Consider the following 57,671-nt stretch of genomic DNA (forward strand, 5'->3'; position numbering starts at 1 on the left):
TCATAAGGGATCCTAATACCAACGAACCGATGATGGTAGAAGAAACCGTAGAACTCCCATTCGAGTTCAAGGCGCACTTCTCGTTAAAACGATAATAATAACTTTAAATAAAAAAAGCAGCCCGGATTTCCGGGCTGCTTTTTTATATGTATAATCAATTATATTTTTCTGTATCCTAAGTTATAAGTATCAGGAGATGAATCAAAAGTTTTATTACTCATAAAAAATAGCTCCCAAATCAGGAGCTATTAATAATTCATAAATAAGTTTTCTTTATTACAGCTTTAATCCGACAGATAGAGAGAATACGTTATTGTACTTTTCATTTTCAAAAAGCTCGCTGTCATTTATATCTGTAAGCCCCACGCTATATCGCGCCTGTACAAACATTCCCCATTCAAAATAATACTCTACACCTGCATTAAATGATATGTCACTATCTTTATAGCTGTCCCATACATCAAACAGGCCGGTCATGTTATCATCACTTTCTACTGATAAAAGCCTGCCATATTGTGGACCTGCTTCTATATTCAACCCATCTTTAATATAATATTTAAACATAATGGGTATATTAAGATAGTTTAGGGCTATTTCGCTTCTTGTGTCTCCGTCTGCTAACTTTGCTCCTTGTGTTGAATATAAGATTTCTGTCTGGATACTGAAGGTTTCGCTAAGTACAAGTTCTCCTATAGCACCAACATTGTATCCGATAATAGCTCCGTCGGTTTTAGGTTCGCTCCTGATGTTGGCATAATTAAGGCCAAATTTTGGTCCGATTCTGAAATCCTGAGCCTGTGCCATGTTAAAGGCGAGTAGTGCTGTAACTGATAGTAATATTTTTTTCATGTATAAAATTTTATGGCGGTAAAAATACATTTTTTTAATAGGAAAAAATTTAAGGTGTTGGCTATTTTTTATTAAAATATTATGAATTACTTAACTGATGCTAATGTAACTTCGCATTGATAATGAAACTGAAAAATGCTATCGCTGAATTTAGTTCTAACCTTTGCTGTCTTGTAAATTATGCTATTTTTGTGTGCATAAAACCAAACACAAATTAGAGTATGAAAAATTTTTTACTTGCAGCAGGCATATTTATAGCGGGTATTACCACTTGCCATTCACAGGCATTTGGCGTAAAAGCGGGTATAAACTTTGCCAATTTCAGGGGAGATGATGCAGATGATTTTAACGTTCTTTCCGGTTTTCATGGCGGTATAGTTGCAGAGATGCGCCTTCTGGATGCGCTTAGCGTACAGCCTGAATTTTTGTATTCTGTTCAGGGAGCCAAAACAAAAGATGAAACCTATAAACTAAACTATGTTAACCTGCCTGTAATGCTTAAGCTGTATTTTACAGACAGCTTTAATATACATGCCGGGCCACAGATTGGCTTGCTTATAAGTGAGTCTGACAGTTTTACTCCGTTTGAAAGTAATACGTATGATTTAGGGCTTGCAGCAGGTTTAGAATTTTTCTTTGCCGATAACTTTTCTGCACAAGCACGTTATGTTGCAGGAAATACAAAAGTATCTGATAACAGGGAACTTAAAAACACTGTAGTACAGCTATCATTATGCTATATGTTTTAAAAACAGGTATAAACCAATAAACTGATATTAACATGAAGAAAATTTTATTTTTAGCAGTAGCACTTTTAGGTGCAGTAGCCACTCAGGCACAAGGTATTAATTTTGGTGTTAAAGCCGGAGCCAACTTTTCTAACTTAACCGGCGATATAGACTCTGAAGGCATTACAAATTTTCATGCCGGTGCCGTGCTTGAGCTTAATCTTGTACCTACTTTTTCTGTTCAGGCAGAAGGTTTATTCTCTTCTCAGGGAGGTAAGGCAAAGTTTGAAGAAGATGGTGTTGTAGGTGTTGCACAAGATATAAACCTTGATTACATATCGGTACCGGTAATGGCAAAATTTTATATATTGCCAAATTCACTTAGTGTTATGGCCGGCCCACAGTTTTCTTTCCTTGTAGATGAAGCAGAGGAAGCATGGGATACCAAAAGCTTTGATATGGCAGCAGCAGGAGGGGTAGAGCTTAAAATAATAGCAGGCCTTTTTGCACAGGCACGTTATACTATAGGCTTAACAGATGTTTCTGATAATATAGATGCTAAAAATGCTGTATTCCAGTTGTCTGTAGGATACTTTTTCTAAAAGCACATATAAATAAAATCTAAACCGGCTTATGCCGGTTTTTTTATGCGTTATAGTGTTAAATTTACTGTTATAGCACATACAAGTATGGCTATTGAATGATTATTTTTACAAAAAGAGAATATGCAGTTACTTATAATTAATGGCCCTAACCTTAACCTTTTAGGGAAACGGGAACCTGATATATACGGAAATGAAACTTTTGAAGAGTACCTCGAGAAACTGAGGGCTGACTTTCCTGATACGGATATAAGCTACTACCAAAGCAATATTGAAGGAGAGATTATTACCAAAATACAAGAGGCAGGTTTTGCGCTTGATGGTATTATATTAAATGCAGGTGCTTACACCCATACTTCTGTTGGTATTGCAGATGCAGTTAAAGCCATAACGGCTCCGGTAGTAGAAGTACATATATCGAATACATACTCCCGCGAAACATTTCGACACCAATCCTATCTTTCACCTGTTTGTGCGGGTGTAATAGTAGGTTTTGGCTTAAAAGGCTATAAGCTGGCCATACAATCTTTTCAATAAATCTTTATGAGAAAGTGCCTTTTACTGATATTACTGATTCTGTGCGTTTGTGTTAATGCACAGATTAAAGGCAGTGTAACCACTGCTGATGGCGGGCCTGTGGCTTTTGCCAGTATTGCCATAAAGGGTACTTATACCAGTACAGCATCTAACGAAGATGGTACCTACAGCCTTGCTGCAGAAAAACCCGGAGAATATACTTTAATGATAAGGAGCCTTGGCTATACTACAGAAATAGCTGCAATAACAGCCGACAGCCTGCCTTATACATTTAATATTGTGATGAAGCCTGCTGCTTACAGCCGTACCCAAATGGCAGTAACGGCAAATAATACAGAAAACAGTGTTATAGATAGAGCAATTGCTAACAGGGGCAGGAACGCTGCTAAAACCGCTGCTTATGAAGCAGACTTTTACTCCCGGGGTTCTTATACTATTAAAAATGTGCCACGCAAGCTGCTGGGCAAGCGCCTTAGCGACCTTCAGGGCAGGCTTGATACTACCGGTAGCGGTATTATTTATCTTTCAGAAACAGTATCAAGGATAAAATATCAAAGGCCGGACAAAATGCACGAAAGGGTACTGGCATCTAAAATAAGTGGCGATGATAATGGGTATAGCTACAACAGTGCATCGGCTGCTGAATTTGATTTTTACCAAAAGTACCTTTCATTTGATGTGAGTGCAGTATCACCTATATCTGAAGAAGCATGGGACTATTATTTGTTTGAAACCGAAAGCATTTTTTCTGATAATAACCAAAAGGTAAGTAAAATAAAGGTTATGCCGAAAGAAAGTAATACAGCAGCCTTTCATGGTTATATATACCTTTTGGAAGAAACGGGCGAATTATATGCTGTAGAGCTTGATATAGAGGGAAGCAGGATAGGGCAGCCCCTGTTGGAAAGCCTTACCATAAAGCAGCTTTACGGCTACAACAGTACTGAAGGTATCTGGACAAAAAATGTACAATCGCTAAACTTTGCATTTTCAGTGTTTGGGGTAGAGGCAGAAGGTAATTTTCTTCATGTTTACAGTAATTATAACTTAAACCCAGGGTTTACAGATAAGACATTTGGCAACGAAATTATGTTTGTTGAAAAAGATGCAAACAAAAAGCCCGGTGAATACTGGGGCAGGAAAAGGCCAATACCGCTAACAGAAGAAGAACTTGCCGATTATATAGAAAAAGATAGTATAGAGAATATTATAACATCGCCCCCTTACCTGCGCGCCAGCGACAGTATCAGGAACCGCTATAAACTATTATCGCCTGCATTAGGGCATACCTATTATAATTCTATAGACAGTTGGCAGATAAAATATTCAGGAGTGTTATTAAGCCTGGGATTTAATACGGTACAGGCATATGCATTGTCGCCATCATTCTATTATACCTTTACCAATGATGAGGATAACACGAGTACAACTGTAGGTACCGACCTTAATTACGGGTTTGCTGAAGAACGCTTCAGGGCTACCGGAACCATATCGCACAAATTCAACAATTTTAATAAACGTACATTAACGTTAAGGGGAGGAAGCAGCATTCAGCAGTTTAATCCCGAGAAGCCAATAAACAGGATTGTAAATAGTATCAGTACATTGTTCTTTAAGGATAATTACATGAAGCTGTATGACAACACCTTTGTAAATGTTTCGTATGAAGAAGAAGTTGTTAACGGCATAATGCTTTATGGCAGTATGGAATATACCCGCCGGAAACCGTTATTTAATAATACCAATTTTTCTACCCTTAAAGACCTTTATGACCCTTATACATCTAACAACCCACTACAGCCCTATGATTATGACACACCCGCATTTTTAAAGCATGATATGGTAAGGGCTTCTGTAGCGGCGCAGTTCAGCTTTGGGCAAAAATACAGGATTCGCCCTTCGGGCAAGGAAAATGTACCCAACCCTTTGTACCCTGTAGTTTATGTAAAGTTTGAGAAAGGCTTTGGCGCCAGTATATCCGATTATAACTTTAACCACCTTTCGGGCAGGATAAATTACATACTTAATATTGGGCAATATGGTGAGACAGGAACGGCTGTAAGGGCAGGCAAGTTTTTTGACAGCGACAATATAGCTTTTACCGATTACCGCCATTTTAACGGCAACCGCACCCATGTGGGCCGCTCTGAACGCTACCTTAATGTGTTTAATTTTTTACCGTACTACACACACAGCACTAATGACAGTTATATAGAAGGACATGCAGAGCATAACTTTAAAGGTTTTATAACCAATAAAATTCCGCTTATAAATAAACTGAATTACCATTTGGTAGGTGGTTACCACGTACTTTCAATACCCGGCAGGAATCCTTATATGGAATATACCGTAGGGCTTGATAACTTAGGCTGGGGCAAAGTACGTTTCTTACGTATTGATTATATAAGAGCCTATGAAAACGGTTTTATAGGCGATGGTGTTGTAATCGGCCTGTCGTTTCTTGATATACTGGAGTAGTTATGTGTTAATATCAAGGTCGCGGATGTAATCTTCATACTCATAAAAGAACATTTCGAACGCTGTCATTTTTTCGGCAAAGAAATCAAAAACAGTATTCCACGTAGCTTTGTTGTACAGGCTTATGCCTGTCAGGATAACATATATGCGGCTGATCTCTTTTCCGCTTTCAAGATAATGTTCTTTTTCAAAAACGGCATCAGGCAGGTGTTCTTCCAGTAATATGTTTTGTAAAGACTCCATTTTTTCAAAATAAATGCGGCGCTTATCATCTTCCTTAGGCTCAATATCCAGCATTACCATAGCTTTTTTGTTGTCTACATAAAATTTGAAAGACACATCTTTTATCCTGGTATCATATAAAAGCCACTTTCGCGGGTAGGTATCCGCAAATGTCGTCCAGAATTCTTTTTTTATCTGTTGTGCTTCGGCCTTGCTGAACATATAGTGTAGGTGTTGTGCGGTTTTTAATGTATATTTACGGGTAATATAATACCCCAGATGCAGTTTACTGAATTTGTAAAATACCTCCCAAAAATACAAAAAGAGCGGCTACCGGCTGTTAAAGCACATTTAAAAATGGCTCCGCTGGAGCGGGTACAGTCATTATCAGCCGATTTTTATGCCGATAAAAACCCGAGGCCTTCTGCTGTTATGATGCTTTTTTACCCTAAGGGTGATGAAGCCAGCCTTATACTGATAAAGCGCAATACCTATCCCGGAGTGCACTCGGCACAGGTATCGTTTCCCGGTGGTAAGGCAGAGCCTGAAGATGAAAACCTTGCTGCTACAGCCCTTAGGGAAACCTGTGAAGAAATAGGCGTTACGGCAAATGAAATAGATATTATAATGCCATTTACAGAGCTTTATATACCGCCGAGTAACTTTCTTGTTTACCCATTTTTAGGCGTTGCCGCTGAGACACCCATATTTAAACCTGACCCATCCGAGGTATCAGAACTGATAGAACTGCCCTTACAAACTTTTTTAGATGATTCTATTATTATAACATCACAACTGCAAACATCTTATTCAGAGCGAATTGCAGTACCGGGATTTAAAGTAGGCGAACATTTTGTCTGGGGCGCTACGGCAATGATAATGAGCGAGCTTAAAGAAACCATAAAAAGCGTGCTATAACATCAGGTTTTTGTAATTTTGCCTTTTTGATTTTACTAAAATGGGATTATTCAGGAGAAATCCTTTCGGGCATATACTTTTCCTTAAAAAGTGGCTTATACGTGTTTTTGGGATATTAACCCACAGGCGCTACCGTGGTTTTAACGAGCTTAATGTAGAGGGTTCAGAAATTATCCGCTCTTTACCTGATACTAATGTACTTTTTATATCAAACCACCAGACTTATTTTGCCGATGTTGTGGCAATGTTCCATGTGTTTAATGCCAGTTTAAAAGGGCGTGAGGACAATATTAAGAACATAGCCTATATATGGCACCCCAAACTTAATATTTATTACGTAGCCGCTAAGGAAACCATGAAGTCGGGCCTTTTGCCCCGCATCCTGGCTTATGCCGGCGCTATTACCGTAGAACGTACCTGGAGGGCAAAAGGCAAAGAAGTGCAGCGCGAGGTAAACCCCAATGATACCGAAAATATTAAAATAGCCCTTAAAGACGGGTGGGTTATAACATTCCCCCAAGGCACTACAAAGCCTTTTAAGCCTATCCGTAAAGGTACTGCACACATTATTAAGCAGCACAAGCCTATAGTTGTGCCTATCGTAATTGATGGCTTTCGCCGCTCTTTTGATAAAAAGGGCCTCCGCCTTAAAAAGAAGGGCATACTGCAATCTTTCATTGTTAAAGAACCGCTTGACATAGATTATGAAAATGAATCTATTGAGAACATCCTTGAAAAGATTGAATATGCAATAGAGCAACACCCTTCTTTCCTTAAAGTAATACCTGCCGAGGTTCTTGAAGCACAAGAGGAGCTAAACAAAAAGCGTAAATGGGATTATTAATTCCCAATTAAATCGTTGTCCTGTTGCTTTTTCTCATTTGTAAGGATATTACCTTCTTCTTTTGCAAGTTTATTTTTAGAAGGGATCTTGTAATTTAATGATATCCCAATCCTCCGGGAGTCATATTTGTTATCATACAGCAGGTTGGTATCCGTAATACCGAAGTATTGGTGGTTGGTATTAAAAATATCATTTGCATATACAGAAACGGAAAGGTTATCTGATAAAAACTTGCGCGAAAAAGTAAGGTCAACCTGCTGGTAAAGCGGTTTTCTTACATTATAATAATAGTAGTTACCACCTGTGTTTGAAGCGGTATAGTTTGCGGTAAACTTTATCTTTTTTGGCAGGACAAGCTGCGACGTCAGGTTAAAATTCCACACACTTTTAGTATCAACACTGGGTATAATGTGTTTCTGGTTACCGGCGTATATATATAAGAAGTTGATCTCATCAGGATTAAAATCCATTTTAAGGGTTTCTGCAAGCCCTTTGGTAAATAGCATATAGGGCAGGGGTATTCCGAAATTAAAATTGCGTATAGTAAGTTTATCGAGGTTTTCCGACACACTCGCAGCACCATCAGGAGTGTTTATGATACGGCTGATGATTTGGTTTTGGGCATCGGTAACCGAATAGTTTATAAAAAAGTATTCAAAGGCATTAAGCTGCACCTCAAAGTTATGGTATATGGTAGGCTGCAGGTTGGGGTTACCAAAAAAAGTAACATTTGGGTTTTGGTAACTGGTGTTGTTCGGGTTTAGTGCAGCGGTATCAGGCAGCCTGATTTTTTTGTTATAGTTGGCATTAATATTTACCTGCGGCATAAAATTATATTGTGCCGTAGCATTCGGGAAAAAACGCACCTGGCTAAAAGGCAGTAGCTCATCCGTATCAGTATTACCTTCTATGTCATACGATTCGAGTCTTCCGCCTAATATAAACTCAAACTTTTTATAGTTGGCCTGAAACTCTGTATACGCTGCAAGTGTGCTCCTGGTATAATCTAAGTTTATAACATCAAAACTTTCTGTCTCAAAATCAAGTAAGTCGGCGAGAGTACCGGCACTTATTTTTGATTTATCTAAAAAGGGTATCTCCTGAGAATAATCTGCCCTCAACTGGTAAAAATTCTGGTTGCTGTTATTGTTTAATACAGGGTTTTCGGTGAGCCTTGAATTAAGGTCGTTCCCGTTGCTGTTGTCGTTAAAATTAAATCTTATATCCAGCTTCCTGAAAGGGTCATCAAACCTTTTTTGATACGTCAGCATTAAATCGTGATACAGTGAGCCTGTCATACTTTTGTCATCAGTTGCAAAGCCTTCACCAAAAGCGGTTATATATGCGTTATTATCACTGGTTGTTATATCATAGTTAACCAGCAGGCGGTCTTTCTTAAAATCGAACTTCAGCCCTGTTTTTAGATAGTAAAAGTGGTTGTAGCGGTCAGAAAAATTATTGGACAGTACCACATCTGCATCCTGAAAATTGCTTCTGCTAAAGCTTTCACCATAGCTTTGCCCGGCTTGTACCTGCCAGCTGAATAGCTTATTTGCGGCACTAAGCGTCATGCTGTTGTTAAACCTGTGGCGGGTATCATCATAATTGGTAAAGCTATACCCCCCGGAGTAAGTTGCGCTAAGATATTTCTGGGCTTTTTTAGATGTAATTATATTTATGATGGCCCCACCTGATGTTGCCGGAAATTCTGCCCCCGGATTGGTTATAACCTCTACTTTTTCTATTGCGCTTGCCGGCATGCCTTCAAGATAGGCATTAAGCTCGTTAGAATAGATGTTTAACGGGCGTCCATCCATAAATACCTGTAGCTGTTTGCCCTGATACAGCATACCGGCTACATCTGATACTATAAGTCCGGGCAGCTTTTTAAGCCCTTCCATTAAAGAGCCGGAGTTAAGGTAAGCCTGTTCAGAGAAGTCGAATATAGTTCTGTCAGCCCTGCGTTCTACGGCTTTTTTCTTTTTTTCTACTATCACTTCCTTAAGCTGTTCTGTTTCCATTACTGCTGTAGAATCTTTTTTCACAGTTGTTTCTTCCTGGCAAAAGACATTGAGCGATAAAATAAAGGCAAGGAACGTAAAACGTATTTTCATTGGATTTGAATGTTCTGATGCTTTCGGCTACTGTTTTACAGCTTCTACCGTATAACCTTTCTGGCGCAATAGGTTTATAACACCATTTTCTCCCGGCAGGTGGGCGGCACCTACTCCAAAAAAGGTTGGCGTTACTTTAGCTGCTGCTTCAATTTTAGGTATCCATTTTTTGTTGCGTTTATCTAAAAGTTCTGCACCTTCTTCGGTAGTGTTTTCTTCTTTCACTAAATCCATAATTGCTTTAAGGTCTTCTTTTTTATATACCTCTATCATTTTATCAAACTCCCCTGCCTGGCTTTCTATACCTTCTTTTGCATGCTCAATAAGTTTATCCATTTGTTGCTGGTAAGGTATTGCATCAAAAACAGCCATTTGGTCTTCAATGGTTTCCAGGCCGTAAACTTTTTCCTGCTGCTCTTTGCAAACTTTTATAAGTTCCTGCTCTACAGACTGCATTGGGCACTTCAGCATTTTGGGCAAAACCATCATTTCTACAATAGCAGGCTTAAAGTTATCAATCATAGTAACCATTGTACCTGTATTTGTAAAGACATATTTTTTTACAGCCTCATAATCTTCCGTACTCGCCAACTGGCTCATTCTTACACCATTTTTCATGATAGAACCCTTCATCATTGTTGCCATTAAAGATGGGTCGGTCATGTCAATTTCAAGGTATAACTGCGTGGTGTTATCCATTGCTTTTTTTACCTTATTGCTTAAAGAGGCATCGCAGGTAATGTGGAATGTACCAAACAGATAAGAAGGTTCTTTAAGCCCGTTGCCGGTAATTTTCCATAAAAGCGAATTTTCGAGCTGCTGTGCCGTGCATAGAAGCGGCAATGCAGATAAAAGCAGTAAAAGAAACTTTTTCATTACAGGTCAAGTTTTTTAAGTTCTTCATAATTGCGGTGCAGGCGTTTTAGCAGCAGCCCATACAATAGTTTGTAAAACAGCCAGAATACCAATAATATAACAGCCGTTCCTACAAGTGCCAGGCTAATGTATATAGCATAAAATTTAGCAAGGTTACCATTAACTTCAGATTCATGTACCAATTTTATAAGATCTGGGTCATAGTTAAAGAACAGGATGAATATTGTTATTATAGATATTAGCATATATATAATAATAGAAAAGATATAATATGTAACAGCGCGTTTTGTATGCAAAATGTTTTGCATAAGGTTACGGACATTATCTGTTACCTTTATCTTTTTATAGTTTTTATAAAACACTCCCACAAAAAAGAGTATTATGATATAATTGATAACTTCTAACGGTATGGTTATATACTGTATGTTAAAGCTGTTAACTTTTTTAACCTGAGAGCTGTCGCGTAACAAAAATGAAAGTCCGAGCCAAAATATAAATTCCAGCACGCTTATCATTAATATCCATTTTACGATAGAAGAAGACCGTTTATGCAGCATGGCATAAATATCTTTTTCAGAGAATCTTGGATATTTACCCTCATTCTTCTTCCAGTCGCTTTTTAATTTATCTAATGCATCCATATCCAACTTACGGATTTAATATTTTTTTCAATTTTCCTTTTATCCTGTTCATTTTTACCCTTGCGTTAACTTCGCTTATACCCAGGGTATCCGAAATTTCATTATAATCTTTGTCTTCAAGATACATAAACACAAGTGCTTTTTCAATGTCGTTTAACTGCTGTACGCCCTGGTACAGTAGTTTTATATGCTCTTCTTCTTCATAATTATATTCCTCCTGGTTAATACGGTGCAGGCTGCTGTCAAATTCTACAGTGTTAACAGTCCTGCTTTTTTTACGGTAAAGTGTTATTGCTGTGTTAAGGCCCACACGGTAGGCCCATGTAGTAAATTTAGAATCGCCCCTGAATTGCGGATAGGCTTTCCAGAGCTGAATGGTAATTTCCTGGAAAAGGTCTTTGTGGGCATCTTCACTGTTAGTGTAGAGCCTGCATATTTTGTGTATCAGGTTTTGGTTTTCCTGAAGCTGTTGCACAAAAGATTGTTCTAAAGCCGAATCCATATTGCATAAGTATTATAAAGCTGTAAAATGTTACAGCATTTTATAAATCTTTATCTTTATAATAATTCACCAACAGCCCTACGAACTTGCTGTAGGTTTCAAGGCCGTCTTCCTGATGGTTTAATTTCAGGTAGTTATCATAAAAATACTTGAAAATAGTTTCTACAAAAGATTCATATTTTTCGCTGAATTGGTCGGTTTCCTTATAGTTTAATAAAATTCCTTTGTTAACCAATGGCAGCAGTGCCTCTGCCTGCGCCTCATCAATCTTCTTTATATTCCGTAGGCAATATTTAAGCGCAAACGTATATCCGGAGTATTTAAAATAAATATCATCATTGGCTATAGAAGCCATGTACCCTATAAAATTAGCTTCACTCTCAGATGCATAGCCTAATTGGTGCGACATTTCATGGCAGGCTGTTGTAGGCAGGTTATACAAGGGCAGGTGGCAGTTAACCTGGGCTTCATTAGTAAATGGGTTAAGGTAGCCGCCAAAACCCATATAAGAAAGGGGAGTACTTAATAATGACGATTTAAGGCTTTCATGCTTAAAAGTAAAATTAGGGTTAAGCAACGCTATAGCTTTATAGCCGTCAGGCGAGTGTTTATATATTTCTTCTACAGTATAAGGATTCACAACTTTTATAGTGTCATTGCCTGTAATTTGTAGGTGTACGGCATTTGCTTTTGTAATAAGCCTTTTGGTAAAACTGATAAGCTCTTCGGGAGTATATTTTTTCTCAATACCCATTTTTTCATTCAGCGGAACCCGGTGGTAATTTACCGCCCATAAAAAATAGAAAAGGAAATAAAACACCGATAAAAAGCTGCCAATAGTAATAAGGTTGGCTTTCCAGCCGCGGCGCCATGTTTTGCGCCTTACCCAAAGCCATCGTATAATCAGGATGATTACTATTGTATAGATAATATCGCCTACAGAAAACCCTGCAACGCCAAATAATATACGCGATACTTTTGCAATGTAAGGATATAGCCCTGTGCTGTAATAATCTTCTACAAATTCCGGAAAAAACGATAACAGGTTAACAATTATAATTTGCAGTGGCAGCAAAAGGCACAGTATAATCTTTTTCTTCATCAGGCAATACAATAGTTGATTGTAAATATAAGTAGTATTTTTGTAATCATTATTTATGAACTTACAAACTGAAAAACAAAAACTATAGATGAACGAAGCAATAAAAAACCTTGAGCCAAAAGCACTTTGGAATAAGTTTGCCGACCTTAATGCCGTGCCGCGCCCTTCTAAAAAAGAAGAACGTGTAATAGCTTTCATGAAAGAATTTGGCGAGAAGCTAAACCTTGAAACTGTAATTGATGAGGTGGGCAATGTTATCATTAAAAAACCTGCTACTCCGGGTATGGAAAATAGGAAAACAATAGTGATGCAAAGCCATCTTGATATGGTGCACCAAAAGAATGCCGACACACAGTTTGATTTCGACACACAGGGAATTGAGATGTATGTTGACGGCGACTGGGTACGTGCAAAAGGAACTACACTTGGCGCCGATAACGGCCTTGGTGTTGCCACAATAATGGCAGTACTTGATAGCACAGATATACCGCACCCGGCTATAGAGGCCCTTTTTACCATTGATGAAGAAACAGGCATGACAGGTGCAATGGGGCTTAAAGGTGGCCTGCTTACCGGTGAAATACTGCTGAACCTTGATACAGAGGAAGATGATGAAATTGATATTGGCTGTGCCGGTGGGGTAGATGTTACAGCAGAACGCACCTATAATGAAGAGGACACGCCGGAAAATGCTATTGGTTATAATATAACTGTTAAAGGACTTAACGGCGGCCACAGTGGTATGGATATACATAAAGGGCTGGGCAATGCCAATAAAATAATGAACCGCCTTTTGTTTGACGGGTTTGAGAACTTTGGTTTACAGATTGCCGAAATTAACGGTGGCAGCCTTCGCAATGCTATTCCGCGAGAGAGTTTTGCCAAAGTGATAATATCCGATATTTTTGATGAGGCTTTTCAGTTTGATATGAACGAACTGATACAGGAAATAAAAGCTGAATTTAAGACTACAGAACCAAGGCTTGAAGTTGTTTTGGAAAAAACCGAGGCTCCTGCCAAAGTAATGGATTTAGGAGTACAGGAAGGCTTAACCCGCGCGCTTTATGCCGCCCATAACGGCGTTTACCGCATGAGTGCCGATATGGAAGACCTTGTAGAAACTTCTAATAACATAGCAAGGGTAATTGTAAAAGATGGTAAGATACACATAGGCTGCCTTACGCGTTCGTCTGTAGAAAGCTCTAAATTCGACCTCGCCAACGCACTTAGAAGCACCTTTGAACTGATTGGCTGCGAAGTTAACTTTTCAGGTTCTTACCCCGGCTGGACACCAAACGTAAATTCGCCCATACTGGATGTACTTAAAGACATTTATGAAAAACAGAATGGCGAAAAGCCGAATGTTGTTGCCTGCCATGCCGGCCTTGAGTGCGGTATATTAGGAACCAACTACCCTGATATGGATATGATTTCTTTCGGGCCAACTATTAAAGGCGCACATAGCCCTGATGAAAGGGCAAGTATATCTTCAGCTCAAAAATACTGGAAGTTTGTCTTGGAAATACTTGAAAATATACCAAAGAAATAGTTGCTCTCCTATCTTAAATTTTAAAAAGCCCGCTTTTAATAAAGCGGGCTTTTATTAGTAAATAATTCCACTGAAACATATACTTTTACAACGATTTAGCGTTGTATAAAAAACCACCATCACTTCATGAAAAAGCTTATCCTTGCACTGTTTGCAGGCATCTTGTTATTCTCCTGCTCCCAAAAGGCGGAAAAGATAAACCGTGCCTTTTATTACTGGAAAAGCAGTAGCTGGTGTATTAATGATGGTGAGCAGAATATTATTAAAGACAACAATATAAAAAGGCTGTACATAAAATTTTTTGAGGTAGAAAAAAATGACATGATGGGAATTGTGCCCGTTGCCAAAACCTCTTTAAATATGTATAATATTGACAGTATTGACAGTATCGAAGTTGTGCCCACAGTATATATCAAAAACGAGGTATTTAAAGATATTACCCAAGGGGCACTGGATACCCTTGCCGATAATGTTAATTTTCTAATTGGTAAATACAGTAGTAACTATATGTATCGAAATAAAGTTATTTACGAGTATCAGATGGACTGCGACTGGACACCTTCCACCAAAGACAATTATTTTTATTTCCTTAAAAAGCTTAAAAGTCTATCAGGTAAAAAAATAAGCTGCACGTTACGCCTTTACCCATATAAATATCCTGATAAAATGGGTGTACCGCCTGTAGATACTGCCATGCTTATGTGTTATAACCTTATAAGTCCGCTTGAAGACCATAACCGGAATTCGATTTTTGATGAAAATGAATTTTCAGCCTACTTAAAAACAAATGAAGTTTACCCGCTGCATCTTGATATTGCACTGCCTGTGTTCTCGTGGGTGCAGGTGTATCAGAATAATCATTTTACCAAATTACTATACACCGACAATCTTGAATTTAAAAAAATCTTATCAGCGCAAAAGCCATTATGGTACAGCATAACAAAAGATACGGTTATAAACGAGTTTTACCTTCGTAAGGGAGACATGGTTAAAATTGAAGAAGTTTCTCCTGAAATGCTGAAAAACGCTATTCAGCAAATTAAAAAACACGTTATGCTTGATAGTGAAATAACAGTTAGCCTTTTTCATCTTGATAAACAACAGCTAAGCCAATACAGCCATGAAGATATTGAAAGTTTTTACAGTAATTTTACTGAGTAGCAGCATTACAGTCAGTGCCTGTGGTTACTATCCGTTTGGCGAAGATGTAAGGTATTGTTTTTTTAAACCTGAATATTTTGGTTTCACAACATATTCAGAGTTCCATTATACGGCTAATTCTTTTGAGCCGGGGCAGATATTTGATGAGCAGCACCTGCCGCCGAATGATGAAGCCTGGTTTAACTATTGCCACGGCAAGGTACCTCTTGGCAGCATTCACCAGGCAGTATATGAACTGGATAAAAACAATTTTGATGCAAATAGCCATAACCTTATGGTGCAGTACCTGTATGCAGTAAAAGATTTTGAAGCAATACAGTACCTGAGATTTGCCAAAGAGTGCGAATTGGCTAATGCTTTTATAGCCGATCCGTGGGAGCGTAATGACACCATGAATGTCCGTATACGTAGCCTGTTTATTTACAATGCTATGGAAGGCGAATGCATGGCAAAGAACCCGCTTATAAAAGAGCGTTACCTGTTCCTCGCTATCCGTCTCGCGTTTTACGACCAGGATTTTGAGCGTGTCCGCGAAATATTTGACAGTAATTTTAAAGGCTCTAAAAATAAAGGGATTATTTATTACTATAGCCTCTACTTCCGTACCCTTGCCGAAGAAGATCCTTCTTTACAGTCATTTATGGCGGCACAGGTTTTTGCAAATGCCCCCGACAAGCGTTTTGTAGTTTATGGTAGTTTTGATACAGAATTGCCTCTTGAAGAGGTTTTGCAGCATGCCCAAATAAAAGAAGAGCGGGCTAATGTGTATTTGCTTTCGGCTATACACACGCCTGACAGGGCTTTAAACCAGATTAAGGGTATGTATGCCAACAACCCGGGCAGCGAAGGGCTTGACTTCTTGCTTTTGCGGGAAATGAATAAAATTGAAGACTGGGTATATACACCCTATTACAGTATGTTTGAGCCATCTGTATATTTAGAAGGCTATGATGAAGAATATAACGGAGCGGTAACTTCAGTATTGAGCAGGGTAGCGGCAGACAGGCGTTACGCGCAGGATGTACTTGATTTTATAAATAGTTCTAACCTTTCAAAAGTATATAACCCGCAATTTTGGCTGCTTATAAAAGCACAGCTTGAATTTGTAACAAACCGCTACAGTAACTGCCTTGCAACAATTGAGGGGCTTAAAAAGCACGCTACCCTTACAATAGATGAGCAGCGCCAGATTGAAAGGACCAGGGCACTCGCTATTACGGCAGCCCAGGCGGTAGGCAGTGCGGTAATTTTAGAAGAAGTAAAGCCTGTACTGTTAAAAAATGCAGGAGATGACCGTTTTATTTTTGCGATTGGGCGGGAGCTGGAATACAAAGGTAATACTACCGATGCGGCATTGCTGTATTCGCTATTGGGGCAATCCTACACAGAATATGTGGGAGAGGGTAGTGATTCTGCTTTTTGGAAAGCAAAGAAAAACAAAGGCAGCACTTTTATGGATTATTATGGCGAGCATATGGCCTATATAGATGCAGTATATACCCCTGAACAACTTGGATTGTTGATAAAGGATGTTGAGTGCAGTAAGCAGGAAGATGAATTTTCTAAATGGAAGTACAGTATACTAAAGAATGAATTGCCCATGCTCTATGACTATTTAGGAATGAAATATATACGGCAGGATAGTCTTAAAATGGCGGCGAAAAGCTTCAGGAAAGCAGGGAATGCCTATTGGCAGGAAAATTACTCTGCATGGGAGACAGGTGATAGTTTTGGTAACCAGTTTGATGCAAACCCTTTTTTTCAGGTTAAGTATACACCCGATTTTATTCCCCTTAACGACAGGTTTACGCTGAATAAGTATACGATAACGCAAAAACTGATGACCTATCTTAGCCGTGCAAATAAATCTTCAGAGAAGAACAGGGATTATTATTATTTTCTTGTTGCAAACTGCTATTATAATATGACTTATTATGGCAATGCGTGGATGATGCGCCGCACGTATCGCAGTGGTACTCAAACTATCACTATTATAGAAGATAATGATGAGTACAATGAATGTAATCTTGCCAATCGATATTACGGCCTCGCATTTCAGCATGCCAAAACAGACAAGTTTCGTGCATTGTGCCTACGCATGCAGGCTAAGTGCGCCGAGAACAAATGGAGTAGTTCCTATAGCGAGTATTATTATGGAGAAAGACCCGAATATGATAATCCATACTATGATAAGCTTGAAAAAAATTACCCGGAATACTACAAAGAGCTTGCGGGTAACTGTACTTATTTTGAAGATTATTTTAAAGCGAGGAGGTAATTAATGTACCCGTTTCATTGGAAAATGTTCTGATTGATTTATTCCTTGTGGCATGCCTGATATTTCTGCAACAAGCGAATCTGCATTTACTTTTCGATATGCTATTTTTTGCGGATAATCGTGTTCAGGGTTTTCAAAAACAATCAGGCTGTCATTTATAGTTGTCATTTTAAACGGTACTGCTTGCCCCTCATTTTGGTCAGGAACCGTTACAATATAAAACAGTTCACCTTTCCTTTCTTCTATACGTATATGTTCAAAGAATACCGTGTCGTTCTCTTCGTTAATAACAAAAGCCTGCCCTGCAAAAACGGAGTCATTCAGCTTTTGCCAAATTTCCGTTAGTGTTTCATCTGCCGATGTATTACCCCAGGAGCCAACAAGCCAAACCGCTTTTTGGATGTTGGCGTATTTATCATCGTGTTTACACGATATAAGCAGCACAAAAGCTGAGATACAGAGCAGGCTTTTTTTCATGTATTATATTTTTTTAATCAACACTTTTTCCTGTGTAAACTGGTAGGCGGCATCAAGAAAAGCAAGCATATCTTTCCAGTTGCTGTTTGGTGTAAAGTAGTTAGCATAATACTTATATGCTTTAACCGTAAGTTTATTGCCATTTAGAGTTGCAGTACTAACAAAGCCGCCTGTACTGTTTTCAACCTTTTTGTTCAGCTTGTCTAAACCGGCTACAGTATAACCTTCTGGCACTGTAAATTCTATCGTTTCTTCAAAAGAGCGTGGATAGGGAAAGTATACATTATTTGTCCTTTTTTGCTCCTTCTCATCTATTTCAACCTGCTGCCCAATCAGCTTGCCAATTTCAAAAACATAGTTCGATCCTGCGCTTTTAAGCAGGTTATCTTTAACCGTAAAATCTTCTTTATAGCTAAAGGCAGTATTTTTACCAAAGCGGCCTGTATTTACAATTTCAAGTTTATGGTCATCTACTTCAAAACCAAGCTCGCCTTCAAGGCTTTTTTCAAATTCTTCTTTTTGCTTGTCACGCAATTTGTTCTTTAATGCGTCAAATTCGTTAGTGTACTGTTCTTTTTTCTTCTTGCTCCTAACCAGTTCTAATAGTGGGGTAGTACCATATTTTGCATAATCTTCGGCAACATAGTCGAAAAAGTACATTTTATCATCTTGGTCCTGGTCTTTGTTATGGCCATAGTGTTCTGATTCACGCTTTATGTTAAGTACAGAAAAATCAGCTCCCAAAGAGGCATAAATAGTTTCTTTGCTCATATTGTCCTTATGAGTAGAAGAGGGCAGTTGTATAGTTTTGATACCATTAACCACTTTACCTTTAGCAGCCTGAAGCGCATAAGCCTCAGCGTTTTCTATATAAGGGTTTATCTGGTCGGCATTGGTATATGGCGAGAAGAATTGCAGGTAAACAGGATTAGCTGTATTAGCTTTAATCATTATTATGGTGTTCTTCTCTATCAGCAGGTCTTTAATGCTGCCATTATAACGTGGTGTGGCAACAACAATTTCATAATTAATATCTTTCCATTTCAGGAAAGCCATAAAATGGTTTATAAACTGTATCTCGTTAGTAAAGAATACGGGCGCATAGCCATAAAGATCAAAAGGATACATAATATCGGCCTCTTTAACCACAAAAGCCTCTACATAACGTGTGTAGTACTGGTGGCGTGTGTAGTAATATACTTCGCGCACCATTTCTTCATCACTTTTAAAATTGCGGTTTTTTACGAAATTTTTAATTTCGCTTATGTCGCCCTGAGGCCAGAACCTTGCATCATAAAAATCAAGTACATCATCTGCACTTACTGTTTTTTTTATGATACTTTCCTTTTCCGGGAGGAATGCCGAAGCCCTTTCTTCAAACTTGCCTGAACGGGCAAAAAACACCTGGAATTTATAACACGGCACTTCTGCCAAAGGGAAGAACCACCTTGGGAAATCATTCTTCTCTATATCAGTAGCTACAAGCTCATAAGTACGGTTTTTACTTTTAGGGTCAGAAGTCTGCTTAAGTTCCGGTGCGCCATTATAACTGTTGAAGTTTACAAAAAAATCATTTTCAGTTTTAAATGTTATCTTCATATTCATTACCGGATATTCATCTCCTAAAGAGGTTTCCACCGGGTCAAAACCATATTCATAGATAGATTTAAACGGCTCTTCGGCATAAAAATAAAAATCGATAATATCGCCAACTTCAAGGTTCGATATGGCAATTTTTTTGCCTTCATCCATATTAACAGCTTCTGCTTTTACATCAATTTCACGCTCACTGCCATCAGGTTTGATAACTTTTATACCTATCGTGTTTTCGGCTTTCCTGAAGGTAAAACCTACACCTCTTGAAGAATAAAACCTGTCTTTGAACGAGAATTCTGAGAACTCTGTTACAGCAGCCTGATCCTGGAGTTTTACCCTCTTCCGTACGGAAGAGATATATGTAACATTTGTACCGAATTTATGGTAATCATAATTTTCATTTTTGTAAATAACCACTGCCGATTCGTTTTTCCACTTTTCGGGAATGGTAACAGCTTTTTTATATTCGTCGTTTGCACCCCAAAACATATTTTTTATTTCGGCGCTGTCCTGAGCACTTACAATACCGCAGTAAAGCGATAGCAGGATAAATAGTAACTTTTTATTCATTATAGTTTAGTTAAGGTAATTTGGTCGTTATAAAGTTTTTTAAGCTTGGTTATGGCATCATTCCAGTTGGCGAAGTCTGCTTTTTTAATGGTGCCGTTTTTAATTACAAAATGCTTTTTATAGACAATTGCATCGCCTTTTTGCTCGTAAGCTGCGGTTAAGGTATAATCGTTAGTATCTACAACAAGTGTTTCCGGAAGTCTGGAAACTGTATAACCCTGTGGTATAGCAAGTGTAATGTTAGATTCATAATCTTTTTTGTAGCTGAATTCAAAGTCGGTTTTTCGCTCTTTAAAATCAAGTCCTGCCATTTCCTCAAGATAATCAAGGTCAACATACATTTCATTATCAAAAGATGAAACCCTGTTTCTCAATACCGCATCATATTCAACTGTAAGGGTTATATCCCTGTCGGTAAGGTTAGAAGTTTTTATGTTCGATATAGAGAAGTTCTTATCGCCGCGGCTAAGGTAGTTTTGCAGCACATCTTCTTTTTTATCGTTTTTAATGTTGTTGTAGCCGTATAAAAAGTAGGCGCGGCTTTCGCCGATAAGGTTGCCCTTTACTTTCCCTTTAAGTGTTTCCCCCTCTATGCTGAAGTTGATATTATAGCTTTCTTTATTAGAGGCAGCAGGGGTTATTGGTACTTTTGCAATTATATATTTATCACCGTCTTCAATCATTACTTCCTTACCCTGAATACGCTCTGCATAATCACCAAACGAGTTATATTTCTCTGTACCATCAAGAAAATATTTTTTGCCGTCTTTAAATAAGGTGCAAATCATGTGGTTATCTACACATAACGATGGAGTAGTGTAATCATAAGCAATGTGTTTTGTACCAATCCAGGTAAGGCGGGCATCAAATCCTGCAATCTTTAGCATTTGGCGCATAAGGTTAGCCATGCCCTTGCAATCTCCGTAGCGCTTTTTATAAACGTTTTGAGATGCATCAGGGCGAAAGCCTGCAAGCCCGTCTTCAAAAGCGATATAACGGATATTATCCTGCACCCAGTAATAGAGTTTCTTTATTTTCTCTTCATCGGTTTTTGCGCCGGCAATAAGCTCATTTACTTTTGCCTTAAGTTCGTCAGGATTTTCATCTACACTATCTACCAATGATTTGTACCATTTGTATAAATCGGCAGTCGAATTAAAAAGTGTGGTCTTTTTACCTTCATTAGTATATGATTTGGCTACAACCAAAAGGTGCGGATAGATGTATGACGGGCCCGGCGCTGACTCATCTTTGTATCTTGCCGCTACATTTTCTAACGTATAGGTGTAAATGGTGCCTTTTCCTTTAGGGTCAGGCTTGCTGGTTTTTTTAACATCAAAACCTGCAAAATTCATTTCTTTAAACTCTATTTCGAGCCAGGTGGGTACAAATATCTCAATCTCTTTTTTTACAATCGGGTATTCATCATTAAAATACAGGGAAGTAAAATACTTTACATCTTTATATTTTTTGTCGAGATTGTAATTATAAGTATAGCCCTGCACCGGAAACGTAACTTCCATATACTTTACCCTGTAGTCATTGTAGAACAGGTCGTTACTGGTATAGAATTCGTCCTTTACTGTAAAATTCGCATATTTATCATTCCTGTATTTCAGGCTGAAGTCCTGAATCTCCGACTGGCTGTCATAAAATTCATATTTATGAATATCGGCACGGTGGTTAATATTCATAAGCCTTTCTTCAATGTGATGGTTAACCGCCACACCTGCATCATCTTTGTTCAGTTCAAAAGAAATATTTTCTTTGCTTGTTAAGACTGCTACATCATCTTTGCCGTGTTTTTCCCGAAGTTGTTTGGCAAGGGCAATGTCTTCTGTAGTAGGGTCAATGTTTTTCTGCGCATTTGCTGACTGAAAAGCCAAAGCCGCAAACAGCAGCGCCATAGTAATTTTCTTCATAAGCCTTTAAAAGGTCGAAAGATAGGATATTTATTGGTATTTTTTAACAATAGTTTATGTTAAAAAAGCGCGCCATGTGGCGCGCTTTCAGACATAGTTGATTTTTGTAGTTTATTTCTTTATGAATTTAGCAGAATGATATTTACCATTGCTGTCTTTTAATACAAGCAGGTAATTGCCGTTTGCAAGCTGCTGCACTTTAAGTGCATTATTTTCTACCTTATTTGTGATAATAAGCTTACCGGAAATATCATAAACGTGTGCTTCTGTAATTTGTGTAGTATCGTCCGATGTAAAATTCAGGACATCTTTAACCGGGTTAGGGTAGGTGCTGAACAGTTTAGTGGTAAATTTACCTGTACCAAGCGTAGAGCCTTCCTGCACCGTAATAGCCTGGTTAACATCAGGGTTTTCTATAACATCTATAATGCCAGAAGGCCATTTAATTATAATCTGCTCTATAGCATCTGTAGTGCCAAGCCCAAAATGTGTGTTTAACGAACTCATGTAACGGAAACCGTCTCCGCTGCGCACATCACGAATTTGTTTTTCCCATCCGTCACCTTCAGCATACACCTCTACACGGGCACCAATACCGTTACGGTTGCTTTCGGTACCTTCAAGGTGCAGTTTTATCCAGTTATTATCATTGCCGTTATTCAGTTTCATCTGGTTAAAGTTCAGGATGTCCAGGAAACCATCATTATTTAAATCGCCAATAGGCCCAACAGAGGCATTTGCCTGCGTTTTTGTAAAGGTCATGTCGCCGTTATTAAACATTATGTAGTTGCCGCCGCCCATAACATCTATCCACCCGTCATTATTAAAATCGTGTGCTATATGCTCACGGTTCAGTTCAAAAAGGTCAGCAAAGCCGGAGCCTTCAGTAACATCAGTAAAAGTACCGTCACCATTATTCCGCATTAATTTATGTGGCCCGTTTGCCGTTGAGTTTGCTCCTACAAGGGCATCCATGTCGCCATCATTATCAAAATCGCCCCAGGCTGTAGACCATGTTTGCAGCATATCGGCAAGGTTGGCTTCCTGGCTTACGTTGGTAAAAGTGCCATCGCCATTATTTCGGTGAAGTTCGTTTATCGAGGCTGGGTCTCCGCCACCACGGCATTTTGCAATAAACAGGTCGGCATCGCCATCATTATCATAATCTACCCATATCGAGCCATAGTTACCACCACTCGGGTGATCGCCAATTCCGCCCTGTACCCAGCTAAAACCGCCATTGCCGTCATTAAGAAAGTAACAGTTTGGCGCAACATCATGGCAAACAAATGCATCAAGATGCCCATCATTGTTTAAATCGACAAAGTTGGTGCGCTGCGAAAAAATAGACTGTGGCGATTGCATGGCTGTATATTGTGTGCCATCTGCATTGGCTATCATTAAGGCTGCACCGTTACCATTGCCATAAAGCAGGTCGTTAAAGCCGTTTCCGTCATAGTCTCCTGCTGCAAGGCTCCAGCCCGGCATGTAAGGAGTACTGCCCGCCACTCTTGCAGTTTCTGTAAAAGTACCGTCTGTTTGCTGATAAAACATTTTAATCTGGTTATTATCAGGGATAACTATATCATCAAAATAATCGCCATTCATATCAACAACACACATAACATAAGAGCCGGTAGCATTATACTGTACGGTTTCAAATAATGCCGGTGTAAATGCTGTTTCGAACACCTGAAAAGTAAAGTTGAAGTCATTCCAGTTATTATCAAAAGCAATATAATAGGTTTCGCCTGCCTGTGCCGTAAAACTTACTATAGAGGAATAGCTTGAGCCGCTGTCGTCATCTCCTGCAACGCAGGTAAGGTTACCACACATGCCATTATATACATGCACACGCGTGTCTTGCGGGGTAAACCCCTGCACATCTGTACTTACTGTAACGTTTACTGTAGTTGCAGATGTGTAGCTATACCATATACCTTTTGTAACATTATTATTAACACCATTAGTACAAATAGGTGCAGGTACCTGGCTGCCATCTGAATAGGTGGCATTGTATATACCTACAGTTACGGGTACTGCTGTAGCGCAATTGTTTTGGGCATGCAGCGCAAAAGCACTTATGCCGCAGGAAATAATAGTAAAAATCTTTTTCATAATGTGAGGTTGTTTATTAATAGTCAGGTTGTATATTATGGACAAGGCCCTTCTAAAGAATTAATCCAGTCTGCCATTAGCTGTATGCCTTCATCATGCTTAATAGTGCGGCCAAGCATAGGCATACGATAAGATTCATCTGTAGTGTTAAGCCTGTAATATAATGCGCTTCGCGCAGGATTGCCTTTGGCTACAATATGAGAAATAGACGGATTTATAAACTCCAGAGGTTCTATGCATACACCCAGATTTTCTGGGTTTGTAGTCTCGCTAAAAGCAAAGCGCATAGGCATATAGTCGCAATGGGCGCCTTCACTGTGGCAGTGTGCACAGTTAATATCAACATAAGAGCGTACTCTTAGCTCTAAAGGCTGGCTGGCATCCTGCCAGTTAACAGTACTGGTTATATTGCCCGGCAGGTTATCTTCAAGATAGCCTTCCTGTATCCACCTGCTTAACTGGTTCGCGTTACCATCGGCATAGGCATACATCCTGTTAAGGTTCTGGGGCTTGGTGCCTATTGGTATGGCAAGCGGGCCTGAGTTACCGTTGCTGTTGTTTATTTTGTGGCAGGTAAGGCACTCTGTTTCCGAAGGTATCCTGTAGCTGGCACTTTTAGGTGAACCGTTTTCATTCCAGCTTACATCGGTAAAGCTGCCATCAAGGTCAAGAAACGCTTCTGTCTGCTCATCATTCCATACATAATCGGCAAAAAGCCACTCGCTGCCTTTTTTAATCATCAGCCTGGTTTCTATAATACGTGTAGTATTACCCGGCTGCACATTTTCATAATAAAAGTTTTTTATTAAAGCAGTGCCCGAGGGGAAGTTAAGCAACTCACTATCTGCGGTATAAACAGCTTTACTACCTGCCGGCATCCATATAAAACGTTTTTTATGGGCATAATCAGTAAATAATGCACTGTTCAGTTCATAAGGGAGTACTTTATAAGAGGGCTGAAGGTTTTTAAGATCGCCTTCAAAAAATTTATAATCGGAAAGTTTTGCATAGGGTACTGCAGTTAAGTCCATAACCACGGGCGATACCGGATCAGGAACTTCGGTGTATTCCTCACCGTCATCTGTACCACAGGCGGTAAACAGCATTAATGTTATTAACAGAAGAGTTTTTAAATAATAGTTGTATTTCATAAAGTTATCCTACATAATTGTGTGAATGATAACAAATATAGAAATAAAAACCCTACTTCATTAAATTAAATTAAATTTTAAAAACTGTTAATCACAAGTGTTTTCAAGGCTGTTTATCCAGTCTTCAATAAGCTCCAGCCCTTCCTGGTGCACAACGGTGCGCCCAAGTGTGGGCATCATTTCCGATTGTATTGTGGTGCTCATCCTGAAATGCATTAATGACCCCTCTACATCTCCGCCCTTCACGATATACTGCTGGTTACCTGTAACAAAATCTACAGGCTCCCTGCAAACACCTAGGTTAAAAGCTGTTTCGCTTTGTGCGAAAGAAAGTTCCATAGGTGTATAGTCGCATGATGTCCCCAAGCTATGGCAGTGTGCACAATTAATGTCAAGGTAAGAGCGCACGCGCAGTTCTAAAGGCTGTGTTTCGTCCTGCCAGTTAACCGTAGCTATTATACCATTTGGCTTGGTGTCTAAATATCCTGCATCTATCCATTTTGTCAGCTGGTTTTTAGTTCCGTCGGCATAGGCATACATCTTGTTAAGGTTTTGTGGTTTTACACCAACAGGTACAGGTGTTTCGTTTAACTGGTGGCATTTAAGGCAGTCCTGTGGTGTAGGTACTTTATAATTAGTAGACATGGCTGCACCGTTTTGGTTCCAGCTTATACGCAATGCATGTCCGTCAGTATCCAAAACTGCTTCTGTTTGCTCATCATTCCATACATAAGTAGCAAATATCCAGCCGCTTGCTTTTTTTATCATCAGCCTTGTCTCAACTATATATGTAGAATTTTCAGGGCCTACTGTATCATAATAAAAGTTTTTTATGAGTACAGTACCCACAGGAAAATCGGGTATTTTACTGTCTGAAATGTAAGTTGCTTTACTGCCCGCCGGCATCCAGATAAACCTTTTTTTAAGGGCATAATCAGTAAACAGTTCGCTGTTTAGATTATAAGGTAAAACCTTATACACTGGGCTTAGGTTTTTTAAATCGCCTTCATAAAAATTATACTCTGACAGGGTAGCATAAGGCACCGCATCGAGGTTTAAAGTTACAGGTGATACGGGTTCGTTATCAGGAGGCAGTTGTTTATAATCTTCGTCGTTACCACACGAAATAAAACACAATGATGAAATAATAAAGGTAACGGCGTTAAAAAAGTAATTGTTCTTCATATTTACGGTACTGTTACCGCAAATATAAAATATTTACTGAATTAGAGCTTATAACTCAACCCTTACATTCATTTCTTTAAGCATGTTAATCGATTCTGTAGTAGTATGGTCAAAATTTTCCTGATGGTAATCGTGCTGCTTTTTAAACTCTATTCTTTTTTTAGCGTTGTAAAAGCGGCGTACTTCTTCCAGCGTTGTAAAAACAGGACGTGGCACCGAAACATTTTTGCCTTCTTTATTTTTCGCAACCATTGTAAAATAAGATGAATTGCAATGCTTTACCTTGCCCGTTTGTATATTTTCTGAGCTTACCCTTATACCTACTACCATAGAGCTGTTGCCTACATAGTTTACAGATGCTTTTAGTGTAACGAGTTCGCCAACCTCGATAGGGTTTAAAAAATCTACGGTATCTACAGAGGCTGTAACACAGTACATACCCGAAAATTTAGATGCGGCGGCAAAAGCTATCTGGTCCATCAGCATTAAAATATACCCGCCATGTATTTTACCGCTAAAGTTGGTATGGCTTGGCAGCATAAGCTCTGAGATTGTAACTCGTGATGCGCTTAATTTCCTGAAATTATCTTCCATATTATTATTTACATGTTTAGCAAGTTGTGTGCATCATCCTCAAGCGCTTCTTCTTCTTTTTGTTCAGCGCGCTGAATTATAGTTTCAGGCAGCGTTTTTTTGGCTTTGGCTCCCATTTTCTTAAGCTTTTCTATAGAGGTTACAATATTGCCGCGCCCTTCTATCAGTTTATTCATGGCACCCTGATAGGCCTTTTTACCTTCGTCCATCCGTTTGCCCACAGTAATAAGGTCGGTAACAAAACCTTCAAATTTATCATATAATGCACCTGCCTGGCGAGCTATTTCATAAGCGTTTTCCTGCTGCTTCTGGTTGGTCCACATACTGTCTATAGTACGTAGTGTTGCCAGCAGTGTGCTCGGTGTAACAATTACTATATTTTTCTCAAAGGCTTTATTATATAATGTGTTGTCTTCATTTAATGCATACGCAAAAGCAGCCTCAATGGGTATAAAAAGCAGCACAAAATCGGGGCTCTCCATACTGTAAAGGTCATGGTAATTTTTAGCACTTAGCTGCTCTACATGGCGGCGTATGCTGTTGCAGTGCTCTTTAAGGTGTGCCAGCCTTAATGGGTCGTCTTCTTCATTCACATACCGTTCATAAGCCACGAGGGAAACTTTACTGTCAACCACCATTTTCTTACCATCGGGCAGGCTTATTACCACATCAGGCATTACGCGGCTTCCTTCTTCGGTGGTATGGCTCTGCTGCACAAAATACTCACGCCCTTTTTCCAGCCCCGATTTTTCGAGCACGCGCTCCAGTATAAGCTCACCCCAGTTGCCCTGCATTTTGGTGTCGCCCTTAAGCGCTTTGGTAAGGTTAAGCGTTTCACGGCTCATTTGCTCGTTCATTTCCCGCAGCCCTACTATCTGCTGCCGCAGCGCAGCATGATAATCGATACTCTCTTTATGGGTGTCTTCCACCTTTTTCTCAAACAGGTGTATTTTTTCCTGAAGCGGGGAGAGGATGTTCCTTATATTCTCCTTGTTCTGCTCGGTAAACTTATTCGATTTCTCCTCAAGTATTTTATTGGCAAGATTTTCAAACTCTTTGGTAAATTTTTCCCTTAGGTGTTCTGTTTCCTGCCTTTGTTCCTTCATGCGTTCCAAAAGGTTGTCATAATCGGTTTCCCTTTTGGTTAGTTGTATAGCCAGTGCGTCTTTTTCAGTACGCAGCCCGTTACGCTCTTCCTGCAGTTGTACAAACTGCTTTTCGAGTAATGCTTTTTCGTTGGAGGCCTGTTGCCTTAGTTGCTCTATCTGCATAAGGAAGCCTGCATTGCGTTCTTCCAGCACTTTTTTTTCGGATTCTGATTTTGAAGAAAAGAGTAACTTTCCTATGTATATGCCAATGGCTAAGGCAATAACAAAGGCGAGTAGTAATATAATAGTATCAGGCATTTTTATTGTATTTACTGAAACGTAAAAATAAGCAAAATACCTGCATGCAGTTTAAGTTATTATGATAAGATTTCTTTTCGGACTGTAGCTGTTTTAATATCATTGCTTAGGATACAGCTATTAAAAAAATATTACTAAACAGATGCTTATAAATAATGTTCTTCTATTACCTGCCTTATTAGCGAGTTGTTGTCGTTGCTATTGAATACTTTTTTCATTTTAGTTATCCTGTTGCGGATGGCACTTGGCGATAACGGAATTATTTGTTCTATGTCTTTTAACCTATAGCCCTTTGCCAGATACATTAAAATTTGCCGGTTATAATCTTCAATCATAATGCCTTTTTTCCATATAGTGTTCAGACACTGCTTTACCAACATACTCTTATATATCTTACCCGCAATTATATCACGTATTATATCAGGAAAATTGTAGGCTGTAATGTCATTTTTAATGGCAAGGCCTTCTGGTTTAACCTTTTTTATAAGGTCATAAATTATTAATACTTCGGTATGAGAAGTGATTATGAATACTTTACAGGAAGGGAACATTTTTTTTATTAATAATGCAATATCTCCACCTGAATTTAGCTTCTTTTCAGGATAGGAGGGAATATTATGATCCAGAATTGCGAGATCATAACCTGTTCCCGATTTAGCACAAATATCAATCATACTATATGCTTCCTGGCATGTTTGTACAATCGTAATATTATTGGTAGTAGCTACAACTGATTCTTCAACTATGAGATCCTTATACATTAGGGCTGTCATCGGATGGTCTTCTACAATTAATATATTCATAAGAAAGAATTTTTAATTGGGATGGATATTCAATAAAAGCCAATTTATTAAATTTTTAAGATAAAGAGTCGGAATATTAGTTAAATCTGAAGGTGTATTTACAACACATTTACATTGAATTGTTAAAATAATATTATATATGATAATATCATAAAGTTGTTTTTAAGTTTATTTTAACATAGAGTGTTGCTTTTTAATTGTTAATGTTAAAATGTCACTTAGCTGGTAATTAAGGGCTTATTTTTTTGCTAAGTTTAAGAAAATTTTAAACTTATGTCTAATCCAACTACTAATTATTATGCAACAAAAAAACATTTTTAAACATTTAAAGAAAATGCTTTTTCTCCTTTTCTGGATGATAGTATTTACAACAATTTCGTATGCCCAAAACGGAACTTCAATTTATTGGACACAACAAGTTGGGTGTATAGAATATGATAGTGAAGGTACATCTGAAGACCCTAAACGACTTCGACTATTAGAGGACATTGAAGATGGCCCTTGTGTAAGATTCTGCGAATATACTTCTGTAACATATACCATATTTGGTGATGACATAACAGATGTTTCGTGGACGGTTACCGGAGGTACTATAACTAATACTTATGGTCCGGTAAGTGAATCTGCATCAATTGATTGGGATGCTGCAGGTAACGGATTTATAGGTATAATTATAAGTTATTCTGACGGTTCTGAACAAAATATTACTATATGCGTAGAGAAAATAGTGAGCCCGAAAGCTGAATTTGATATTTACGGTATAAACCCGGAACCTGTTTTTTGTATTGATTCTGATGTGTATTTTGACAACCTCTCTATTACTAACGGAGGTACAGATTTGTTCGCTTATTTCTGGGATTTTGGCGACGGCACTTACTCAACAGCTTATGAGCCTATACATAATTATAACCAGGCAGGTAATTATAATGTAAAGTTAGTGGTGTATAACTTATGTAACTGTTACAGTTCTTATTCTTTAGAGGTAAAGATTGAAGATAAGCCCGATGTAGAAATATATTGCCCTGCTATAGTATGCGAAGGAGATGTAGCCAATTATACCACAAGTGCAAATTGTCCCGGTAACTGGGAAGTTACCGGCGGTACGATAGTAGCAAATAATGGTATAAGCATTGATGTAAGATGGGATCAGGTAGGGCCGGACGGTTTTGGAACAGTTAATTACAGAAGTGAATGTGCATGCCCTTTCTGGACGAGTATAAGGGTGCCAGTTATATTAAGGAGAGGTCAAATTACAGGGCCTTCAGAAATTTGTGTAGGAGATCAGGGTGTGTTTAGTTTGCCTCAGTGGGCAACAACAGATTTTCTATGGAATCTTAATTCTTTAAGCAACCCCGGATCAGCCACGAGCCTTGTTTATACTTCACAAAGAAACAAAATTGTAGTAGATGCTTTAGAACCGGGAGACTATGTGTTAGAGTGTAAATACTATAACACTCTTGTAGGCTGCGAAGGCTCAGCAAGTTTTAGTTTTACGATAGGAGAAGGAACATCTGTAATTGGAGAACAGGAAGTATGCGAAAATATTGAGTATACCTATACAAATTCTGAAAATGCTGTTGTTGACTGGACATTAATCAGTAATAATACTGTGGTTGCAACATTTACCGGGGTTAGTTTTCAGCATACATTTACCGATTCAGGTTCTTACACACTCTCTGTGGTAAATGGTAATAACTCATGTGATAGCGAACCTTTTACCATAGATGTTTATGATACCCCCCAGCCACCTTCAGGAACACTTGATGGGGAAATTTATATATGCCCCGGAAATCCTTATGAATATACACTTGCCAATAATAACCCTAATGTGTTATATGAATGGAGTGTTACAAACGGAACAATATTTGGAAGCTCTACAGGTGAAACTGTAACTGTAGAATTTGGCCCTGCCGGCCCATATGCACTTAGTGTAATACAAAAGTTTGTTACAGCACCGGGTTGTGAGTCTGAAGCTACGGTATTCGATATATACCCTTTACAACCGGATGTAGTAGTAACAAACGATGAAAATAAAACTATTTTCTGCCCGAGTAGTGTAACAACATATACAGCAAGTTTTTTAAATTTTACTCCGGATTATATCGAATGGCTTGTACTTGATAACTTCGGTAACGTTATTGATGGTATAAACAGCCCTACAGTAACAGTAAGCTGGAATGAAATTTCTAATAGTAATACGGGGGTTTTAAGGCTTCGGGTAAAGGCATGCGGAGAAGATTACTATATAGATACAAATGTAGAATTGTATGAACTGCCGGAATTGGATCTTGATGTGCCCACGGCTATTTGTTTTGGTTCACAAATTAATGCTGAATTGATAATAACATCTCCACAGCCTGTAACTTCTGGATCTGTATTGTGGGATTTCGGAAATGGCAGCACGCAAACTACCCCTGTAAGTTCGTCAGGGCTTTATACACTCAATAATCCTTATACTAATACTACAGGAAGCAATATAGATTTTACGATTACTGCTACTCTTGTTAGCCCTAACGGCTGTAGTCATGAACCTTATTCAACTGATGTTATACTTGTATATCCGCAAACTACAATAAGTATAAGCCCTGGTTACGATTATGGTATTTGCCCTGATAATTATGACGGAAGTATTATTATTTCTGCAAACGCTGTTAGTGGCCTTAACCTCACGTTGACTTACCAGTGGTATAGAAATAATACACCTATACCAAATGCAAACTCCAGTACATATCAGATACCCGTTGGAAGTCCATTAGGGGTGTATTATGTACAGGTTGAAGACAGTAACGGATGTATCGTAAATTCTCAGAATATTAGTGTTAGTGATAATTGTGAGCCTGGAGATCCATGCTCTATACCTTCTGATGCAAATATAAATTTAAGCGCAGGCTGGACTTCGTGTAATACAATTTCCGCATCGTTAAGTTTTAACGGTACAGCAAGTGTTAGCTGGGTAGGAAGCCCGCTTATTAGCCTTGTATCAGGAAATACCGGAGGCGCTCAGTTCTATTCAGATGTGCCGGGCACTCATTTAATAACTGCATTTATTACTTTCCAGACACCGCAAGGGCCTTGTATGACACAACGCCAGGTAGAAGTTATTACTAATTATGATCCGGATTTTAATTATACAGTTACCTGCAACGGCGCTGGAACAGGTTATGATGTAACCTTGTTTAATAATAGTACAATATTTGATATTGGCTCCGATAATCCTGTTACCTACACCTTTAGCAGTCCTGCTATGACAACACAGACAGGAGAAGAAGTAACAGTTTCTAATTTAGCTCCCGGAAGCTATAATTTTACTCTCCAGTTAACTTCACCAGGCAGGCCGTCATGCAGTATAACCAAAACCATAGTGCTGGATCCGCTGCCTAATGCAAGTGTAGGGCCTATTGACAATGCTTATTGTGCCGAGTCGCCGATAACCTTAACTATTAACAATTACAATCCAAATAATACATACCAGTGGTTTTTTAACGGAACCAGCTATATTGCCAGCGGCCCTGTAACTGAGATACAAATTGCTAACGCTTTTACCAACTTTCAGGTAATGCTTGAGGAAAGTTCCCCACTAAGTTGTTCTTCTATAAGTTACTCAGGTTTTACAGATATAATAAAGAATGAATATCTTAACGCATTATTAACGTCAGCCAATACCCCTGCTTGCCAAGGACAAAATCCTTCTCCTACTATAACATTTAATCCTGGCTTGGGTGCTCCTATGCCCGCTTCTTTTGATTGGATGAAGGGAGACCAAGTGGTAGCTACTTCCATGAGTAACGTATTTACTCCACCTGCTACCGGAACGTATTGGGTAACGGCATATGATGCAAACGGTTGTAAGTTTGCATCTAATTCCGGAGCTTCAGTTATTATATTATCACAGCCGCAGGTTCGTGTAAGCGGGCCTACTACAGTATGTAATGAAGGAGAGGAAAGTGTACATGGTTCGGGGCCATCAAGTGGTGTTGAATACAGGTGGCTTATTAATTCAGCCCCAGCTTCGGGTGCTTACGGTACATGGAGTTCTGCTACACCATTAGATATCCCAATAGATACTGCTACTCCGGGTACTTATACTTTTACTCTCGAAGTGAGGCTTACAGGTTCATCTGCCTGTAGTAACGCTGACAATATAACCGTAACGGTTTATCCTGCAGTTGCAGAGCCGGTACTGAGTTATCAGGTTATTACCTGCGAACCATATCTTGTTGAGGTAACTGCATCCGGAGGTCAGGGAAATTATAACTGGACTAATGGTACTTCAGGTACTACAACTTATTCTTCAATTGGCGGTGCTATTGGAGTATATTATACTGATGTTAACGGTTGCCAGACAAAATCAACCTTAACCATACCACATCCACTGGAAGCATCATTATGGATGATTCCTACCGGTTGCTATAGTTTATGTCTTACAGCAGACCCGGCATGGTATGTACTTGCCCCGCTTATTACTGTGGGTCATTACGAGTGGATGGTAAATAATCAGGTTGTACTTTCAGGTAACAACAGCCCTGTATCTAACATAGAAGTTACACAGGCCGGTGACTACCAGCTAATTTTAGAGCAGGATGGATGCGTTAAAGAAAGTAATACGTTTAGTGTATCACCAAGCTTTGAAGAATGTGAATATGATGATTGTAAACTCAGGATAGTAATCAGGAATGTTATATATAATGGAGAAGGAGTTTATCTGGTAAGTGGCTATATTGTTAATGGTTCTTCTGCGCCAATGACTGTTTCTCTAAGCAGTTTTAACAGTTATGGTGTTTATATTCCATCTTCAGTTACTATTCCTGCCGGAGGTACTTATAATTTTGGGCCTTTGCAATTTATTCCTGACAGTAGTTTTAATGGCGGAACGGATATACTGATTGTACAGGGAGAAGATTGCCTTCAGGCAGCAGAAATTACTTTCCCTAAGGGTGGTTCTTCACAGGCACGCAGTGCGGCGACGGGAGACGATACTAAACTAATAATGACGCCAAATCCTGCAGAAAGTTTTACGATTGTAGAATATGATTTAGGAAATATGTATTCATCTGCAGATAAATTAATAATTTATAATCTTCTTGGTGTACCGGTAAATGAAATTAAACTTAATGCTTTATCTGGTAAAATAGAAGTGTCAACCGAAATCCTCTCTTCAGGTAGCTACATTGTGAGCATAGAGGCAGACGGCCAACGTGCCTTGCAAAGGGTACTTGTAATAAAATAAATAATAAAAAAATGCCACAGTTTTTGCTGTGGCATTTTTTTATTATTATTTAAAAATAATTCAATTAAAATTTATGAAAAAACTATTACTAAGCCTGTTCTTTATTATCACATATTCAGTTTCCGCTCAGGAATACAACTGGCAGTGGGCAAAACGTGGTGGAGGAATTGTCAGCAGTCCAAGTGAAGGAGGTACATCATTTGCATATACCAATAGCGAGCAAATAAAAGATATCGTCGTTGATCATGATAACAACTATTATTTTCTTGCTTACATAACACGGCAGCAGACAGAATATGATGGCCTTCCAATTACGGTATATAATGAATATAATGCAATAGATGTACTATTAATCTCTACAACTTGCGATGGTACGTTCAGGTGGACGCAAACCCTTGGCGGTGGTGGTAATGACCGTAGCCATAAATTAGCTTTGGACAATGAAGGCGGATTATATCTAACTGCTACTGTGCAAAACCTTACTGGTCCTGGGCAAATATATGTACCGCCACATTTTTCTCCGGAAGTTGCACTTCCTTATCTTGATGGTACAGGGCAGGTACAGGAAGGATATAAAACCGCTGCGCTTGTAAAATATAATACAGATGATGGCTCACTGGCATGGTATAAAATGCTTCAGGGTGATGTGAATTTGAATAATTTAGGCTCATTAATGGGACCTGTTATAGTAGATAATAATGGTAATGTCAGGTTGCTGGTAGGGCTTGTTTACGGTACACATTTAGAGGGGCAGGTAACTGTTCCTGAAACCTTTACTAATACTGCCAAATTCTTTATTGTAACAGTAAGCCCTGAAGGCGAATACCTCGATGTATTGGACTTACCAATGGAAGGTATTATAGAGCAGTCACAGGTTCAATTTAATTATGATGAAATTCTTAGCAGATATTATATATCAGGTCATCGTACTTATCCAGGAAACAGCACTTTAATACCGCTTTCTTATGGTGGTACAGCATTTGAAAAATGTTCATTTATTCTTGCTATTGACGAAGAAGGTAATGAAATTTGGCGTTTAGAAGAAAATATGTCGCTTAACGCTAACACCACCCGGATATTTGATTTCGTATTAGATGAAGATTCAAGTTTTTATATAAGCGGTATTTATAATAATAATGGGGGGGCTGTAACGACATTCAGCAACTACACACTTCCTCCAACTCCGGGAATGGTTGCATTTGTCCTGAAAATGTCACCTGATGGTATGGTAACCTGGGGAAGTGCACCGGATACAGAAACATCATTAAATTTCCCGTATGATATTGCAATAAATGGCGATGAAATTGCGGTAGCTACAGAGATGTTTCAGGGCACTTGGGATGAAGTTTCAATTGACCGCGGCCAAAATTATTTAAGTGACCCGGTAATATTGCGAATAAATAAAGAAACAGGAGTAGCTTTTGCGCTGCATGATGTTATGGGCAACTTTGGCAATAAAGATTCTTTTACAGCAATTGCAACTGATAATGATGGTAATTATATTGCAGGAGGATACCAAAGAAATCAACTGTTTACAGCAGAAGATGATGGTATTGAAACGCTTACAAAAGTTGGCGGTATAACAAGCTATACTGATTTTTTTATTGCCAAGCTGGCTGCTGTACCCTGCGGAACAAATGCAGGAATTGAAGACCATAGCTTTAATAATCTAAAAGTATATCCTAATCCTACAAATGGGCTTATCTATCTACAAACGGAAGAAACCGTTAGCGCGTTTGAAGTTATGAACCTGTTAGGGCAGATAGTTAAAAGTGGAGATGTAAAAAATTCTCAAAACAGTATACAATTAGAAGAACTTAAAAGTGGTACTTATTTGCTGAAACTATATACTGCTGATGGTAAAGTTGTAAGCCAAAAGATAATTAAGGAGTAAATTTTAAATCCATATATTTTTAATATTCAGTATACTATATGATATTATACTTGAAATAGCAAAGCCTTTCGATTTCTCGAAAGGCTTTTTCTTTCGGGGAGGTATGACGACTTAAAACCACCACAAACACCTTATATACTCATATTGAAAGACGCTCACCGTTTTACTCACAAGGATTTATAACGGTAATAGTAATAAGTTTAATTATTATTTATAAAAGAGATTTGAATGTGCCTTAATATGACTGAGCGGAAGGTGGTATAACATATATAGTGATCAAATTCTGCCGGGATAATTTACTGACCTACTAAGAATCCAGCGTTATGCGTGCTGTACCTACTGTAATTAAATCTGTAATAAGAAGCGCACATTCTGCTTCGCGGGTCACCTTTTGTTTCAGAAGCTGTGTTATATAAAGCGCAAAATAAGATCACAAGAGTCATAAAAATCATATGCAGGCTATACTATTTTTCTGAATGTTGATACGTATCATAATGTTTCCGGTTCCTGAGCCATTATCTTTTGTGCAACTGCCTTAAAAGGATTTTCTTTTAACGGAAATAATAATTTAGTAGAGTAGGGGTTATACCTTCACTTTTTGAAATATCAACGATAAGGGCATTTTAAAAGCCTTTAGTATTTTAGTTTAAGCATTATAAAAATTATTATTGTAGTAATGATTAACAGTTAATAATATTAATTCTTTAATTGCTTTTACGTTGCATTTTGACCAGGTATAACATAGCTTCTTCAACAACCTGACGGGGCGCTTTGGGATTAAACCCGAGTTGGTGTCTTGCCTTTGAAATATCAAAATCCTGTTTAAGCCCGGAGAACATTGCAATATCCTTAATCGTGAGTACAGGCGCTTTACCCAATATTTTACTTACAGATTCCATAAGTGCTGCCACAAAAAATAAAACAACTTTAGGAACTGAAACGGGTAGTTTTATATTGAGGTTAGGGAAAAGCTGCTTTGCAATAATAGTAGTCTCTCTCAATGATATAGATTTTTCATTGGCAAGTATATACCTTTCGCCATTTAATCCTTTTTCAGCAGCCATATAGCATCCTTCAGCTACATCTTTAACATTAATCCAGTTTATGTTGATATTTGTTTCAACAGGAACTTTTCCTTTCAGTATCAGGTCAATTATATTATATGATGTACTTAAAGGTTTAAAAGCGGTACTGCCAATCATGGCAGAGGGTAATACGGCAACAAGTTCAATATTCAGTTTTTTTGCCAGCTCAAAAGCCAGTTTTTCGCCATCGCTCTTTGAGTTGTAGTACATATCCCTGCGGTCAGGGTTATAGCCGTTATCTTCTGTTATTGGCGTTTTAGTATAATTAAGCGCAGCTATAGAGCTTATGTATACAATTTTTTGTACACAGGCTTCTGCTGCCGCTTCAATCATATATCTTGTACCCTGTACATTAACATCATAAATTTCTTCCTTCGGATTTTTAGCCCACAATTTAAACACTGCGCCAACAGCATAAAATGTATGAACATCCTGCAGCGCCCTTACCATAGATTTTTTATCGGTCATATCTGCATAAACCACTTCGCAGTCGAGCCCTTCAAAAGGAGCTTTATTGGTAATATCTCTTACAGATGCCCTTACTGGTATGCCTTTTTTTAACAGCAGCCTTACCAGGTTATTACCTAAATGTCCGTTAGCACCGGTAACAAGTGCCAGATTTTGTTTTTTCATAATTTATGTATTTAATTATGAAACAAAATTGAGCTTAATGATTGTAACTGCACTTCACAAATGTTACTTAATCAACGGCCTGTAATTTTTTTCCTGATCCTGCTCAGGCTTTTGGGGTTCATCCCTAAAAATGATGCTATATATTGCAGAGGAACGTTATGCAATACATCAGGATGGGATTTTATAAAATGGAGGTATCGGTCTTCGGCAGTTAAAGTGGCCAGTGCTTTAGCCCTGTTTTCATTGTATAAAATAGATTGCTGGAAAACCCAAATACTAAAGTCTTTAAGGGCAGGACTATTATTTATTATATAATCGAGGTCTTTTTTGCTGATACGCAGCAGGTGGCACTCACTTATGCATTCCAGGTTTTCACCGGCAGGTGTCTGATCTGAAAAATGCCTGTAGGAAGTAATGAAACCAGGAGGGCAGTTTATATGTGAGGTAACCTCATTACCGTCTTTGTTATAGCTGAATAACCTGATAAAACCTGAAACGACAAAATACAAATATTTTGGTATTTGTCCTTCTTCTTCAATAATCCTGTTTTTTGGGTATAATATGGGTTCAAAATAACCTTCGCATAGTAAGATATCCTTTTCATTAAGAACCACACTCTCCTCTATAGTATTTATAAGGCTATCTATCATTGTACTAATGTACTTAGTTTTATTGAACTTTGGTTAATAAATACAGAGGCTTTGCATAATTCTTTACCAGCTATAGTTTTGTGTCTTTTTTATGCGTAAGCACTTTAAAATTATCAGGAATAATTTAATTAAGCTTTTAGTAGAATTTATGCCATTAGTTAATGTAAACTTAAAAAAAATTATACTTGAAAAGTAACAGAGGGCTAAAGTTTAATCTTCTCAAAGAATTTGTTTTTGTATGTCCCGCTTATTGGGATTCTCTGATTGTCTATAATAATCTTATTTCTTTGTATAACTTCAACATATTTTAAGTTTACCACAAAAGAGTTATGAACCCGTATAAAAAGATTATCAGGAAGCTTTTCCATCAGGTTTTTAAAGTTGGAAAGTGTTAAGACATACCGGTTATTTGTAAGATGAATTTTAAGATAATCTTTTAATCCTTCTATATATTTAATATCCTCAATAACAATTTTTACACTTTCATAATCTGATTTAACGAAAATAAACCGGCTTGGAATTTTATAATCTATAGCTTGTTCGGATGGTAGTATTTCAGAAGTATTTTTATTCAGTTTGTTTACCGCCTTCAGAAACCGTTTATATGAAACAGGCTTTACAAGATAATCTACTGCATCAAATTCAAATGCATCAATTGCAAACTGTGGGTATGCGGTAGTAAATATTAAGCTGGGTTTTGTATTAAGTGTTTCTATAAATTCTAATCCTGTAAGTATTGGCATCTCAATATCCAAAAATAAGAGATCTACCCTGTTGCTATTGATAAACTTCATAGCTTCTATAGGATTTGTAAATGTGGCAATCAATTCTATATCATTGATAGACTCACAATATTTTTTTATAATATCTATAGCCAGTGGTTCATCATCTATTATTACAGTATTTATTTTCATTTAAGAAACAAGGTTAATTCAACTATAAATTTACCGTTTTTAAGTTTTGTATAAAATATATTTTTTTCAGGAAAGCATATATCAATACGTTCAACGGCATTTTTTATGCCCAAACCAGTATCATTAACCCTAAAATATGCATTAGTGTTAACATCATTAATTACATTAAACTTTATTGAATCATCTTGTATGGTAAATTCGATGTTAATATTACTTATTTCCCCATTCGTCATAACACCATATTTAAAAGCGTTTTCTACAAAAGAAATAAAGAGTAATGGCGGAATCATGATACCCTGCGGATTTCCCGTAACTTTAAATGTAACTTTATTGTTGCTGGTAAGTCTTAGTTTTTGCAGTTCAATATAGTTTTCTATATAAAAAATGTCCTGCTCCAGCCTAACCATCTCTTTATTTGTTTCATAAAGCATATAACGCATCAAATCGGCAAGATTTAATATTGCTTCCGGTGTTTTAGAAGATTTTTTTATTGAAAGCGAATATATGGTATTAAGAGAGTTAAAGAAGAAATGCGGATTTAGTTGTGCTTTTAGCAGATTAAGCTCTATGGTTTTCTTCTGAGCTTCTGTTTCTGCCTGTTGCTTAAGAGAGGCATTTAACCTTGAATATATCCGTAATAAGGTACTTATTGAAAGATGCAGTACAATCATAGCAGTATAAGGAAAAACCTTTACCATGAAGCTATGAGGCCGTTCTGGAGGTAGCTGAGACAATACTAAGGGAGGTATGTCTAAAGGATCTAACAACATTAAAATGTATGAAAGCGTTATAATGAGGATTATTATAGAGCCTATATACAATAGCCGTTTAGAACGTAAAAGTAAGCGTGGTACAAGATAAGAATAGTTAAAATAGAAAACAGAGACAGGCACAACTATTCGCCATACTTTAAATGTCCCTTCACCTGTTAAAGTGTTTATAACAGGAAAAGAGAGAACTAACACCCAAACAAAAAAATGTATTATAAAAGTCCTGAAACTGCTTTTTTGGTATAAAATGCTTAACATTTAAGTTTAATATTTAGTCTGTAAAGATCATCCTGTTTAATGGTAGGTACTTTGTTTTCCTGAATTAAATTTTTTACAGCATTACCTACTTTAAGGGCATCAACGCTGTCGCAGAACATTTTATTACCATTTTGTGAAGGAATAGTATTTTGTTTAATCAGGACTTTTCCATTTTCTGTTATTTTATATCCGTAACCCGCATCTGATTTATATACTTCTACCAAAAGTATATCATTACTGCATGATACAGCAGCTACTGCTGCAACTATAAATAAAAAAATAATTTTCATGATAAATGGTAATAGGCCAAATATTGCTATTTGGCCGTTGTTTAAACATAACTTAACATATACAAAAACTTACTACTGTTTTTTAGTCATCATCTTCCTGGTCTTCAAAAGGCAAAAATTCCATCATATCATCAAAATAATAGGTGCCGCTTTTACCCAGCCCTACAAAGCCACGAATACCATTTGAGAAAGCAACAGCATCAACACGGCTTGCGGCCTCAAAATCTGTCTTGCTTCTCCATTTATCTGTAGAAGGGTCATATTCCCAAACACTGTTTCCATTGTCGCCACCACATATATATCCATAACTGCCTATGGCAAAAGCTGTAGCCTGCGATCTCATAATACTGTAATCGTCATCATCATCAAGATCAGTCAGCCGCGTCCAGGTTTCGCTTTGCGTATCAAATTTCCAGAAATCATCCTGGTGTGAGCCGTTAGATATTCCAGTACCAAAGTAAACAAAGTTATCTATAGTAAAAGTTGTGGCTTCTCTTCTTTTGTTACCTCCAAAACCAAATAATTCTATCCATGTATCTTCTTCCGGAATGTATTTCCAAAAATCTTTACGGTCATTCTGGCCGTCAAAACCAGAGCCTACGTACCCTGCTGTTACAGAGTTAAACCCAACTGCCGCACGTCTTGGTGTACCCCCAAAATCTGCAATTGGTGTCCATATACCGGTTGTTGTATCATACTTGTAAAAGTCGGCAAGTTCTTCTGTACCGTTATACCCTGTACCTACATATCCAAATCCGTTAACCATAAAGCCTGTTGCAGAGCTTCTTGGTTCACCCGGAAAGTCAGCAATTTGTTCCCAGTAACCACCATCAATATTATAGCGCCAAAAGTCGGTAAGGTAATCGTCACCATCATAGCCTGTACCCAAATAGGCAAAGTTTTCATCAGCAAATATTACAGCACTGCTTCTGGGCGATCCGTCAAAAACTGTACTTGTTATCCAGTTCCCTATATCCTTTGTTGTGTCATCATCAGAGCAGCTGGTTAATGCCATTGTTGCTATCAGTGTTATAAATGTAGATTTCAATAATCTTGTCATAGTTATTTTTTAAGATTAAACTTGTATATAAAATTTAGTGAAAATGAAATGTTATTCTCTAATGGTACATCGAGCTGATTGCCCGCATTGCCTTCCATTTCAAATTTATTATAAAGCGTTTTTGCTATTAAAAAACTGGTTTCCCAACCTGTATGTGATGTATATGTGTAGCCTGTACCTGCCGAAATATCGAACCATTCAAGATAATCAATCTTATCTTCCCCTAAACCAGAATAGAAATAGTTGTTTCCGTTATTTTTTGCATAAGCCGATGATGTTCGTGCCCATGCACTAAACGAATGTTCCTGAGATATACTGTAAGTAAATACAGTTTCGGGTATCCCAATATTTATATCAAATTTTCTTATTGAAGCTTGTAACGACATAATTGGAAAAATTATGGGCTTACCGTAATTTGTACTGTAGCTTGCTCCGAAAAAAACATTCCACATCTCACTTTTACCAATTTTTCTGTTAAAGCTTAAACTCGCTTCCGGTATTATATTTTCAAGTTCAGGTTTGTTATCTGTAAACCACACAAGCTGTGGAGCAAAAACCAGGCTCATGTTCCATTTTTGGTTAAGTGCCCTTGTATATGTTAGCGAACCCTTTATAGAGAGTATATTATCAACGTTTTCTGTTTCAAATGCAGACATCATTGGGTGTTCAATACTTACACGGTTAATATCTAACATATATTTCCAGTTATTATGGCTGTACAGAGAACCAAACTGATGGCGGTAAATAGATGCCGTATCATCATTATAAAAAGCCGAATAAGTATAGTTAGCAGATGTATTGTATTCCTGAGATATCATAACATTATTTAATAGCAGAAACAATAACATTAATAAACGTACATGCATGTAATAAACTTTATCCAAAAGTAGATTTTAAAGAATTGTCCTAAAATCATAATATACACAATGGATGTTTTAATCGACATATTGGTTAATTATTACAACAACTTATCCCATAGCTATCTATGCATATATCAAACTGCCTGTCGGTAAATTCGGGTTTACTGTCTTTATTATTCTGCAGTTCATATATATCATTTTAAGTGTATGTCTTAGATTTCTACTTTAGCGGCATAAGCCATATATAATGACATTTAAAAACATAACTATTGGTATAATCACTCTATTAATAATATTATGCTCTTGTGATAATACAGAGTCGTTTTCATCAGATGATGATTTTATTCAGAGTGATGTACGTATTATTGATGTAGACACTTTCGCCATTGAAATGAGCACCTACAGGTATGATAGTATTATCAGCTCGGGCAACAGGTTACTGGTTGGGCGCTACATAGATCCTTATTTTGGAGAAGTGAAAGCCTCTGCTTATGTAGAGTTTACCCCGGCAAATTATTATTACACACTTGATGACGATGTTGTGTTTGATTCTATTGTACTGAACCTGAGTTATGATGGTTACTATTATAGTGATACCTTACTTACCAAAACAATAGAGGTGCGAAAACTGGCAAAAGAAATAAGGTTGCCAAGCTCTCAGACTAATTATTATAATACCACATTGCTGCAGTCAGATAATGAAGTGATAGGGCAAAAAAGCTTTAAGCCCAGAATAGGCAATGATTCACTTACAATTACCCTTAATCCCGTTTTAGGTAATACTATTTTTAATGTATTAAAAAGTAACAATGTTAACGATAGGGAGGAGTTCCTGAATTACTTAAAAGGGCTTTACATCGCACCCTCAGATTTTGAGAATGCTGCTATTACAGGATTTGCCCCGGCGCAATCATACATACGCCTATACTATTCAAACCCTGGTGATGGTGATGTTGAGAGTGAATATATTGATTTGGTTTACAACAGCAGTTCAAACAAATTCTTCAATAATATACAGGGCAATGCCAGCGGAACTATAACACAGGTAATAGGGGGAGGACAGGAGAATGAAGTGAAATCTAACGACTTACAAGATTTGGCTTTCATCCAGTCCGGGCTGGGGCTAATGACAAAAGTAACCTTTCCATCCATCAGAAATATAAGGGAATATAACGATGGTAAAGGCGATATTTTTAAGGCACAGCTAAAAATTAAACTTGATAAACGCTACTATAATGATAACTATCCGATACGCGATTCTGTATATCTCTGTACTGTAGACCAAAACAACGATATAATTGCTTATGGAGGTGTTGGCTATATAGCAAGAGAAGACCCTGAAATTAATGAAGTGTATTTAACAGCAGATGTTAATTTTTTCCTGCAGAGCGTCCTTACCGATGGCAGATACCTTAATTACGGGCTGATATTTGTGCCTTATAATTATAATTCATCGGTTGACAGGCTTATACTTAATGGCGAAAACAATCAGTATCACAGCTCTGAGCTAAAGTTAACTTATGTAATTTATGATTAATTTAAAAAAAGGTTTTTTTACCTGTGTTGTTATTTATAATGTTGCGGCATTTAGCCAAACAGGAAACCTTACAAGTTCTCCTTATTCACTTTTTGGAGTAGGCAGGCAAAATGAGCTTGGTTCAGGCAAAACCAATGCTTTAGGCAGAGGTGGCTTTGCCCTGGGCAGCGAGAGCGAAATAAACAGCTTAAATCCTGCTTCGTTTGGCTCTATTCCTAAAAATTCTTTCTTTTTTGATTTGGGAATGAAAAACGAAAACAGTTATTACATTGGCAGTAATGATGAGCAATCAAACAATACCTCAAACTTCTCTAACATATCAATGGCACTGGCGTTTGATAAAAAGTCGGCTATCGGGGTTTCTTTATTTCCTTATACTAATGTTGGCTACAACATTTCTGCCGTAACCGGCACAGTAGAAGGGTCATCAGATTTTTACAGAAGCAATATAGTAGGTAGCGGAGGCCTTAATAGTTTTCATATAAACTATGGCAGAAAGCTTAACGACCGACTTAATGTAGGTGTGCGTGGCATTTATTATTTTGGTAAAATAAATGAAGTTGAAACAGTAAATATTCAGGAAAATAAGCTTCTTATAGACGAAAGTCATTATTACAAAGGCATACAGTTTTCTTTAGGAGGGCAATACAAGCTGCGGGATAATTTAGGTATAGGAGTGGCCGTTAACCTGCCTGCTTCTTTATCGGGGTCTAAAGAGCAAGCCGTATCATCTGTTATTGACGGAGTAGAAAGCGAAATAGAAGCTGCTGAAAACATTAAGATAAGGTCTTATCAGCTCCCGACAGAAATAGGTATTGGCACTAAATATACATATAAGGCATTTACATTTAACGCCGATTATAAGCTTAGCCTTTGGAGCGGAACCAATGAGGAAGAAAACGCTATAGATGAGCTTACTAATCAGCATTTTGTTGGTGGCGGCGTAGAATATTTAGAAGGCGGCAGGAGTTACTTTAGTAAGATGCGCTTTAGGATGGGAGGTAATTATGATACAGGCCATATGCTGATTGACGGCTCAAAAATAAGGAGTGCCTCTGTTACAGCAGGTATAGGATTACCTTTAAGCTTAAGGTACAACAGTTTTATTAATATTTCTTATAGTTACGGCCAGCGCGGACAGTTATCTGATATGCTTATTCGCGAAAACTACCATCTTGTATCGATAAATTTATCGCTTGAGGAAATATGGCTTGTAAAAAGATTAATAGAATAGATAAGAAGAAATTATAGTTTTCATTTGGGTTTTGTGTAATTGCCCGGGAGCATGCTACTTTATCCCGGGCTACTTTTAATTACTTATTTGCTTCAGGGAAAAGAAGTATTTAATCGCGGCTGTAGGTTGTAGCTGAAGAAACGCAGGCAATAAAGCTATAATTACAAGAGTAAATTACCGTCTTCCAGTACTATTTTACGGTCACTATTATCAGCAATATCATTATCATGCGTTACTGCTATAATAGTCTGCCCAAAATCTGACGACAGCTGCCTGAAGATATCAAAAACAATCTTACTGTTTTTACTGTCAAGATTTCCTGTAGGTTCATCGCACATTATTATTGCAGGGTCATTTATAAGTGCACGAGCTATAGATATTCGTTGTTGCTGCCCGCCGCTAAGTTTAGAGGCAGGTTTTTGTGCCTGGTCTTCAAGTCCCAGTATTCTAAGTTTTTCCATAGCTTTATGCTCAATTTCCTCTCTGCTTAGCCTGCCCAGCTTCATAGCGGGTATCATTATATTTTTAAGGCATGTAAATTCAGGCAGCAAATAGTGAAACTGAAAAACAAAGCCGATATTTTCATTTCGTATGGATGCAAGCGTGTCTATGCTGCTGCCGGTTATGTTTTTACCGAGTATTTCTATACTGCCTTCATAATCCCTATCCATAGTGCTTAGGCAGTACAGCAAAGTAGATTTGCCTGAACCGCTTTTACCAACCAGCGTAAGGAATTCACCTTTAAATACCTCGATATTTATATCATTAAGTACCCTGAATTTTACAGGATCATAAAAATATTTAGTAACCGAGTGTGTTTTTAATACTGTAGTTTGCATAGCTTATCGTCTGAAAATTGAAACAGGATCAACTTTTGATGCTTTCCTGGCAGGAAAATATCCTGCACAAATAGTTATGCCCAAACCTAAAAGGAAACTTTTCATAAATATTACTAACTCAAAATATATTGGAAAGTAACCTATAGGCGGGCCTACATATATTCCCGACATTAATTTTACCATGATCAGGCCTATGCATACACCTGCAAATGTGCCAAGAAGGCCCATGATAAAAGCTTCGGAAACAAATATGCGTATAACATCTTTACCCGAAAAGCCAATAGCTTTAAGTATAGCAATGTCATTTATTTTTTGTGAAACAGTCATGTTAAGTATATTATATATGCCAAACCCCGCAACAAGCAGTATAGAGAGTGATATTGCACCCATCATGAGCCCTCTTACACTGTCTCCGGCAAGCACGTCGGCATTAGTGGTCTTCCAGTCTTCTACCGTATACTCTGTTAATTGTTTTAGCATGCCAACATATGCTTCCGATTCATCCGGGTCTGGCGTGTTGGCATAAATGGCAGAAACAAAATCAGGTCCTTCTTTAAGGAATTGCTGTGCCGTAACAATATTTGTGTAGCACTTGGAACTGTCGTTAAAATCGCTGCCTGTAGAAAAAATGCCTACTATCTTTAGCACTTTTACCACACCATAAGACGATGATACAGTTATATTGTCGTCTACAGTCAGGCTCAGCTTATCGCTGATACTACTGCCTATAATTATTCCATTCTTGTTATCCTGCAACGCCATAAGGCTGCCTGCCACCATATATTCATTAAAGTTGAACATGGCACTATAATCCATAATGCTAACCCCGTTGCCGGTTCCCTTAATCTGGGTGCTGCCACGGCTGTAAAAAGCATCAAAGTTTACCTGTGCTATAGCGTTGGTTATGTAGGGCTGTTTCTTAACATTGTTAAGTAATGCTTCGGGATTAATTATTTTTTTTGAAACATTGGTAATCTGGGGGTTAATGATAACAGTTAGAGTATTTTTATGCGCAACCAGTGGCTTGCTCATTATGTCATCCTTGTAAATTTTAATGTGTGCATTGCTCTTAAATATCTCATTTCGCGAATATTTTGTAAATCCGGCACTAAGTGAGTTCATGAACAGGTAAATAGCCATACCAATTGTTACACCCAGCGCAGCTGTTATTGTCTGCTTTTTCCGCGAGAGTATATGTGTGAGTGCTATGCTGTAATTTACATTTAGTTTCATAGCTGTCTATTTACCCAGTTGTGCACCTACTTCTGATGTTTTCATCTTATTGGCACTTAGCTGGTCTGTTACTAATATGGTACTATCATTTATACCCTCCAGCACCTGCACCCATTCATTGCTTACAAAATTGGTTTTCACTTTTGTTTTCTCATCCTTGCCTTTAATTTGTACATATCCGTTATAGTCAATATAACTGCGGGGTATCAACAGCGCATTATCATGCCGGGCTACAACAATATTACTTTGCAGTTGGGTTTGTGCAACCTTAAAGTCAATTGGCTCATTAAAAATAATCCTGCACACAAAAGATTGTGTTTCTTCATCAAACGATGGATATATTTTATCAACAGTGCCATTGTACACCTTGTTTTTTTCAGTATTAAGCTCTAAATAGGCTTTTTGCCCCATTTTAACTTTTGCAATGTTGGCTTCATCAACATTTACTTTGGCATATATCACATCAGCGCTGCCTATGGTAGCAATAACATCACCACGTTTTACATAATCACCTGTTACCTTAAATTTCTGGTACACTTTTCCTTCTGAAACTGCTGTTATGCGGTTGTTACCAAGCGTCTCTGCATTAATCTGTTTGCTGGCTCTGTTAGTAATTTCCTCCTGGCGTGCCTGCTGCTGCCTGTTTCTGTAATCTTCAAGTGCAGATAGGTAGTTGGTTTTCGATGTCTGGTAGTCAAGGTAAATATCCTCATATTCCACTTTTGATATACTGTTGCTTTCAAGCAGTTTACGGTACCGCTGTTCCTGCTGCGCATCTTGCTCCATTTTTTTACATGAAAGCTCTACATTCTGTTTTGCCTGTTGAAGCAAGGGGGCTGAAGATGCAGTATTTGCCTGTGCTATGCGGTAAAGCTGGGTAGCGCTTTGAGTGTTAAAAAGATTTTCTTTATTGTCTATAACAGCTAATACTTGTCCCTTTTTAATGAGGTCACCCTCCTCAAAACTCACTTCAGTAAGATAGCCGTCGCTCAAGGCAGTAAGCTCATAAGTATCCTTAGCCTCCAGATATCCTGATGCAAAAACTGTTTCTATAACATCTTTTCGTACAGGCTTTTTTTCTTCAAGCTTTTTTCCGCATGATGCTATTGCCAGGCATAAGAACAATATCCACAATCGAGTTTTCATGTTAATTTATTTTATTATTTATATCAATCTTTGCCCGTGCAAGCAGTACGCTTATCCTTGATGATATAAGGGCATAATCTGCATTAATCATGGTATTATAGCTGTTAAGCGCATCATCAAGGGCCAGAACTCCTTCGCGGTAAAGGTTCATATTTTTAGTATAGGACTCTTTCCTAAGGGCAAGTATTGCTACATCATTTGTGTATTGCGACACCGCTTTTTCAAAATCGTTTTGGAGCTGCTTGTTTTCAAGGGTTGCTTTTATTTTAGCCTGTTCTGTTTTTTGCTGTGCTATTATATAGTCATATCTTGCATTAATAGTGTTGGCAACCTGGGTGCCGGTGGGTAAGGGTATAGACAGCTTAAACCCAATATACCTGCTGTTAATCCAATCACCGTCAAAAACACTGAAATTAGTATTAAACAACTGCCATGATTGAGAAAATTCTGCCGATAAGGTTGGCAAGAATTGTTTTTTGTAATACCTGTAATTGCTTAATGCATATTTTTCATTCAGTATACTATTTTCAACAGCAAGTTTGTTTAAAGTTGCTTTTGGGGCAAGAACAGCGGAAGCTGCATTAGCGGCATCTTCTATAATTAATTCTGTAGCTTCAGGAATGTCACATAGAATTTTAAGTAGCAGATAATATTTTTCAAGTAAATAACCTGACTGGTTAGAGCTTTCTATAGCAGAAAGCTGGGTAACCCGGGCATCATTTACTTCCTGAAGCCGTATAAGCCCCTGTTTGTATTTATTTTCAGAAACAATATAAAGGCTGTCGGCTATTGCTTTATTTACAGTGTTGCTTTTTAGTTGTTCCTGTAGCGTTACTACATTAAAATAAGCTGATGCAATATCTTCATATAGTGATTTGAGATTTAGTTTATTATCTGATTCCTGAAGTTTTATATTGATTTTTGATAGCTTTAGGTTTTCCCAACCGGGCAGGTTGAGCAGTTTTACCTCTGCTGATTGTGTTCCTGTTGTTGTGTAGCGCACACCTGTAGTTACATTTGTAAAGGTTCCCGGCTGCCCGCCAAATATTTCTGCAGGAAAAACTGATACAGGAAGCTTAGTATTATCTACAAACCGGAGGGTGTTGCTCCCCGATATGTCAAGTAAGTTTATAACAGCTGCTAATTTTGCCTTTTTAGCCTGTATAAGCCTAAGGCTGTCTGATTTTGTTGCTATGCTTTGCCTGCCTGCATAAGCAAGCATTTCATCAAGAGATGTAACTCTTACCTGAGCCTTAATTTGCATTACAGTAGTGCAAAGGCATATCAGAATGAGAATATTAAAATATGATCTCCTTACCATAAAGCAATGTTTATGGTACAAAGTTGCTCACATATTTAAACAGCTAAAAGAGTTCTTTAATTGAAACGGACAAACTTGTCCTTAAAATGGACAATTAGTTTAAGGTAAGCCACTCAATAAAAGCTGTGGTTTTTTCTTTTGGGACTAAAACCTGCCTGTTGCAAGGGATAGTTAAATTAATAAGTAATTTTCGGTTAAAATGATGATTCAGGTCTTTTACAGCTGTTCGGTTTACAAGCATTTGCCTGTTTACCCTGAAAAATAAAGGCCCGGCTATTGCTTCTGTTCTTTCAAGATTATTTGACACCAGCAATTGCTCTTTACTGAAAGTAACTGCATACAGGTGTGCCTCTTCTTTAAAGAAAAGGGCTATATCTGTAAACAGGTAGGGGATAAGCTTATCACCTTTATGTATTATTATCGAAGTAACTTTTTTAGTTTGGGGTACCAGCATTTCTTTTATAAAATCATGAAATTCGGGCACGCCGGCCGGCAAAAATTTTTTTTCAAGCAGCTTGTATTTTTGCAGCGATGCCCCTACTGTGTCAACTGAAAAGGGTTTAAGAAGATAGTCGATACCAAAACACCCGAAAGCCTTAAGGGCATATTCGTTATAGGCTGTACAAAATATTACCGGAACTGTTGGCGTAAACTCATCATATACAGTAAAGATCTGGCCATCGCCCAGTTCAATATCAGAAATAATTAAATCATAGCTTATATTACCTTGCTCAAAAAAAGCTCTCGATTGTGCTACTGAATGTAAATATGCTACAATATTTATGGTACTGTCTACAGATTTAAGTGTGCGTTCTAAATCCCTGCAGGTTAGCATTTCATCTTCTATAATAACTACATCCATCTAGCCAATAGTAATTTTAACAGTAAAAAAGTGTTCATCCTCTTCTTTCTCAAGCGGTAACCCTGTAAGCAGCAGCAGCCGTTCGTTAAGATTTTTAAGGCCGAGACCGGAGCGTTCGGTTAAGCGCACACCGGTTTTGTTATTACTAACGCAAATTTTGCTGCCTTCATTATACAGTTTAATCAAAAGTGGGTTTCCAGGTGTAAAATAGTTATGCTTTATAGCATTTTCTACCAAAAGCTGTAAAGCAAAAACAGGTATCTTATTGCTGTGTAATTCTAATGCTATGTTTTCTGAACATTGTAAGGCTTCCCCAAACCTATACTCCTGCAGCTCAATATAGCTTTTAGTAAAACTTATTTCGTCAGATAATTGTACCATGTTTACATGGTTTCCGTGTGTACTGTACCGCATAAAATCTGATAGTTTAAGCGTATATTTTTCAGCATTTACAGGGTCTTCATGTATCAGAGATTTGAGGGTAGCCAGGGTATTGAACAAAAAGTGCGGCTGAAGTTGCTGTACTAATAGCTGTTTTTGCGCCTCAAGGTTAGCAATTTTAAGATTATTAATTTCAATGCGTGCCGCTGCTTTGGCCTCCTGCAACCGTACAACATCAATAATGATAAGTATGAAGGTATTAATAAAAATAAGGGATAGTACCGGATATACAGATGATATACCAGTTACCGGAGGGTTTTCTGCACCTGCAATTCTGCCAATTGTTACTGTAGTAAGATGAATGATTATTGTTATAATGTAGCTTATACCATAGCGCAAATAGTTCGATTTGTTACTTAATATATCAGTAATATATAAGTTGATATTCCAAAAAATAAATATACCAATAGTCAGAATACAAAATATAATTCCTATTTCACTTATAGGCAATTTCTGCAGAAGCAATAGGGGGCTGAGCCCAAACAAGCCAAGGGCAGGGGAAAAAACAGCGGCTATTTTAAAGTTTCTGCTAATGGCTGATTTTATTTGTTGGGGTATAAAACAAATATAGTTAATTGTTAAAGCAATAAAACAAGGCTTTCTATCATTCAGATAAATTTTTATGAAAATTATATTAAATATTTTTTTAATTAAAAATATTATCTGACATTTGCGTCAGACGTAACCGTCAAAATATTTAAATGGAAAATAGCGATACAATAGAAGATCAGATTTTAGTTGCAGCCTTTCAGGTGTTTGTAGAGAAGGGCTTCGAGAATGCTAAGATGCAGGACATTGCAGCGGTTGTCGGCATTAAAAGAACTGTGCTGAATTACTATTTTAGGTCTAAAGAGCTGTTGTATCATAAAATTGCTAAAACCGTAATAAGTCAAACTTTGCCGGTAATACTTAAAACACTTAATAGTGACTTACCCGTTAATGAAAAAATTGAGGCATTTGTTTCGGTTTATATAAATACAGGCTTAAAGAATCCGTTTTTACCTCTTTTTATTGTCAATGAACTTAACAGTTTAGGAGATAAATTTATAGATATAGTATTTGAGGGCCATTCGCCTAACGTTGAACCTTTTTTAGCTCAATTAGAAGCAGAGATGGAAAAAGGAAAGATTATCAGGATGAAGCCAATACAAATTTTAATACATATTTTTTCGTTATGTGCTTTTCCTTTAATTGCAAGACCTATGATAAAAATCCTGACCCATTGCAATAACGATGAATATTTATTATTGATAGAAGAAAGAAAAAAAGAAGTTGTAAGATTTGTTTTAAAAGGCATAACACCATAACTATTTTTTTGAAAATTAACTGACACGTGTGTCAAACATTAGTGTCATTAAAGTAAGTTTTATGAAAAAAATTATTATCCTATTCCTGATTTTTAGTCATAGCATTAACGCACAGGAAATTGAGCTTGAATATTGCTTACAGCAGGTAACTACCCATTATCCTATTTTTAAACGTAAGGACATTGAAAAAGAAATAAATGAAATTTCAAAGAAAATAAACCATAATACCTGGTTGCCTCAGTTAGCTTTAAACGGGCAGGCAAGTTATCAGTCAGATGTTACTCAGGTTTCTTTGCCACAATCGCCTATAGACCCTTTGAGCAAAGACCAGTATAAAGTATATGTTGATTTGAACCAAAAAATATATGACGGCGGAATTACAAAAATCAAAAACGACATACAAACGCTATCATCGCAAATAATTACAAGTAATATAGAAAGCGAAATACACAACATAAAGCAGCAAACACAGCAATATTTCTTTCATGCGTTACTGGCCCAGGAAAAAATAGTTATTTACAAAATAAACCAGTATGAAATTGAGCAAAGGATAAAAGTAGCAGAGGCAAGTGTAAAATTCGGTACCTTAAAACAAAGTGAAGCAGATATACTACAGGTAGAACTTTATAAAATTGAGCAGCAGATTATCCAGTCTGTATTTGATAAAAAAATTGCTGTAGAGGTTATCAACCTTTTTACCGGCTTGTCTTTAAGTGCTGAAACCACTTTTATTATTCCTGAGCCTGTTGTTATTGCCTCTGATAATTTTGAGAACAGGCCGGAATATAAATCATTCCGTTTTCAGAAAGAAAGCCTCGATAAAAATTACGGTTTAAAAGTTTCAGACTTATTACCAAAGCTAAATTTATTTGGGCAGGGGGGGTATGGCAGGCCCGGGCTAAATCAGCTAAGCAATACATTTGATACCTATTACATTGTTGGGGCCCGGCTAAACTGGGATTTTTCGGGATTTTACAACAAAAAGAAAAATAAGGAGATAACACAGCTTCAAAAAAACAGTATTGATGCACAGAAGGAATCTTTAGATTATAACCTAAAATCCCAAAAGATTAGCTTAGAGCAAAATTCAAATCAGCTTACTGAATTAATTGAAAAGGACAAAAAAATAATAGGCCTTAGGGAAAATATAAGTAAAGTAGCTGCTTCAGAATTTGATAATGGTGTTATTAATGCGACCAGCTTTTTAATTGAAAAGAATGCAGAAATACAGGCTAAGCAATCCTTAAAAATTCATGAGATCCAAAAGATTGAAATACAATACAATATAAAATTATTGACTGGTAACTAAAAAATAATATTAAGATGAAAAAGATAAGCCTACTCTTGTTAGCTGTTATATCCATTTACGGTTGTAGTGAAAATAATACCGATTTTGATGCTTCCGGTACTTTTGAAGCGGTAGAAACAATTATTTCTGCCCAGGCAAACGGTACTATCAACGCCTTTACTGTTGAGGAAGGGCAAGTACTTAAAGACAACCAGTTAGTAGGCTATATAGATAGCACACAGCTGTATTTAAAAAAGGTAGAGCTTGAAAAGCAAATTAGTGCCATTTTAAGCAAAAAGCCCAATGTAGGAGTTCAGCTGGCTTCCTATGAAACCCAGCTTGCCAAAGCCAATACAGAAAGAAACCGGATTTTAAACCTGCTGAAAGACGGGGCTGCAACCTCAAAACAGCTTGATGATATAAATTCTGAAATACAGGTTTTAAAGAAGCAGATTGAGGCACAAAGATCCAGCCTTAACATTACTGCTACCAGCTTTAACAAAGAGGCGGCACCTTTGTATATCCAAGTTGAGCAAATTGAAGACCAGCTCGGTAAATGTAAAATAATCAATAAAACAAAGGGCACTGTGTTAAGCAAATATGCAGAGGTAAATGAAATGGCCTCTGAAGGCAAAGCCCTCTATAAGATTGCCGATTTATCTACCATTATTTTACGTGCCTATATTTCGGGAGACCAGCTACCCCAATTAAAATTGAACCAAAAAGTAACTGTACATACAGATGATGGTAAAGGTGGGTTTCATACAACCGATGGCATTGTAACCTGGATTAATAATAAGGCCGAGTTTACGCCAAAAACCATACAGACCAGAAATGAACGGGCAAACCTGGTTTATGCCATAAAGGTAAAGGTTAAAAATGACGGGCGTTATAAAATAGGGATGTATGGCGAAGTTAAATTATAACCACTATGAAAGATGTTGTGTTACAAAATATTAGGAAAACATATAACAAAGAAAGTGTTGTTGCTGTAGATGATGTTTCTTTTGAGGTTGAAAAAGGAGAGCTTTTTGGATTAATTGGCCCTGACGGTGCAGGCAAGACAAGCCTCTTCAGGATACTTACAACCTTATTACTGCCTGATGGTGGTGAGGCTTTTATTAATGGCCATCATGTGGTGAAAAACTACAAGACCATAAGGAACCATGTGGGGTATATGCCGGGTAAATTTTCGCTCTATCAAGACCTTACAGTACAAGAAAGCCTCACTTTTTTTGCTACCATTTTCAATACAACTGTCAAGGAAAACTATGAACTTATAAGAGATATATATGTACAGATAGAACCTTTTAAGAATCGTAAAGCCGGAAAACTTTCCGGTGGCATGAAGCAGAAACTTGCCCTTTGCTGTGCTCTTATCCATAAACCTACCGTGTTGTTTTTAGACGAACCCACAACGGGGGTAGATACTGTTTCCAGGCAAGAGTTCTGGGAAATGCTCAAACGGCTAAAGCGCCAGGGGATCACCATTTTAGTTTCGACCCCCTATATGGATGAGGCCACCCTTTGCGAGCGCATAGCCCTGATACAACAGGGCAGGGTAATGTCTATAGACACCCCGCAGAAAATTGTCAGCACCTATCCGGACAAGATGTATGCCATCAAGGCCGATAATATGAGCCAGCTCCTAAAAGAACTACACAAAAGCCCGCTCATCAAAAGTGCCAATTCTTTTGGGGAATACCACCATATAACATTTAATAAAGGGAAAATGGACAGCTATACGGAACTGTTGGACAACCTTAAAAAGGCAAACTTTAATGATACTGAAATTAAAGAAATAAATCCTGCCGTTGAAGATTGTTTTATCCACCTAATGCAGCAAAATAATGACCAACGAAGTAGTAATTAAAACCGACAAACTTACTAAGCGGTTTGGGGACTTTATTGCCACCAACCAGATAAGCTTTGAAGTTTATCAAGGTGAAATATTTGGTTTTTTAGGGGCTAACGGAGCCGGAAAAACAACGGCCATGCGCATGCTTTGCGGTTTGTCAGTTCCTTCTTCTGGGGAGGCAACAATAGCCGGTTTTGATGTATATAAGCAAACCGAGAACATAAAAAAAAATATAGGCTACATGAGCCAGAAGTTTTCTCTGTATGAAGATTTAACCATTTTGGAAAACATTGAATTTTTTGGAGGTATTTATAATCTTTCAAATAAAAAGATAAAAGAAAAGAGCAATAGTCTTGTTGCTGCGCTGGGGTTAGAAAAAGAGGCAAAGAAATTAGTCGGCGAATTGCCTTTAGGGTTTAAGCAAAAATTAGCTTTTTCTGTCGCGGTAATGCACGACCCTAAAATTGTATTTCTTGATGAGCCAACCGGCGGCGTAGACCCTGTAACGCGCAGGCAGTTTTGGGATTTAATTTATGAAGCTTCAGATAGGGGAATCACCATTTTTGTAACAACACATTACATGGATGAAGCAGAATATTGCAACCGCATCTCGATGATGGTAGACGGCGAGATAAAAGCTTTAGACACTCCTGCCAATTTAAAAAAGCAGTTTGGTGCCGGCACAATGGATGAAGTATTTTTTGAGCTGGCCCGGGGGGCAAAACGAAAATCAGATTAGATAACATGGCTAAAGTAGCCATCACAATGTATTAAAAATGAAACAGTTTAATGCCTTTGTAAAAAAAGAGTTTTTTCATGTCTTCAGGGATTCCAAGACACTATTAATGCTATTTGGGTTACCCATTGTGATGATTACACTGTTTGGCTTTGCTTTGACCAATGAGATTAAAAACTCTAAAATAGTAATTTGCGATTATGCTAAGGATATAGCCTCGCAACGAATTACAGAAAAGCTAAAAGCCAGCAGCAACTTTATTGTAGAGGAAAGCATTATAAGCCATAATGAAATTGAAGCGCAATTTAAAACGGGCAAAATCAAATTAGTCATTGTTTTCCCCAATAACTTTAATGAAAGTTTACAACGCTTTGGAACCGCGAAGCTTCAGGTTATTGCCGATGCTTCAGATCCCAATACTGCTTCTACCTTAACAAGTTATGTAAATAACATTGTAAATAGCTATCAAAAGGAAATCGCCACAGGTACTAATGGCAGCTTTCAGGTTGTTCCTGAAACCAGAATGCTGTACAACCCTGAATTAAAAGGCGCTACCAATTATGTACCCGGGGTTATGGCATTAGTGCTTTTGCTGGTTTGTGTATTAATGACATCGGTTTCAATTGTAAGGGAAAAAGAACTTGGTACTATGGAGGTTTTACTGGTATCACCTGTTAATCCGTTTTTAATTATAATCGCGAAAGCTCTCCCTTATTTTACCCTTTCGATAGTTAACTTCATTATCATTATTATTATGTGTAACCTACTGCTGGAGATACCGGTTAAGGGAAGTATCCTGCTGCTTTTTGGCATCACAAGCATCTTTATTGTTTGTTGCCTCTCATTAGGGCTTCTCATATCAAACTCTACCCAGTCGCAGCAGATTGCTATGCTAACCTCCCTGATGGGTATGCTAATGCCTACCTTGCTATTTACGGGCTTTATGTTTCCTATAGAAAATATGCCTGTAGCATTGCAGGTAGTATCTAATGTTGTCCCCTCAAG

Annotated in this window: 48 protein-coding genes (1 of these 48 running past the window's edge); 19 read left to right on the forward strand and 29 right to left on the reverse strand. The window is 37.8% G+C overall.

Going from position 1 to position 57,671, the window contains the following annotated elements:
• Positions 1–276: 276 nt before the first annotated feature.
• Positions 277–849 carry a porin family protein gene (locus Q0K96_RS05060; protein WP_297332919.1) on the reverse strand — a complete coding sequence of 191 codons (573 nt, stop codon included), beginning with the start codon at positions 847–849 and terminating at the stop codon, positions 277–279.
• A 221-nt stretch (positions 850–1,070) separates the two neighbouring features.
• On the opposite strand from Q0K96_RS05060, the gene Q0K96_RS05065 reads away from it, so the two are divergent.
• From Q0K96_RS05065 to Q0K96_RS05080, 4 genes are all read left to right on the forward strand, one after another.
• Positions 1,071–1,598 (forward strand): porin family protein, encoded by a 528-nt coding sequence (locus Q0K96_RS05065; protein ID WP_297332920.1) that lies wholly within the window; start codon positions 1,071–1,073, stop codon positions 1,596–1,598.
• 32 nt (positions 1,599–1,630) lie between these two features.
• The gene (locus tag Q0K96_RS05070; protein WP_297332921.1) at positions 1,631–2,179 is read left to right on the forward strand and encodes a porin family protein; all 549 of its coding nucleotides are present in this window, start codon (positions 1,631–1,633) and stop codon (positions 2,177–2,179) included.
• A gap of 123 nt (positions 2,180–2,302) precedes the next feature.
• Positions 2,303–2,716: a type II 3-dehydroquinate dehydratase gene (gene aroQ, locus Q0K96_RS05075; protein ID WP_297332922.1), complete on the forward strand. Its 414-nt coding sequence runs from the start codon at positions 2,303–2,305 to the stop codon at positions 2,714–2,716.
• 6 nt (positions 2,717–2,722) lie between these two features.
• Complete coding sequence (locus Q0K96_RS05080) at positions 2,723–5,194, forward strand: DUF5686 and carboxypeptidase regulatory-like domain-containing protein (protein ID WP_297332923.1); 2,472 nt, start codon at positions 2,723–2,725, stop codon at positions 5,192–5,194.
• On the opposite strand, the gene Q0K96_RS05085 is transcribed toward Q0K96_RS05080, so the two are convergent.
• Positions 5,195–5,638, reverse strand: a complete 444-nt coding sequence (locus Q0K96_RS05085; protein WP_297332924.1) for a DUF4268 domain-containing protein — start codon at positions 5,636–5,638, stop codon at positions 5,195–5,197.
• Between the two features lie 57 nt (positions 5,639–5,695).
• On the opposite strand from Q0K96_RS05085, the gene Q0K96_RS05090 reads away from it, so the two are divergent.
• Positions 5,696–6,334, forward strand: coding sequence for a CoA pyrophosphatase (locus tag Q0K96_RS05090; RefSeq protein WP_297332925.1), 639 nt, complete (start codon positions 5,696–5,698; stop codon positions 6,332–6,334).
• 40 nt (positions 6,335–6,374) lie between these two features.
• Positions 6,375–7,178 (forward strand): lysophospholipid acyltransferase family protein, encoded by an 804-nt coding sequence (locus tag Q0K96_RS05095; RefSeq protein ID WP_297332926.1) that lies wholly within the window; start codon positions 6,375–6,377, stop codon positions 7,176–7,178.
• On the opposite strand, the gene Q0K96_RS05100 is transcribed toward Q0K96_RS05095, so the two are convergent.
• The 5 genes from Q0K96_RS05100 to Q0K96_RS05120 are packed head-to-tail and all read right to left on the reverse strand — an operon-like array spanning position 7,175 to position 12,413.
• Complete coding sequence (locus Q0K96_RS05100; protein WP_297332927.1) at positions 7,175–9,292, reverse strand: TonB-dependent receptor; 2,118 nt, start codon at positions 9,290–9,292, stop codon at positions 7,175–7,177. The two genes, Q0K96_RS05095 and Q0K96_RS05100, sit on opposite strands and share 4 nt — an antisense overlap.
• A 27-nt stretch (positions 9,293–9,319) precedes the next feature.
• Positions 9,320–10,168, reverse strand: a complete 849-nt coding sequence (locus tag Q0K96_RS05105; RefSeq protein ID WP_297332928.1) for a TraB/GumN family protein — start codon at positions 10,166–10,168, stop codon at positions 9,320–9,322.
• Positions 10,168–10,809 (reverse strand): hypothetical protein, encoded by a 642-nt coding sequence (locus tag Q0K96_RS05110; protein ID WP_297332929.1) that lies wholly within the window; start codon positions 10,807–10,809, stop codon positions 10,168–10,170. Before Q0K96_RS05110 ends, Q0K96_RS05105 begins: the two co-directional genes overlap by 1 nt.
• Positions 10,810–10,816: 7 nt before the next feature.
• The gene (locus Q0K96_RS05115) at positions 10,817–11,311 is read right to left on the reverse strand and encodes a sigma-70 family RNA polymerase sigma factor (protein ID WP_297332930.1); all 495 of its coding nucleotides are present in this window, start codon (positions 11,309–11,311) and stop codon (positions 10,817–10,819) included.
• 40 nt (positions 11,312–11,351) lie between these two features.
• Positions 11,352–12,413, reverse strand: coding sequence for a DUF3810 domain-containing protein (locus tag Q0K96_RS05120; RefSeq protein ID WP_297332931.1), 1,062 nt, complete (start codon positions 12,411–12,413; stop codon positions 11,352–11,354).
• 88 nt (positions 12,414–12,501) lie between these two features.
• On the opposite strand from Q0K96_RS05120, the gene Q0K96_RS05125 reads away from it, so the two are divergent.
• From Q0K96_RS05125 to Q0K96_RS05135, 3 genes are all read left to right on the forward strand, one after another.
• Positions 12,502–13,962, forward strand: a complete 1,461-nt coding sequence (locus Q0K96_RS05125; protein ID WP_297332932.1) for an aminoacyl-histidine dipeptidase — start codon at positions 12,502–12,504, stop codon at positions 13,960–13,962.
• 126 nt (positions 13,963–14,088) lie between these two features.
• Positions 14,089–15,123, forward strand: coding sequence for a hypothetical protein (locus Q0K96_RS05130; protein WP_297332933.1), 1,035 nt, complete (start codon positions 14,089–14,091; stop codon positions 15,121–15,123).
• On the forward strand, positions 15,083–17,401 hold the full coding sequence (locus tag Q0K96_RS05135; RefSeq protein ID WP_297332934.1) for a hypothetical protein: 2,319 nt from the start codon (positions 15,083–15,085) through the stop codon (positions 17,399–17,401). Before Q0K96_RS05130 ends, Q0K96_RS05135 begins: the two co-directional genes overlap by 41 nt.
• Here the strand turns inward: Q0K96_RS05135 and Q0K96_RS05140 are convergent, their stop codons facing one another.
• The 9 genes from Q0K96_RS05140 to Q0K96_RS05180 all read right to left on the reverse strand — a co-directional run bounded on the left by Q0K96_RS05140 (position 17,402) and on the right by Q0K96_RS05180 (position 29,223).
• Positions 17,402–17,878 carry a DUF6265 family protein gene (locus Q0K96_RS05140; protein WP_297332935.1) on the reverse strand — a complete coding sequence of 159 codons (477 nt, stop codon included), beginning with the start codon at positions 17,876–17,878 and terminating at the stop codon, positions 17,402–17,404. It lies immediately after the preceding gene.
• 3 nt (positions 17,879–17,881) lie between these two features.
• Positions 17,882–20,044: a hypothetical protein gene (locus tag Q0K96_RS05145; RefSeq protein ID WP_297332936.1), complete on the reverse strand. Its 2,163-nt coding sequence runs from the start codon at positions 20,042–20,044 to the stop codon at positions 17,882–17,884.
• Positions 20,044–21,966 carry a transglutaminase-like domain-containing protein gene (locus tag Q0K96_RS05150; protein WP_297332937.1) on the reverse strand — a complete coding sequence of 641 codons (1,923 nt, stop codon included), beginning with the start codon at positions 21,964–21,966 and terminating at the stop codon, positions 20,044–20,046. Before Q0K96_RS05150 ends, Q0K96_RS05145 begins: the two co-directional genes overlap by 1 nt.
• 111 nt (positions 21,967–22,077) lie before the next feature.
• On the reverse strand, positions 22,078–24,084 hold the full coding sequence (locus tag Q0K96_RS05155; RefSeq protein WP_297332938.1) for an FG-GAP-like repeat-containing protein: 2,007 nt from the start codon (positions 24,082–24,084) through the stop codon (positions 22,078–22,080).
• Positions 24,085–24,119: 35 nt separating this feature from the next.
• The gene (locus tag Q0K96_RS05160) at positions 24,120–25,190 is read right to left on the reverse strand and encodes a hypothetical protein (protein WP_297332939.1); all 1,071 of its coding nucleotides are present in this window, start codon (positions 25,188–25,190) and stop codon (positions 24,120–24,122) included.
• Between the two features lie 132 nt (positions 25,191–25,322).
• Positions 25,323–26,420, reverse strand: a complete 1,098-nt coding sequence (locus Q0K96_RS05165; RefSeq protein WP_297332940.1) for a hypothetical protein — start codon at positions 26,418–26,420, stop codon at positions 25,323–25,325.
• Positions 26,421–26,468: 48 nt separating this feature from the next.
• The gene (locus tag Q0K96_RS05170; RefSeq protein WP_297332941.1) at positions 26,469–27,014 is read right to left on the reverse strand and encodes an acyl-CoA thioesterase; all 546 of its coding nucleotides are present in this window, start codon (positions 27,012–27,014) and stop codon (positions 26,469–26,471) included.
• Positions 27,015–27,022: 8 nt separating this feature from the next.
• Positions 27,023–28,420 carry a DNA recombination protein RmuC gene (rmuC, locus tag Q0K96_RS05175; protein ID WP_297332942.1) on the reverse strand — a complete coding sequence of 466 codons (1,398 nt, stop codon included), beginning with the start codon at positions 28,418–28,420 and terminating at the stop codon, positions 27,023–27,025.
• Between the two features lie 146 nt (positions 28,421–28,566).
• The gene (locus tag Q0K96_RS05180; RefSeq protein ID WP_297332943.1) at positions 28,567–29,223 is read right to left on the reverse strand and encodes a DNA-binding response regulator; all 657 of its coding nucleotides are present in this window, start codon (positions 29,221–29,223) and stop codon (positions 28,567–28,569) included.
• A 334-nt stretch (positions 29,224–29,557) separates the two neighbouring features.
• Between Q0K96_RS05180 and Q0K96_RS05185 the strand changes: the two genes are divergently transcribed.
• Both Q0K96_RS05185 and Q0K96_RS05190 read left to right on the forward strand, forming a co-directional pair.
• Entirely contained in the window at positions 29,558–34,450 is a 4,893-nt protein-coding gene (locus tag Q0K96_RS05185) for a PKD domain-containing protein (protein ID WP_297332944.1), read from the forward strand.
• Between the two features lie 73 nt (positions 34,451–34,523).
• A complete protein-coding gene (locus Q0K96_RS05190; protein WP_297332945.1) occupies positions 34,524–36,344 on the forward strand; it encodes a T9SS type A sorting domain-containing protein in 1,821 nt (606 codons plus the stop codon).
• A 704-nt stretch (positions 36,345–37,048) separates the two neighbouring features.
• Here Q0K96_RS05190 and Q0K96_RS05195 read toward each other — a convergent pair.
• The 7 genes from Q0K96_RS05195 to Q0K96_RS05225 all read right to left on the reverse strand — a co-directional run bounded on the left by Q0K96_RS05195 (position 37,049) and on the right by Q0K96_RS05225 (position 42,822).
• A complete protein-coding gene (locus tag Q0K96_RS05195) occupies positions 37,049–38,062 on the reverse strand; it encodes an NAD-dependent epimerase/dehydratase family protein (RefSeq protein WP_297332946.1) in 1,014 nt (337 codons plus the stop codon).
• 71 nt (positions 38,063–38,133) lie between these two features.
• Positions 38,134–38,712, reverse strand: coding sequence for a Crp/Fnr family transcriptional regulator (locus Q0K96_RS05200; RefSeq protein ID WP_297332947.1), 579 nt, complete (start codon positions 38,710–38,712; stop codon positions 38,134–38,136).
• Between the two features lie 203 nt (positions 38,713–38,915).
• Positions 38,916–39,626 (reverse strand): LytTR family DNA-binding domain-containing protein, encoded by a 711-nt coding sequence (locus tag Q0K96_RS05205; protein WP_297332948.1) that lies wholly within the window; start codon positions 39,624–39,626, stop codon positions 38,916–38,918.
• The gene (locus Q0K96_RS05210) at positions 39,623–40,324 is read right to left on the reverse strand and encodes a sensor histidine kinase (protein ID WP_297332949.1); all 702 of its coding nucleotides are present in this window, start codon (positions 40,322–40,324) and stop codon (positions 39,623–39,625) included. Before Q0K96_RS05210 ends, Q0K96_RS05205 begins: the two co-directional genes overlap by 4 nt.
• Before the next feature lie 323 nt (positions 40,325–40,647).
• Complete coding sequence (locus tag Q0K96_RS05215; protein WP_297332950.1) at positions 40,648–40,944, reverse strand: DUF4907 domain-containing protein; 297 nt, start codon at positions 40,942–40,944, stop codon at positions 40,648–40,650.
• An 82-nt stretch (positions 40,945–41,026) separates the two neighbouring features.
• Positions 41,027–42,004 (reverse strand): kelch-like protein, encoded by a 978-nt coding sequence (locus Q0K96_RS05220; protein ID WP_297332951.1) that lies wholly within the window; start codon positions 42,002–42,004, stop codon positions 41,027–41,029.
• A 2-nt stretch (positions 42,005–42,006) separates the two neighbouring features.
• On the reverse strand, positions 42,007–42,822 hold the full coding sequence (locus tag Q0K96_RS05225) for a DUF6268 family outer membrane beta-barrel protein (protein ID WP_297332952.1): 816 nt from the start codon (positions 42,820–42,822) through the stop codon (positions 42,007–42,009).
• Between the two features lie 289 nt (positions 42,823–43,111).
• On the opposite strand from Q0K96_RS05225, the gene Q0K96_RS05230 reads away from it, so the two are divergent.
• Both Q0K96_RS05230 and Q0K96_RS05235 read left to right on the forward strand, forming a co-directional pair.
• A complete protein-coding gene (locus tag Q0K96_RS05230; protein WP_297332953.1) occupies positions 43,112–44,401 on the forward strand; it encodes a DUF4270 family protein in 1,290 nt (429 codons plus the stop codon).
• Positions 44,394–45,635: a hypothetical protein gene (locus Q0K96_RS05235; protein WP_297332954.1), complete on the forward strand. Its 1,242-nt coding sequence runs from the start codon at positions 44,394–44,396 to the stop codon at positions 45,633–45,635. Before Q0K96_RS05230 ends, Q0K96_RS05235 begins: the two co-directional genes overlap by 8 nt.
• Before the next feature lie 161 nt (positions 45,636–45,796).
• Here the strand turns inward: Q0K96_RS05235 and Q0K96_RS05240 are convergent, their stop codons facing one another.
• The 6 genes from Q0K96_RS05240 to Q0K96_RS05265 form a co-directional block, all read right to left on the reverse strand.
• Positions 45,797–46,474 carry an ABC transporter ATP-binding protein gene (locus Q0K96_RS05240; protein WP_297332955.1) on the reverse strand — a complete coding sequence of 226 codons (678 nt, stop codon included), beginning with the start codon at positions 46,472–46,474 and terminating at the stop codon, positions 45,797–45,799.
• Between the two features lie 3 nt (positions 46,475–46,477).
• A complete protein-coding gene (locus Q0K96_RS05245) occupies positions 46,478–47,707 on the reverse strand; it encodes an FtsX-like permease family protein (RefSeq protein ID WP_297332956.1) in 1,230 nt (409 codons plus the stop codon).
• Between the two features lie 6 nt (positions 47,708–47,713).
• A complete protein-coding gene (locus Q0K96_RS05250) occupies positions 47,714–48,853 on the reverse strand; it encodes an HlyD family efflux transporter periplasmic adaptor subunit (RefSeq protein WP_297332957.1) in 1,140 nt (379 codons plus the stop codon).
• Between the two features lies 1 nt (position 48,854).
• Complete coding sequence (locus tag Q0K96_RS05255) at positions 48,855–50,174, reverse strand: TolC family protein (protein WP_297332958.1); 1,320 nt, start codon at positions 50,172–50,174, stop codon at positions 48,855–48,857.
• A 94-nt stretch (positions 50,175–50,268) separates the two neighbouring features.
• The gene (locus Q0K96_RS05260) at positions 50,269–51,036 is read right to left on the reverse strand and encodes a LytTR family DNA-binding domain-containing protein (protein WP_297332959.1); all 768 of its coding nucleotides are present in this window, start codon (positions 51,034–51,036) and stop codon (positions 50,269–50,271) included.
• Complete coding sequence (locus Q0K96_RS05265) at positions 51,037–51,816, reverse strand: histidine kinase (protein ID WP_297332960.1); 780 nt, start codon at positions 51,814–51,816, stop codon at positions 51,037–51,039.
• A 362-nt stretch (positions 51,817–52,178) separates the two neighbouring features.
• Here Q0K96_RS05265 and Q0K96_RS05270 point away from each other — a divergent pair, with 362 nt between their 5' ends.
• The 6 genes from Q0K96_RS05270 to Q0K96_RS05295 form a co-directional block, all read left to right on the forward strand.
• Complete coding sequence (locus Q0K96_RS05270) at positions 52,179–52,784, forward strand: TetR/AcrR family transcriptional regulator (protein WP_297332961.1); 606 nt, start codon at positions 52,179–52,181, stop codon at positions 52,782–52,784.
• A 61-nt stretch (positions 52,785–52,845) separates the two neighbouring features.
• Positions 52,846–54,093, forward strand: coding sequence for a TolC family protein (locus Q0K96_RS05275; RefSeq protein WP_297332962.1), 1,248 nt, complete (start codon positions 52,846–52,848; stop codon positions 54,091–54,093).
• A gap of 14 nt (positions 54,094–54,107) precedes the next feature.
• Positions 54,108–54,998: an HlyD family efflux transporter periplasmic adaptor subunit gene (locus Q0K96_RS05280; protein WP_297332963.1), complete on the forward strand. Its 891-nt coding sequence runs from the start codon at positions 54,108–54,110 to the stop codon at positions 54,996–54,998.
• A gap of 5 nt (positions 54,999–55,003) precedes the next feature.
• Complete coding sequence (locus Q0K96_RS05285) at positions 55,004–55,945, forward strand: ABC transporter ATP-binding protein (protein WP_297332964.1); 942 nt, start codon at positions 55,004–55,006, stop codon at positions 55,943–55,945.
• The gene (locus Q0K96_RS05290; RefSeq protein ID WP_297332965.1) at positions 55,923–56,669 is read left to right on the forward strand and encodes an ABC transporter ATP-binding protein; all 747 of its coding nucleotides are present in this window, start codon (positions 55,923–55,925) and stop codon (positions 56,667–56,669) included. The genes Q0K96_RS05285 and Q0K96_RS05290 overlap by 23 nt, the downstream gene beginning before the upstream one ends.
• A 37-nt stretch (positions 56,670–56,706) precedes the next feature.
• Positions 56,707–57,671 carry the 5' portion of an ABC transporter permease gene (locus tag Q0K96_RS05295; protein WP_297332966.1) on the forward strand. 142 nt of this gene lie beyond the right edge of the window, so only the first 965 of its 1,107 coding nucleotides appear in the window; the start codon lies at positions 56,707–56,709; its stop codon lies beyond the right edge, outside the window.

Source organism: Flavobacterium sp., from assembly GCF_024305175.1.
Lineage (GTDB): Bacteria > Bacteroidota > Bacteroidia > Flavobacteriales > Flavobacteriaceae > Flavobacterium.

Bases quoted from the DNA above. Each gene is read 5' to 3' on its own strand.
- Q0K96_RS05160 (WP_297332939.1), bottom strand. From the start codon at position 25,190: ATGCTGTTTACCGCCTGTGGTACAGATGACGGTGAGGAATACACCGAA.
- Q0K96_RS05240 (WP_297332955.1), bottom strand. From the start codon at position 46,474: ATGCAAACTACAGTATTAAAAACACACTCGGTTACTAAATATTTTTAT.
- Q0K96_RS05065 (WP_297332920.1), top strand. From the start codon at position 1,071: ATGAAAAATTTTTTACTTGCAGCAGGCATATTTATAGCGGGTATTACC.
- Q0K96_RS05195 (WP_297332946.1), bottom strand. From the start codon at position 38,062: ATGAAAAAACAAAATCTGGCACTTGTTACCGGTGCTAACGGACATTTA.
- Q0K96_RS05130 (WP_297332933.1), top strand. From the start codon at position 14,089: ATGAAAAAGCTTATCCTTGCACTGTTTGCAGGCATCTTGTTATTCTCC.
- Q0K96_RS05090 (WP_297332925.1), top strand. From the start codon at position 5,696: ATGCAGTTTACTGAATTTGTAAAATACCTCCCAAAAATACAAAAAGAG.
- Q0K96_RS05200 (WP_297332947.1), bottom strand. From the start codon at position 38,712: ATGATAGATAGCCTTATAAATACTATAGAGGAGAGTGTGGTTCTTAAT.
- Q0K96_RS05085 (WP_297332924.1), bottom strand. From the start codon at position 5,638: ATGTTCAGCAAGGCCGAAGCACAACAGATAAAAAAAGAATTCTGGACG.
- Q0K96_RS05190 (WP_297332945.1), top strand. From the start codon at position 34,524: ATGAAAAAACTATTACTAAGCCTGTTCTTTATTATCACATATTCAGTT.
- Q0K96_RS05260 (WP_297332959.1), bottom strand. From the start codon at position 51,036: ATGGATGTAGTTATTATAGAAGATGAAATGCTAACCTGCAGGGATTTA.
- Q0K96_RS05250 (WP_297332957.1), bottom strand. From the start codon at position 48,853: ATGAAAACTCGATTGTGGATATTGTTCTTATGCCTGGCAATAGCATCA.
- Q0K96_RS05115 (WP_297332930.1), bottom strand. From the start codon at position 11,311: ATGGATTCGGCTTTAGAACAATCTTTTGTGCAACAGCTTCAGGAAAAC.
- Q0K96_RS05095 (WP_297332926.1), top strand. From the start codon at position 6,375: ATGGGATTATTCAGGAGAAATCCTTTCGGGCATATACTTTTCCTTAAA.
- Q0K96_RS05150 (WP_297332937.1), bottom strand. From the start codon at position 21,966: ATGAAGAAAATTACTATGGCGCTGCTGTTTGCGGCTTTGGCTTTTCAG.
- Q0K96_RS05220 (WP_297332951.1), bottom strand. From the start codon at position 42,004: ATGACAAGATTATTGAAATCTACATTTATAACACTGATAGCAACAATG.
- Q0K96_RS05060 (WP_297332919.1), bottom strand. From the start codon at position 849: ATGAAAAAAATATTACTATCAGTTACAGCACTACTCGCCTTTAACATG.
- Q0K96_RS05290 (WP_297332965.1), top strand. From the start codon at position 55,923: ATGACCAACGAAGTAGTAATTAAAACCGACAAACTTACTAAGCGGTTT.
- Q0K96_RS05135 (WP_297332934.1), top strand. From the start codon at position 15,083: ATGAAGATATTGAAAGTTTTTACAGTAATTTTACTGAGTAGCAGCATT.
- Q0K96_RS05100 (WP_297332927.1), bottom strand. From the start codon at position 9,292: ATGAAAATACGTTTTACGTTCCTTGCCTTTATTTTATCGCTCAATGTC.
- aroQ (WP_297332922.1), top strand. From the start codon at position 2,303: ATGCAGTTACTTATAATTAATGGCCCTAACCTTAACCTTTTAGGGAAA.
- Q0K96_RS05070 (WP_297332921.1), top strand. From the start codon at position 1,631: ATGAAGAAAATTTTATTTTTAGCAGTAGCACTTTTAGGTGCAGTAGCC.
- Q0K96_RS05155 (WP_297332938.1), bottom strand. From the start codon at position 24,084: ATGAAAAAGATTTTTACTATTATTTCCTGCGGCATAAGTGCTTTTGCG.
- Q0K96_RS05215 (WP_297332950.1), bottom strand. From the start codon at position 40,944: ATGAAAATTATTTTTTTATTTATAGTTGCAGCAGTAGCTGCTGTATCA.
- Q0K96_RS05275 (WP_297332962.1), top strand. From the start codon at position 52,846: ATGAAAAAAATTATTATCCTATTCCTGATTTTTAGTCATAGCATTAAC.
- Q0K96_RS05285 (WP_297332964.1), top strand. From the start codon at position 55,004: ATGAAAGATGTTGTGTTACAAAATATTAGGAAAACATATAACAAAGAA.
- Q0K96_RS05205 (WP_297332948.1), bottom strand. From the start codon at position 39,626: ATGAAAATAAATACTGTAATAATAGATGATGAACCACTGGCTATAGAT.
- Q0K96_RS05210 (WP_297332949.1), bottom strand. From the start codon at position 40,324: ATGGTAAAGGTTTTTCCTTATACTGCTATGATTGTACTGCATCTTTCA.
- Q0K96_RS05280 (WP_297332963.1), top strand. From the start codon at position 54,108: ATGAAAAAGATAAGCCTACTCTTGTTAGCTGTTATATCCATTTACGGT.
- Q0K96_RS05235 (WP_297332954.1), top strand. From the start codon at position 44,394: ATGATTAATTTAAAAAAAGGTTTTTTTACCTGTGTTGTTATTTATAAT.
- Q0K96_RS05230 (WP_297332953.1), top strand. From the start codon at position 43,112: ATGACATTTAAAAACATAACTATTGGTATAATCACTCTATTAATAATA.
- Q0K96_RS05125 (WP_297332932.1), top strand. From the start codon at position 12,502: ATGAACGAAGCAATAAAAAACCTTGAGCCAAAAGCACTTTGGAATAAG.
- Q0K96_RS05270 (WP_297332961.1), top strand. From the start codon at position 52,179: ATGGAAAATAGCGATACAATAGAAGATCAGATTTTAGTTGCAGCCTTT.
- Q0K96_RS05080 (WP_297332923.1), top strand. From the start codon at position 2,723: ATGAGAAAGTGCCTTTTACTGATATTACTGATTCTGTGCGTTTGTGTT.
- rmuC (WP_297332942.1), bottom strand. From the start codon at position 28,420: ATGCCTGATACTATTATATTACTACTCGCCTTTGTTATTGCCTTAGCC.
- Q0K96_RS05145 (WP_297332936.1), bottom strand. From the start codon at position 20,044: ATGAATAAAAAGTTACTATTTATCCTGCTATCGCTTTACTGCGGTATT.
- Q0K96_RS05110 (WP_297332929.1), bottom strand. From the start codon at position 10,809: ATGGATGCATTAGATAAATTAAAAAGCGACTGGAAGAAGAATGAGGGT.
- Q0K96_RS05170 (WP_297332941.1), bottom strand. From the start codon at position 27,014: ATGGAAGATAATTTCAGGAAATTAAGCGCATCACGAGTTACAATCTCA.
- Q0K96_RS05105 (WP_297332928.1), bottom strand. From the start codon at position 10,168: ATGAAAAAGTTTCTTTTACTGCTTTTATCTGCATTGCCGCTTCTATGC.
- Q0K96_RS05140 (WP_297332935.1), bottom strand. From the start codon at position 17,878: ATGAAAAAAAGCCTGCTCTGTATCTCAGCTTTTGTGCTGCTTATATCG.
- Q0K96_RS05245 (WP_297332956.1), bottom strand. From the start codon at position 47,707: ATGAAACTAAATGTAAATTACAGCATAGCACTCACACATATACTCTCG.
- Q0K96_RS05180 (WP_297332943.1), bottom strand. From the start codon at position 29,223: ATGAATATATTAATTGTAGAAGACCATCCGATGACAGCCCTAATGTAT.
- Q0K96_RS05165 (WP_297332940.1), bottom strand. From the start codon at position 26,420: ATGAAGAACAATTACTTTTTTAACGCCGTTACCTTTATTATTTCATCA.
- Q0K96_RS05255 (WP_297332958.1), bottom strand. From the start codon at position 50,174: ATGGTAAGGAGATCATATTTTAATATTCTCATTCTGATATGCCTTTGC.
- Q0K96_RS05120 (WP_297332931.1), bottom strand. From the start codon at position 12,413: ATGAAGAAAAAGATTATACTGTGCCTTTTGCTGCCACTGCAAATTATA.
- Q0K96_RS05185 (WP_297332944.1), top strand. From the start codon at position 29,558: ATGCTTTTTCTCCTTTTCTGGATGATAGTATTTACAACAATTTCGTAT.
- Q0K96_RS05225 (WP_297332952.1), bottom strand. From the start codon at position 42,822: ATGATATCTCAGGAATACAATACATCTGCTAACTATACTTATTCGGCT.